Origin of the sequence: Nocardia lasii, assembly GCF_042658545.1 — a bacterium.
Taxonomy (GTDB): domain Bacteria; phylum Actinomycetota; class Actinomycetes; order Mycobacteriales; family Mycobacteriaceae; genus Nocardia; species Nocardia lasii.
In genome coordinates, this window is record NZ_JBHSQN010000015.1 from 315,361 (window position 1) to 371,198 (window position 55,838).

Annotated in this window: 58 protein-coding genes and 2 tRNA genes; 36 read left to right on the forward strand and 24 right to left on the reverse strand. The window is 66.7% G+C overall.

Annotation, left to right across the window (positions count from 1 at the left end; genetic code table 11):
- Nucleotides 1-157 precede the first annotated feature (157 nt).
- Together trhA and ACFP3H_RS23570 are read left to right on the forward strand one after the other, a co-directional pair.
- Complete coding sequence (gene trhA / locus ACFP3H_RS23565; RefSeq protein ID WP_378609580.1) at nt 158-820, forward strand: PAQR family membrane homeostasis protein TrhA; 663 nt, start codon at nt 158-160, stop codon at nt 818-820.
- 110 nt (nt 821-930) lie between these two features.
- Nucleotides 931-2,412, forward strand: coding sequence for an adenylate/guanylate cyclase domain-containing protein (locus tag ACFP3H_RS23570; RefSeq protein WP_378609232.1), 1,482 nt, complete (start codon nt 931-933; stop codon nt 2,410-2,412).
- Between the two features lie 205 nt (nt 2,413-2,617).
- Here the strand turns inward: ACFP3H_RS23570 and ACFP3H_RS23575 are convergent, their stop codons facing one another.
- Complete coding sequence (locus ACFP3H_RS23575) at nt 2,618-4,669, reverse strand: thioredoxin domain-containing protein (protein ID WP_378609233.1); 2,052 nt, start codon at nt 4,667-4,669, stop codon at nt 2,618-2,620.
- 148 nt (nt 4,670-4,817) lie between these two features.
- On the opposite strand from ACFP3H_RS23575, the gene ACFP3H_RS23580 reads away from it, so the two are divergent.
- From ACFP3H_RS23580 to ACFP3H_RS23595, 4 genes are read left to right on the forward strand one after another with little or no spacing between them, the layout of a single operon-like run.
- Entirely contained in the window at nt 4,818-5,909 is a 1,092-nt protein-coding gene (locus ACFP3H_RS23580; protein ID WP_378609235.1) for a BMP family lipoprotein, read from the forward strand.
- Nucleotides 5,910-5,912: 3 nt separating this feature from the next.
- Nucleotides 5,913-7,421: an ABC transporter ATP-binding protein gene (locus ACFP3H_RS23585; RefSeq protein WP_378609236.1), complete on the forward strand. Its 1,509-nt coding sequence runs from the start codon at nt 5,913-5,915 to the stop codon at nt 7,419-7,421.
- Nucleotides 7,418-8,656 (forward strand): ABC transporter permease, encoded by a 1,239-nt coding sequence (locus ACFP3H_RS23590; protein ID WP_378609238.1) that lies wholly within the window; start codon nt 7,418-7,420, stop codon nt 8,654-8,656. Before ACFP3H_RS23585 ends, ACFP3H_RS23590 begins: the two co-directional genes overlap by 4 nt.
- Nucleotides 8,653-9,918, forward strand: a complete 1,266-nt coding sequence (locus ACFP3H_RS23595; protein ID WP_378609240.1) for an ABC transporter permease — start codon at nt 8,653-8,655, stop codon at nt 9,916-9,918. Before ACFP3H_RS23590 ends, ACFP3H_RS23595 begins: the two co-directional genes overlap by 4 nt.
- Nucleotides 9,919-9,935: 17 nt before the next feature.
- Here the strand turns inward: ACFP3H_RS23595 and ACFP3H_RS23600 are convergent, their stop codons facing one another.
- Complete coding sequence (locus ACFP3H_RS23600) at nt 9,936-10,358, reverse strand: hypothetical protein (RefSeq protein WP_378609241.1); 423 nt, start codon at nt 10,356-10,358, stop codon at nt 9,936-9,938.
- Between the two features lie 133 nt (nt 10,359-10,491).
- Between ACFP3H_RS23600 and adh the strand changes: the two genes are divergently transcribed.
- The 7 genes from adh (at nt 10,492) to ACFP3H_RS23635 (ending at nt 17,035) form a co-directional block, all read left to right on the forward strand.
- Entirely contained in the window at nt 10,492-12,009 is a 1,518-nt protein-coding gene (gene adh, locus ACFP3H_RS23605) for an aldehyde dehydrogenase (RefSeq protein WP_378609242.1), read from the forward strand.
- The gene (locus ACFP3H_RS23610; protein ID WP_378609244.1) at nt 12,009-12,380 is read left to right on the forward strand and encodes a DUF779 domain-containing protein; all 372 of its coding nucleotides are present in this window, start codon (nt 12,009-12,011) and stop codon (nt 12,378-12,380) included. The genes adh and ACFP3H_RS23610 overlap by 1 nt, the downstream gene beginning before the upstream one ends.
- A 161-nt stretch (nt 12,381-12,541) precedes the next feature.
- Nucleotides 12,542-13,969, forward strand: coding sequence for an ethanolamine permease (gene eat, locus ACFP3H_RS23615; RefSeq protein ID WP_378609245.1), 1,428 nt, complete (start codon nt 12,542-12,544; stop codon nt 13,967-13,969).
- Nucleotides 13,970-14,025: 56 nt separating this feature from the next.
- Nucleotides 14,026-15,438 carry an ethanolamine ammonia-lyase subunit EutB gene (locus tag ACFP3H_RS23620; RefSeq protein WP_378609247.1) on the forward strand — a complete coding sequence of 471 codons (1,413 nt, stop codon included), beginning with the start codon at nt 14,026-14,028 and terminating at the stop codon, nt 15,436-15,438.
- A 56-nt stretch (nt 15,439-15,494) separates the two neighbouring features.
- Entirely contained in the window at nt 15,495-16,307 is an 813-nt protein-coding gene (eutC, locus tag ACFP3H_RS23625; protein WP_378609248.1) for an ethanolamine ammonia-lyase subunit EutC, read from the forward strand.
- 65 nt (nt 16,308-16,372) lie between these two features.
- On the forward strand, nt 16,373-16,771 hold the full coding sequence (locus ACFP3H_RS23630) for an NUDIX hydrolase (protein ID WP_378609250.1): 399 nt from the start codon (nt 16,373-16,375) through the stop codon (nt 16,769-16,771).
- Nucleotides 16,772-16,861: 90 nt separating this feature from the next.
- Complete coding sequence (locus ACFP3H_RS23635; protein WP_378609251.1) at nt 16,862-17,035, forward strand: hypothetical protein; 174 nt, start codon at nt 16,862-16,864, stop codon at nt 17,033-17,035.
- Here the strand turns inward: ACFP3H_RS23635 and ACFP3H_RS23640 are convergent.
- Nucleotides 17,032-17,283 (reverse strand): hypothetical protein, encoded by a 252-nt coding sequence (locus ACFP3H_RS23640; RefSeq protein ID WP_378609253.1) that lies wholly within the window; start codon nt 17,281-17,283, stop codon nt 17,032-17,034. The genes ACFP3H_RS23635 and ACFP3H_RS23640 overlap by 4 nt on opposite strands.
- Nucleotides 17,283-18,149 carry a mycothiol conjugate amidase Mca gene (gene mca / locus ACFP3H_RS23645; RefSeq protein ID WP_378609254.1) on the reverse strand — a complete coding sequence of 289 codons (867 nt, stop codon included), beginning with the start codon at nt 18,147-18,149 and terminating at the stop codon, nt 17,283-17,285. The genes ACFP3H_RS23640 and mca overlap by 1 nt, the downstream gene beginning before the upstream one ends.
- A 120-nt stretch (nt 18,150-18,269) precedes the next feature.
- Here mca and ACFP3H_RS23650 point away from each other — a divergent pair, with 120 nt between their 5' ends.
- A complete protein-coding gene (locus ACFP3H_RS23650) occupies nt 18,270-18,719 on the forward strand; it encodes a DUF4307 domain-containing protein (protein WP_378609256.1) in 450 nt (149 codons plus the stop codon).
- A 222-nt stretch (nt 18,720-18,941) separates the two neighbouring features.
- Entirely contained in the window at nt 18,942-19,433 is a 492-nt protein-coding gene (gene greA, locus ACFP3H_RS23655) for a transcription elongation factor GreA (RefSeq protein WP_378609257.1), read from the forward strand.
- Between the two features lie 82 nt (nt 19,434-19,515).
- On the opposite strand, the gene ACFP3H_RS23660 is transcribed toward greA, so the two are convergent.
- Nucleotides 19,516-20,658, reverse strand: coding sequence for a cystathionine gamma-synthase (locus tag ACFP3H_RS23660; protein WP_378609258.1), 1,143 nt, complete (start codon nt 20,656-20,658; stop codon nt 19,516-19,518).
- Between the two features lie 99 nt (nt 20,659-20,757).
- Between ACFP3H_RS23660 and ACFP3H_RS23665 the strand changes: the two genes are divergently transcribed.
- The gene (locus tag ACFP3H_RS23665; RefSeq protein ID WP_378609260.1) at nt 20,758-21,939 is read left to right on the forward strand and encodes an acyl-CoA dehydrogenase family protein; all 1,182 of its coding nucleotides are present in this window, start codon (nt 20,758-20,760) and stop codon (nt 21,937-21,939) included.
- Nucleotide 21,940: 1 nt separating this feature from the next.
- Here the strand turns inward: ACFP3H_RS23665 and ACFP3H_RS23670 are convergent, their stop codons facing one another.
- Nucleotides 21,941-22,246, reverse strand: a complete 306-nt coding sequence (locus ACFP3H_RS23670) for a hypothetical protein (protein ID WP_378609261.1) — start codon at nt 22,244-22,246, stop codon at nt 21,941-21,943.
- Between the two features lie 107 nt (nt 22,247-22,353).
- The gene (locus ACFP3H_RS23675) at nt 22,354-23,658 is read right to left on the reverse strand and encodes an NtaA/DmoA family FMN-dependent monooxygenase (RefSeq protein WP_378609263.1); all 1,305 of its coding nucleotides are present in this window, start codon (nt 23,656-23,658) and stop codon (nt 22,354-22,356) included.
- A gap of 112 nt (nt 23,659-23,770) precedes the next feature.
- On the opposite strand from ACFP3H_RS23675, the gene ACFP3H_RS23680 reads away from it, so the two are divergent.
- Entirely contained in the window at nt 23,771-24,127 is a 357-nt protein-coding gene (locus tag ACFP3H_RS23680) for a DUF6401 family natural product biosynthesis protein (protein ID WP_378609264.1), read from the forward strand.
- A gap of 28 nt (nt 24,128-24,155) precedes the next feature.
- On the opposite strand, the gene ACFP3H_RS23685 is transcribed toward ACFP3H_RS23680, so the two are convergent.
- Nucleotides 24,156-24,983: a mechanosensitive ion channel family protein gene (locus tag ACFP3H_RS23685; RefSeq protein ID WP_378609265.1), complete on the reverse strand. Its 828-nt coding sequence runs from the start codon at nt 24,981-24,983 to the stop codon at nt 24,156-24,158.
- 115 nt (nt 24,984-25,098) lie between these two features.
- Nucleotides 25,099-26,475 (reverse strand): cystathionine beta-synthase, encoded by a 1,377-nt coding sequence (locus ACFP3H_RS23690; protein ID WP_378609266.1) that lies wholly within the window; start codon nt 26,473-26,475, stop codon nt 25,099-25,101.
- A gap of 182 nt (nt 26,476-26,657) precedes the next feature.
- On the opposite strand from ACFP3H_RS23690, the gene ACFP3H_RS23695 reads away from it, so the two are divergent.
- The 3 genes from ACFP3H_RS23695 (at nt 26,658) to ACFP3H_RS23705 (ending at nt 29,495) form a co-directional block, all read left to right on the forward strand.
- On the forward strand, nt 26,658-27,542 hold the full coding sequence (locus ACFP3H_RS23695) for an SGNH/GDSL hydrolase family protein (RefSeq protein ID WP_378609267.1): 885 nt from the start codon (nt 26,658-26,660) through the stop codon (nt 27,540-27,542).
- 60 nt (nt 27,543-27,602) lie between these two features.
- Nucleotides 27,603-28,823: an acetyl-CoA C-acetyltransferase gene (locus tag ACFP3H_RS23700; protein ID WP_378609268.1), complete on the forward strand. Its 1,221-nt coding sequence runs from the start codon at nt 27,603-27,605 to the stop codon at nt 28,821-28,823.
- Nucleotides 28,824-29,012: 189 nt separating this feature from the next.
- Nucleotides 29,013-29,495, forward strand: a complete 483-nt coding sequence (locus tag ACFP3H_RS23705; RefSeq protein WP_378609269.1) for a DUF4126 domain-containing protein — start codon at nt 29,013-29,015, stop codon at nt 29,493-29,495.
- Between the two features lie 247 nt (nt 29,496-29,742).
- Here the strand turns inward: ACFP3H_RS23705 and ACFP3H_RS23710 are convergent, their stop codons facing one another.
- Both ACFP3H_RS23710 and ACFP3H_RS23715 read right to left on the reverse strand, forming a co-directional pair.
- Nucleotides 29,743-30,609: a Bax inhibitor-1/YccA family protein gene (locus tag ACFP3H_RS23710; protein ID WP_378609270.1), complete on the reverse strand. Its 867-nt coding sequence runs from the start codon at nt 30,607-30,609 to the stop codon at nt 29,743-29,745.
- 151 nt (nt 30,610-30,760) lie between these two features.
- The gene (locus tag ACFP3H_RS23715) at nt 30,761-31,909 is read right to left on the reverse strand and encodes a class I SAM-dependent methyltransferase (protein ID WP_378609271.1); all 1,149 of its coding nucleotides are present in this window, start codon (nt 31,907-31,909) and stop codon (nt 30,761-30,763) included.
- A 357-nt stretch (nt 31,910-32,266) separates the two neighbouring features.
- On the opposite strand from ACFP3H_RS23715, the gene ACFP3H_RS23720 reads away from it, so the two are divergent.
- From ACFP3H_RS23720 to ACFP3H_RS23755, 8 genes are all read left to right on the forward strand, one after another.
- Entirely contained in the window at nt 32,267-32,845 is a 579-nt protein-coding gene (locus ACFP3H_RS23720) for an AMIN-like domain-containing (lipo)protein (protein ID WP_378609272.1), read from the forward strand.
- A 51-nt stretch (nt 32,846-32,896) separates the two neighbouring features.
- Complete coding sequence (locus ACFP3H_RS23725; RefSeq protein ID WP_378609273.1) at nt 32,897-33,268, forward strand: DUF6153 family protein; 372 nt, start codon at nt 32,897-32,899, stop codon at nt 33,266-33,268.
- Nucleotides 33,269-33,319: 51 nt separating this feature from the next.
- Nucleotides 33,320-33,916, forward strand: a complete 597-nt coding sequence (locus ACFP3H_RS23730; protein ID WP_378609274.1) for a DUF305 domain-containing protein — start codon at nt 33,320-33,322, stop codon at nt 33,914-33,916.
- A 153-nt stretch (nt 33,917-34,069) separates the two neighbouring features.
- A complete protein-coding gene (locus ACFP3H_RS23735; protein ID WP_378609275.1) occupies nt 34,070-34,609 on the forward strand; it encodes a hypothetical protein in 540 nt (179 codons plus the stop codon).
- Nucleotides 34,610-34,697: 88 nt separating this feature from the next.
- Complete coding sequence (locus ACFP3H_RS23740; RefSeq protein WP_378609276.1) at nt 34,698-35,429, forward strand: GntR family transcriptional regulator; 732 nt, start codon at nt 34,698-34,700, stop codon at nt 35,427-35,429.
- Between the two features lie 81 nt (nt 35,430-35,510).
- Nucleotides 35,511-35,798 (forward strand): hypothetical protein, encoded by a 288-nt coding sequence (locus tag ACFP3H_RS23745; protein ID WP_378609277.1) that lies wholly within the window; start codon nt 35,511-35,513, stop codon nt 35,796-35,798.
- Between the two features lie 115 nt (nt 35,799-35,913).
- Nucleotides 35,914-36,069, forward strand: a complete 156-nt coding sequence (locus ACFP3H_RS23750; protein ID WP_378609278.1) for a DUF6131 family protein — start codon at nt 35,914-35,916, stop codon at nt 36,067-36,069.
- Between the two features lie 30 nt (nt 36,070-36,099).
- Entirely contained in the window at nt 36,100-36,312 is a 213-nt protein-coding gene (locus ACFP3H_RS23755; protein WP_378609279.1) for a hypothetical protein, read from the forward strand.
- Nucleotides 36,313-36,358: 46 nt separating this feature from the next.
- On the opposite strand, the gene ACFP3H_RS23760 is transcribed toward ACFP3H_RS23755, so the two are convergent.
- Together ACFP3H_RS23760 and ACFP3H_RS23765 are read right to left on the reverse strand one after the other, a co-directional pair.
- Entirely contained in the window at nt 36,359-37,192 is an 834-nt protein-coding gene (locus ACFP3H_RS23760) for an MHYT domain-containing protein (protein WP_378609280.1), read from the reverse strand.
- Between the two features lie 113 nt (nt 37,193-37,305).
- The gene (locus ACFP3H_RS23765; protein WP_378609281.1) at nt 37,306-37,752 is read right to left on the reverse strand and encodes an SRPBCC family protein; all 447 of its coding nucleotides are present in this window, start codon (nt 37,750-37,752) and stop codon (nt 37,306-37,308) included.
- A gap of 163 nt (nt 37,753-37,915) precedes the next feature.
- Here ACFP3H_RS23765 and ACFP3H_RS23770 point away from each other — a divergent pair, with 163 nt between their 5' ends.
- The 4 genes from ACFP3H_RS23770 (at nt 37,916) to ACFP3H_RS23785 (ending at nt 42,462) form a co-directional block, all read left to right on the forward strand.
- Entirely contained in the window at nt 37,916-39,391 is a 1,476-nt protein-coding gene (locus ACFP3H_RS23770) for a peptide MFS transporter (RefSeq protein ID WP_378609282.1), read from the forward strand.
- A 104-nt stretch (nt 39,392-39,495) separates the two neighbouring features.
- Complete coding sequence (locus ACFP3H_RS23775; protein ID WP_378609283.1) at nt 39,496-40,938, forward strand: amino acid permease; 1,443 nt, start codon at nt 39,496-39,498, stop codon at nt 40,936-40,938.
- Nucleotides 40,939-41,053: 115 nt separating this feature from the next.
- Nucleotides 41,054-41,127 (forward strand) — tRNA-Leu (locus ACFP3H_RS23780).
- A 195-nt stretch (nt 41,128-41,322) separates the two neighbouring features.
- The gene (locus tag ACFP3H_RS23785) at nt 41,323-42,462 is read left to right on the forward strand and encodes a DUF4062 domain-containing protein (RefSeq protein ID WP_378609284.1); all 1,140 of its coding nucleotides are present in this window, start codon (nt 41,323-41,325) and stop codon (nt 42,460-42,462) included.
- Here ACFP3H_RS23785 and ACFP3H_RS23790 read toward each other — a convergent pair.
- The 7 genes from ACFP3H_RS23790 to ACFP3H_RS23820 all read right to left on the reverse strand — a co-directional run bounded on the left by ACFP3H_RS23790 (nt 42,395) and on the right by ACFP3H_RS23820 (nt 49,395).
- Nucleotides 42,395-43,855: a tyrosine-type recombinase/integrase gene (locus tag ACFP3H_RS23790; protein WP_378609285.1), complete on the reverse strand. Its 1,461-nt coding sequence runs from the start codon at nt 43,853-43,855 to the stop codon at nt 42,395-42,397. The two genes, ACFP3H_RS23785 and ACFP3H_RS23790, sit on opposite strands and share 68 nt — an antisense overlap.
- 1 nt (nt 43,856) lies before the next feature.
- The gene (locus ACFP3H_RS23795; protein WP_378609286.1) at nt 43,857-44,567 is read right to left on the reverse strand and encodes a recombinase family protein; all 711 of its coding nucleotides are present in this window, start codon (nt 44,565-44,567) and stop codon (nt 43,857-43,859) included.
- Nucleotides 44,564-44,725, reverse strand: coding sequence for a hypothetical protein (locus tag ACFP3H_RS23800; RefSeq protein ID WP_378609287.1), 162 nt, complete (start codon nt 44,723-44,725; stop codon nt 44,564-44,566). Before ACFP3H_RS23800 ends, ACFP3H_RS23795 begins: the two co-directional genes overlap by 4 nt.
- A gap of 234 nt (nt 44,726-44,959) precedes the next feature.
- Nucleotides 44,960-45,727: a hypothetical protein gene (locus tag ACFP3H_RS23805; protein WP_378609288.1), complete on the reverse strand. Its 768-nt coding sequence runs from the start codon at nt 45,725-45,727 to the stop codon at nt 44,960-44,962.
- A gap of 249 nt (nt 45,728-45,976) precedes the next feature.
- Nucleotides 45,977-48,223 carry a bifunctional DNA primase/polymerase gene (locus tag ACFP3H_RS23810; RefSeq protein WP_378609289.1) on the reverse strand — a complete coding sequence of 749 codons (2,247 nt, stop codon included), beginning with the start codon at nt 48,221-48,223 and terminating at the stop codon, nt 45,977-45,979.
- Between the two features lie 231 nt (nt 48,224-48,454).
- Nucleotides 48,455-49,276 (reverse strand): hypothetical protein, encoded by an 822-nt coding sequence (locus tag ACFP3H_RS23815; protein WP_378609290.1) that lies wholly within the window; start codon nt 49,274-49,276, stop codon nt 48,455-48,457.
- Nucleotides 49,273-49,395, reverse strand: a complete 123-nt coding sequence (locus ACFP3H_RS23820; RefSeq protein ID WP_378609291.1) for a hypothetical protein — start codon at nt 49,393-49,395, stop codon at nt 49,273-49,275. Before ACFP3H_RS23820 ends, ACFP3H_RS23815 begins: the two co-directional genes overlap by 4 nt.
- A gap of 574 nt (nt 49,396-49,969) precedes the next feature.
- Here ACFP3H_RS23820 and ACFP3H_RS23825 point away from each other — a divergent pair.
- The gene (locus ACFP3H_RS23825; RefSeq protein ID WP_378609293.1) at nt 49,970-51,214 is read left to right on the forward strand and encodes a hypothetical protein; all 1,245 of its coding nucleotides are present in this window, start codon (nt 49,970-49,972) and stop codon (nt 51,212-51,214) included.
- Nucleotides 51,215-51,489: 275 nt separating this feature from the next.
- Complete coding sequence (locus ACFP3H_RS23830) at nt 51,490-51,924, forward strand: hypothetical protein (protein WP_378609294.1); 435 nt, start codon at nt 51,490-51,492, stop codon at nt 51,922-51,924.
- A gap of 283 nt (nt 51,925-52,207) precedes the next feature.
- Here the strand turns inward: ACFP3H_RS23830 and ACFP3H_RS23835 are convergent, their stop codons facing one another.
- A complete protein-coding gene (locus ACFP3H_RS23835; RefSeq protein WP_378609296.1) occupies nt 52,208-52,696 on the reverse strand; it encodes a hypothetical protein in 489 nt (162 codons plus the stop codon).
- A 111-nt stretch (nt 52,697-52,807) separates the two neighbouring features.
- Here ACFP3H_RS23835 and ACFP3H_RS23840 point away from each other — a divergent pair, with 111 nt between their 5' ends.
- Entirely contained in the window at nt 52,808-53,059 is a 252-nt protein-coding gene (locus ACFP3H_RS23840; RefSeq protein ID WP_378609297.1) for a helix-turn-helix domain-containing protein, read from the forward strand.
- A 359-nt stretch (nt 53,060-53,418) separates the two neighbouring features.
- Here ACFP3H_RS23840 and ACFP3H_RS23845 read toward each other — a convergent pair whose 3' ends face one another.
- From ACFP3H_RS23845 to ACFP3H_RS23855, 3 genes are all read right to left on the reverse strand, one after another.
- A complete protein-coding gene (locus ACFP3H_RS23845; RefSeq protein WP_378609299.1) occupies nt 53,419-53,721 on the reverse strand; it encodes a hypothetical protein in 303 nt (100 codons plus the stop codon).
- 384 nt (nt 53,722-54,105) lie between these two features.
- Nucleotides 54,106-54,489 (reverse strand): hypothetical protein, encoded by a 384-nt coding sequence (locus tag ACFP3H_RS23850; protein ID WP_378609300.1) that lies wholly within the window; start codon nt 54,487-54,489, stop codon nt 54,106-54,108.
- The gene (locus ACFP3H_RS23855; RefSeq protein WP_378609302.1) at nt 54,489-54,863 is read right to left on the reverse strand and encodes a hypothetical protein; all 375 of its coding nucleotides are present in this window, start codon (nt 54,861-54,863) and stop codon (nt 54,489-54,491) included. The genes ACFP3H_RS23850 and ACFP3H_RS23855 overlap by 1 nt, the downstream gene beginning before the upstream one ends.
- Nucleotides 54,864-54,886: 23 nt before the next feature.
- Between ACFP3H_RS23855 and ACFP3H_RS23860 the strand changes: the two genes are divergently transcribed.
- Nucleotides 54,887-54,960, forward strand: a tRNA-Leu gene (locus ACFP3H_RS23860).
- Nucleotides 54,961-55,838: the final 878 nt, after the last annotated feature.

A 55,838-nucleotide genomic window follows, 5' to 3' on the forward strand; every position in this document is an offset into this window, starting at 1 on the left:
CATGTTCTCGGGGACTGCTCCGCGACTTTTGCCGGGCGTGGGGTGGGGTGTGGTTGGGGGCACTTTTGTGGTGTTGGGGTGGGGGTTTGTCGTAGGGTTGGGGGTGTAACTTACGGTACCGTAGGTTTTTACTTCGGGAGGTTTCGTGGAGGCGGTTCTGACTGAGGTCGGTGGGGTGGGGGTGGTGGTGAAGCCGCGGTTTCGGGGGTGGATTCATACGTGGGCGGTGGGGGTGGCGGCTGTTGCGGTGACGGTGTTGGTGGTGTTCGGGTTTCTCACGTCGAAGACGGCGGGGTGGTCGACGCTGCTGTATGGGGTGTCGGTGTGTGCGTTGTTCGGGGTGAGTGCGGTGTATCACCGGGTGACCTGGGGCAGTGTGCGGACTCGGGTGCGGATGAAGCGGGCCGATCATTCGATGATCTTTCTGTTCATCGCGGGGAGTTACACGCCGTTCGCGCTGCTCGGGTTGCCGGGGAAGACGGGGCAGATCCTGCTGATGGTGGTGTGGGCGGGAGCCATTGCGGGAGTGGGGTTGAAGGTGTTGTGGCCCACCGCGCCCGCGTGGGTGGGGGTGCCGCTGTATCTGCTGCTGGGGTGGGCGATCGTGCCGGTGGTGCCGGAACTGCTGCACAACGTCGGGGTGGCGCCGCTGGTGTTGCTCGCGGTGGGCGGGGTGATCTACAGCGTCGGCGCGGTGCTGTACGCGACCAAATGGCCCAATCCGTGGCCCGACTTCGGTCATCACGAGTTCTTCCACGCGGCCACGGTGGTCGCGGCACTGTGCCACTACATCGCGATCTGGCTGGTGGTCCTGGGCTGACCGGCGCGTGCGTGCGGTGTGGCGGCACGCGCCTTCTATGCTCAGTGGTTGTGTCACCCGTCAGCGCAGTCCGTGACTCGGCGTCCGCGGGCGCCTCGATCGGACGTGTGGTGAATCGGTTGGTCCGGTGGGCGCTGCGGTCCTACTGGGGGCTGGCGCTGGTGGTGATCACCGCCAACATGGTCGGCGTCGGCGCCCTGTTCCTGGTCTGCTGGGCCGGCGGGGTGTTCAGCCGGATCGGCAGCGACTGGCGCGACGCGGCCCTGCTGATCATGATCTACCCGACCCTGGCCTTCCTGTTCGGCATCGGCCTGGCGATCTACGACCGGCGCCGCTACCTGCGCTGGCTCGACGACAACCGAAAACCCACGCCGGAGGAAGCGCGCGTGCTGATCCGGCTGCCCGCCGCGATCACCCTGCGCGTCCTCGCGCTGTGGATGCCCGGCCTCATCCTGACCGTCTGGTTGGTCGACCGATTCACCGAGTACCACAACGTCACCGTGCTGATGTCCGGCTTCGCCCTCGGCGCGCTGGAAGCCGCGGGCGCGACCTACCTGATCCTGGACCGCCTGATCCGCCCCACGGTCCCCATCGTCGCCGCGGTCCTCGGACCCACCGTGCATCCGACCTCGACCGTGCTGGTGCGCGTGCTGGTCACCTGGGCGGTCTCCGGAGCGCTGCCGGGACTGATCATCATCGTCGTGCTCAGCGACCGCACCTCCCCCGCCAGCGACCGGGTGCGCGCCGCCTGGATCTTCTCCCTCGTGGCGCTCGCCGTCGGCGCCCTGGCCACCGCGCTGCTGGCCCGCTCGGTCGCCACCCCGATGCGCGCGATGTACCGGGCACTGGACCGGATCACCCGCGGCGAACTCGACGTGCGGGTGCCGGTGGGCAGCGCGAGCGAGATCGGCCGCCTCGAACACTCGGTCAACGAACTCGCCGCCACCCTGCGCGACCAACTGCACACCGAGGACGTCTTCGGTCGACACGTCGGCTCCACGGTGGCCGAACGCGCCCTGTCGGGCACCACCGACCTGACCGGTGACGTGCGGATCGTCTCGGCACTGTTCGTCGATGTCACCGGCTCGGTGCAGCTCTCGGCCGAGATGGCGCCCGAGGAGTTCGTGCACAAGCTCAACCGCCTGCTCGCCACCGTCGTCGCGGCCACCGAGGACAACGGCGGCCTGGTGAACAAGTTCGCCGGCGACGCCGCCCTGTGCATCTTCGGCGCGCCCTCGGCCCTGAAGGACAACGCCACCCCCGCCCTGCGCGCGGCCCGCCGCATCCGCGACGAGGTCGTCGCCACCGGCGAACTCGACGTGGGCATCGGCGTGGCCCGCGGCCAGGTCTTCGCCGGCGACGTCGGCGCCGACACCCGCCTCGAGTTCACCGTCATCGGCGACGCCGTCAACGAGGCCGCCCGCCTCACCGCCGTCGCCAAGGAAGCACCACGACGAGTCCTGGTCAGCGATTCGGTCTGGCAGGCCGCCACCCCCGTGGAACGCTCGAAGTGGAAGCGCTACAAGGACTTACGCCTGCGCGGAATCCCCGGCCGCACCCGCACCTGGACGGACATCGCCCCACGGAAGTAAGCCCCGGAGGGCTGCCACAGCGGCCGAACACGAGGTCGGTACGTGGTCCACCGAATCACCGCCCCGCGACGAACACAGCAGATCCTGAGCTCGCCGGACCCCGCCTCGTGACGAACACAGCAGGTCCTGAGCTCGCCGGACCCCGCCTCGCGACGGAGGCAGCAGGCCCTGAGCTCGCCGAGCCCCGCGCCGGAGACAGCAGGTCCTAGGTTCGTAGGGCTGCGGTGAGGGCGGTGGGGTCGGTGACCGGGAGGTCGCAGACGGCGCCTCGGCAGAGGTAGGCGGCGGGGGCGCCGTCGACGAGGGGGCGGTCGGTGAGCAGGGGTGCGGAGTTGGGCGGGGCGGCGAGGATGATCGCGCCGCCGGGGGCCCAGGTTCGGGCGGCGGCGAGGAGTTCGGTGGCGGCGGCGGACTTCTCGGTGGCGGCGATGGCGACCTGGTAGGGGCCGCGCACCGACGCTTCGGCGACCGAGAGCCAGTTGCCCGCCGTGCGTGGGGCGCGGGCGAGCAGGATGGCGCCGAGGGACAGGGTGCGGTCGGCGAGTTCGCGGTAGCGCACGGCGCGCGCGGGATCGGCGACCGCCGAGGCGGTGAGCAGAGCCTCGGCCAGCACCGACGCACCGGCGGGGGTGGCGCCGTCGACCGGATCGCGCGGGCGCGCGACCAGGGTTTCGGCATCGTCGGCGGTGTCGAACCAGCTGCCGGGACGGTCCGGGTCGGCGAAATGCTCGATCGTGGCGTCGAGCACCAGTTGCGCGGCCGCGAGCCAGTCGGGTTCGCCGGTGGCCTGGTAGAGGGCGAGCAGGCCGGTGGTGAACCAGGCGTAGTCCTCGAGCACCCCGGGCGGGGCGCCGACGACGCCGTCGAGGGAGGCGCGGCGCAGTCGACCGTCGACGAGATGGACGTCGAGCAGATAGCGCGCGCACCGCACGGCGGCGGCGACCCAGGACGGTTCCTCCAGTGCCGCACCGGCTTCCGCGAGCGCGGTGATCACCATGCCGTTCCAAGCGGTGACGACCTTGTCGTCGCGGGCGGGCTGGGGACGCAGCGTGCGCGCCTCGAACAACCGCGCCCGCAACCGATCGAACCGCGCCGCCTGCTCGACATCGACCGGATCACTGCGCCGGGTGAGCACCGAGGTCCCCTGCTCGAAGTTCCCGGCCGTGGTGACACCGAAAGCGTCTGCGGCCCACATCCCTTCGAGCGGACCGAGCTCCCCGATCATCTCGGCGGGCGTCCACACATAGGTGGCACCCTCGACCCCGGGACCATCGGGTTCGAGGTGGGTGTCGGCATCGAGCGCCGAGGCGAAAGCACCCTGGGCGGTACCCAGATCGCCGAGCAGGAATTCGACGGTCTCGCGAGTCACCCTGTGCGGCAACGACTCCAGCGGCGTCGGCGCCGCGCGACGCGCGAGATGGGCGTAGGCGCGCAACAGCAGCGCGTTGTCGTACAGCATCTTCTCGAAGTGCGGCACGAGCCAGCCCGCGTCGACCGAGTACCGCGCGAACCCACCGCGCAGCTGGTCGTAGATCCCCCCGCGCGCCATCGCCTCGGCGGTGCGCTCGACGAGATCGAACACGGCCTGATCACCGGTCCGCTCCCCATGCCGCAGCAGCCCTTCCAACATGGCCGACGGCGGAAACTTCGGCGCCCCACCGAAACCCCCGTGCACAGGATCCTCGTCCCGTGCGATCCCGAGCACCGCGTTGTCGAGAAGCTCAGGGCCCACGGCGAATTCGGCATCGGGCAGCCCCGCCGCCTGCGCCTGCAACGCCTCGGTCACCTGCCCGGCCGCCTTGTCCACGTCTTCGCGCCGATTGCGCCAGGTGTCGGTGACCGCGGTGAGCAACTGCGTGAACGAGGGCATCCCGCCACGCGGCTGCTTGGGGTAGTAGGTGCCGCAGTAGAAGGGCGCACCGTCGGCGGTGAGGAAGCTGGTCATCGGCCAGCCGCCCTGCCCGGTCATGGCCACGGTCGCGTTCATATACACCGCGTCCAGGTCGGGCCGTTCCTCCCGGTCGACCTTCACGCACACGAAGTCGGAGTTCATCTGCTCGGCCGTGGCCGGGTCCTCGAACGACTCGTGCGCCATCACATGACACCAGTGGCAGCTCGCGTAACCGATCGACAGCAGGATCGGCACATCGCGACGCGCGGCCTCGGCCAGCGCGTCGGCGTCCCACTCCCGCCAGTGCACGGGGTTGTCGGCGTGTTGACGCAGATAGGGCGAGGTAGCACCGGCCAATCGGTTCACACTCCCACCCTGCCACAGACCGCCGACGAGTCCGCGTCAGCCCTGATCGCCTTATTGTTCATATTGACCAGTTATCGACACGCGCCAATCAGGTAAACCAATGTTTCATTTTCGATCACGGCGGCGAAAAATCGGGTAAACGTGACGAATGAGATCTGCCACCGTCGTTCGTACCGGCCTCGCCGCCGGTGTCGCGCTCGCCCTGTTGACCGCCTGTGGATCCCCGCCCGAGGGCAAGGATTCCGCCTCCTCCGGTAATACCTACGGTTCCGCGGACGCGAAATTCCGTGCCTGCATGGTGACCGACGCGGGCGGCGTGGACGACAAGTCGTTCAACGAATCGGGCTGGGCCGGCGTGAAGGCCGCGGTCGACGCCAATGCCGCGATCTCGGGCAGCTACCGCCAGTCCAACAGCAGCGCCGACTACGAGCCCAACCTGCGCGCCTCGGCCGACGACGAGAAATGCGGTCTGGTGATCGGCGTCGGTGGTCTGATGGCCGACGCGGTCACCGCCGTGGCGCAGGAGAATCCCGACAAGCGATTCGCCATCGTCGATTCCCATGTCGACCTGCCGAATGTGTACTCGATGGAATTCAACGCGGCCCAATCCTCTTATCTGGCAGGCTATCTCGCCGCCGGTACGACCAAGACCGGCAAGGTCGCCACCTGGGGCGGCATGCAGATTCCGGCCGTCACCATTTTCATGGACGGATTCGCCGCCGGCGTCGCCGAATACAACCGCGTACACAACACCACCACCGCGGTGCTCGGCTGGGACACCCAGGCCCAAAAGGGTTCGTTCACCGGCAATTTCGACGACACCAGCGCGGGCCGCTCGCTGACCGAGAACTTCCTCGCCCAGGGCGCCGACGTGGTGCACCCGGTCGCGGGCCCGGTCGGTCTCGGTGGCGCCTCGGCCATCAAGGACAAGGGCAACGCCACCATGATCTGGGTGGATTCCGATGGCTACGAAGCGGTTTCGGAGTACAAGCAGATCATGCTGTCCTCGTCGATGAAGGACATCTCCTCGGCGATCCGCGCGGCGATCGACAACGCCTTCGCCGAGGGCGCCAAGGACGGCCGCTATGTGGGCACGCTGGCCAACAGCGGCGTCGCGCTCGCCCCGTTCCACGATTTCGACGCCACCATTCCCGAGGCGTTGAAGCAGGAACTGAAGAAGTTGCAGGCCGATATCGTCGCGGGCACCGTGGTGGTCTCCTCCCCCGCCGCCCCGAAATAACGTATGCGGCTCGAATTACGTGGCCTGACCAAGAAGTTCGGTGATTTCGTCGCCGACGACGCCATCGACCTGGTGGTGGAGCCGGGCCGGATCCACGCTGTGCTCGGCGAGAACGGCGCGGGCAAATCCACGCTGATGAACATGCTGTACGGGATCCTGGAACCCACCGAGGGCCAGATCCTGATCGATGGCGCGCCGGTGCGATTCCGATCGCCCGGCGACGCCATCGCGGCCGGAATCGGCATGGTGCACCAGCATTTCAAGCTGGTGGGCCCGTTCAGCGTCGCCGACAATGTGCAGTTGGGGCGCGAGCACGCCAAGGCCGGGATCATCGACCGTGGCGCGGCCCGGCGGGCGGTGCGCGAGGTCTCGCAACGGTTCGGGCTCGCGCTCGACCCGGACGCGCTGTGCGAGAACCTGCCGGTCGGGGTGCAGCAGCGGGTGGAGATCGTCAAGGCGCTCTCGGGTCCCACCGAGTTGCTGATCCTCGACGAACCCACCGCGGTGCTCACCCCGCCCGAGGTTGCCGAATTGTTGGCGATCATGCGCAAACTCGCGGATTCGGGGATGTCGATCATCTTCATCAGCCACAAGCTGAAGGAGGTGAAGGCGGTCGCCGACACCATCACCGTCATCCGGCGCGGCAAGGTGGTCGCCGAGGCGTCGCCGACCGACAGCGAGGCCGAGTTGGCCGCGGCCATGGTGGGGCGCGAGGTGACGCTCACCGTCGACAAGACGCCCGCCGAACCGGGCGCGACGGCACTGGCGATCACCGACCTCACGGTGCTCGACGAGCGCGGGCTGCCGGTGCTCAACGGGCTGAACCTGACGGTGCGGGCCGGTGAGATCGTGGGTCTGGCCGGGGTGGAGGGGAACGGCCAGACCGAACTGGCCCGCGCCGTGCTCGGCACGCTCACCGCGGCCGGTGGGTCGATCGAGCTGCTGGGTACCGAGGTCACCCGCTGGCAGCCCGCGCGGCGCATCGCGGCCGGGCTCGGGTACATCCCGGAGGATCGCGGACGCGACGGGGTGGTCGGTGACTTCACCGTCGCCGAGAACATCGTGCTCAACCAGTACCGCGACGCCCCGCTGTCGCGACGCGGCGTGGTCGACGAGACCGCGGTGCGCGACATCGCGGTGAAAGCCATCGCGGAGTTCGACATTCGCACCCAGGGTCCGGGCGAGCACGTCTCGGCGCTCTCGGGCGGCAACCAGCAGAAGGTGGTCATCGCACGCGAGTTCTCGCGCCCGCGCAAGGTCATCGTGGCCGCCCAACCCACCCGCGGCGTCGACATCGGCGCCATCGAATTCATCCATGCCCGACTGGTGGCCGAACGCGACGCGGGCACGGCCGTGCTGCTCATCTCCGCCGAGCTCGACGAGATCCTGGCCCTGTCCGATCGTGTGGCGGTCATCTTCGACGGCCGGATCGTAGGTGAGGTCTCGCCCGATCGGCCCCGATCCGAGGTGGGCCAACTCATGATCGGCCATACCCCCGCGGAGAACGAGTGAATACCAAGTCAACGCGAAAACGATTCGGCCCCACCTTTGTTCGGTACCTGACCGAAGCCAACAGCGTGATGGTGACGGTCTACTCACTGCTGCTCGCCTTCGCCATCGGCGCGGTGCTCATCGTGGTGTCCGATCCCGGGGTGCGCGGCACGTGGAACTACCTGTTCGCCCGACCCGGCGACGCGCTCAGTGCGTCCTGGTACGCGGTGTCCACGGCCTACCTGGACCTGTTCGAGGGCTCGATCCTCGATGTCGGTCGGCTGCAACAGTTCTTCGCCGGTGACGCGACGCTCGCGCAGGTCCTGCGACCGATCTCGGAAACACTGACCTACGCGACGCCGCTGATCTTCACCGGGCTGGCCGTCGGTCTCGCGTTCCGGGCGGGCCTGTTCAACATCGGTGCGCAGGGCCAGTTCGTGTTCGGCATGCTCGGCGCGGTGATCGTGGGCTTCGCGGTGGACCTGCCGTTCGTGCTGCACCTGCCGTTGGCATTGCTCGCGGGCGCGGTGGCGGGCGGGTTGTTCGGCGCGATCCCCGGGTATCTCAAGGCGAGAACCGGTGCGCACGAGGTCATCTCGTCGATCATGTTGAACAACATCGCCGCCTACTTCCTGATGTGGGCGCTGGGCACCACGTTCATCCACTCGGTCACCTCGATGGAGCTGGTGTCCAAGCCGGTCGACGAGTCGGCGCGGTTGCCGCAGCTGCTCGGGTGGGCCGGGTCGGGACTGCGGGTGAGCGTGGGGCTGCTGATCGGACTGGTGCTGGCGGCGGCGACCTGGTGGTTGTTGAGCAAGTCCACCTTCGGTTTTCGCATACGCGCGGTCGGGGCCAACGATCAGGCCGCGCAGACCGCGGGCATGAACATCGGGCGCACCTTCACCACCACCATGGGGGTGGCCGGGGCGTTCGCCGGCCTCGGTGGCGCGGTGTTGGCGTTGGGCTTGAGTCCCTACACGCTGAATCCGGGCACGGCGGTCGAGTACGGGTTCGACGGGATCACCGTGGCCCTGCTCGGGCGCGCGCACCCCGGCGGAATCGTCGCCGCCGCACTGCTTTTCGGTGCGATGAAGTCGGGAACGCTGCACATGCAGCCCGCCATTCCGGTGGAGATGTCGACGCTGTTGCAGGCGGTCATCGTGCTGTTCGTCGCGGCACCGGCACTGGTCAAGACCCTGTTGCACCTGCGGACACCGCGCGGTGGACTCAATACTCTGGAAGCGAGGGGCTGGTGAGCACACCGACCATCGCGGTGCTCGACGCCGCCGAAAAGCGCTACACCACCGCCGGTTACGGGTTGATCGGTACGGCCGTCGCCCTCGGCGGACTCGGCCTGGCACTGATGGATTCCGGGCGGACGATCACCTATCGGCTCGACCAGACGCTCGACGCGAGTTGGACGGTCGCGACGCTGCCGGTCGTGCTGACGCTGTCCGCGCTCGCCGCGCTGGCCGGGATCTGGCTGCTGGTCCGCCCGCCCGTGCGATTCGCCGGGGCGGTGATCGGGGCCGGGGTCGCCGCGCTGGTGATCGCCGCGCTGTCGTGGACCGTCACCCCCGGCGTCGGGTTCCCGATCGAATTCGTCCTGGCGACAACGCTTTTCCTGTCGCTACCGTTCATCTTCGGCGCGCTGTCCGGTGTCGTCGCGGAACGGTCCGGGGTGATCAACCTCGGGATCGAGGGGCAGTTCCTGGCCGGGGCGTTCACCGCGGCGCTGATGGCCTCGATCAGCGGCAGCGCCTACGTCGGGATGGCGGCCGCGATGGTGAGCGGGGTGTGCTCGACGCTGCTGCTGGCCTGGTTGGCGACCCGCTTCCAGGTGAATCAGGTCGTCACCGGCATCATCCTCAACCTGCTCGCGCTCGGCCTGACCGGCTTCCTCTACGAGCGACTCATGCGCGCCGACGGCTCGCTCAACCAGCCCGCCACCGTGCGCAAAGTCGGTGACTCGCTGGGCTTCCTGGCCGACATCCCGATCCTCGGCCCGGTCCTGTTCGACCAGAACATCTTCGTCTACGTGGCGCTGACCTGCGTGTTCGCGGTCTCGTTCCTGCTGTTCCGCACCCGATGGGGCCTGCGCACCCGCGCGGTCGGCGAACACCCCGCCGCCGCCGACGCCGCGGGCATCGACGTCAACCGCCTGCGCTTCTGGAACGTCACCGCCGCGGGCGCCCTGTCCGGCTTCGGCGGCGCCTTCTTCACCATCGCCAACAACGTGTCCTTCAGCAAGAACATGACCGCCGGCCTCGGCTTCGTCGCCCTGGCCGTCATGATCGTCGGCCGCTGGCACCCCTTCGGCGTCCTCACCGCCGCCCTGCTCTTCGGCTTCGCCAGCGCCCTGCAACGCTTCCTCAACACCATGCCCGGCAACCCCATCCCCACCGAATTCCTCGGCATGCTCCCCTACATCGTCACCCTCGTCGTCGTAGCAGGCTTCATCGGCAAAGCCACCGCCCCCGCCGCCGACGGCATCCCCTACACCCCCGGAGACAAGTAACCGGGAAGGCCGGATTCCTACCGGGTCACCAGCGCCGCCAGCGCGATCAGCAGCGGTACGGCGAAGGCCACGGCGAAGATCCCCATCTTGACGACGAGGCCGGGACGTTCCAGTGGCGTGAAGCCAGCGCTGCCCGCGCTGTAGAGCGTGTAGGGCGCGGCGTAGTGGAAATGCACCGGACCCCGGGTGGCATCGATATCGAGGGTGGCCTTGCCGGCTTTCCAGACGTACTGCGACCACAGCTGCACGCGGTAATACCCTGGCGGGAGCTGGAATTCGTTGAACCCGGGTCGGAGCTCGACAACCAGCTCCGGGGTGAACTGGGCGATCATCCGCGCCCGCCGCGCCTTCACCTTGATCCCGTCCGATGCCGTCACCCCGACGGGCACCAACGGCGGCCGGTAGGACTGATGCGGCTGATACGGCTGGTGTGGATGCACGCTCGCACCCTATCGAGCCGCGCGTGTGGCGGGTAGGACGCGTCTGATCAGTCTGGCTTCACCGTTTATCGGGCGGTAGGGCGGATAGTGATGGGTATCACTTTTCACCGGAATCAGCGAGGAGCCACCACCCATGATCTACGCCAAGCCGGGCACCGAGGGCAGCATCGTCAGTTACGCGCCGCGCTACGACAACTTCATCGACGGCAAGTGGGTTCCGCCGGTGGAGGGTCGGTATTTCGAGAACACTTCGCCGGTGGACGGGCAGGTGTTCTGCGAGATCGCGCGGTCCAGCGCCGCCGACGTGGAACTGGCGCTCGACGCCGCGCACCGGGCCGCGCCGTCGTGGGGTGAGACCTCCCCCGCCGAACGCGCCAACATCCTGAACAAGATCGCCGACCGGATCGAAGCCAATCTCGAGGGGCTGGCCGTCGCCGAGACCTGGGACAACGGCAAGCCCGTGCGCGAAACCCTCGCCGCCGACCTACCGTTGGCCGTCGACCACTTCCGCTACTTTGCCGGGGTGCTGCGCGCGCAGGAAGGTGGCATCAGCGAGGTCGACAAGGACACCATCGCCTACCACTTCCACGAGCCGCTCGGCGTTGTCGCCCAGATCATTCCGTGGAACTTCCCCATCCTGATGGCCACCTGGAAACTCGCCCCGGCCCTGGCCGCGGGCAACGCGGTGGTGCTCAAGCCCGCCGAGCAGACCCCGGCCTCGATCATGAAGGTGATCGAACTCGTCGCGGACCTGCTGCCGCCGGGAGTTCTCAACGTGGTCAACGGTTTCGGCGTCGAAGCGGGCAAGCCGCTGGCGTCGAGTCCGCGCGTGGCCAAGGTCGCGTTCACCGGCGAGACCACCACCGGGCGCCTGATCATGCAGTACGCGAGCGAGAACATCATCCCGGTCACCCTGGAACTGGGTGGCAAGAGCCCCAACATCTTCCTGCCCGATGTGATGGCCGCCGACGACGACTACCTCGACAAGGCGATCGAGGGGTTCGTCATGTTCGCGCTCAATCAGGGCGAGGTGTGTACGTGTCCGTCGCGCGCGCTGATCGCCTCGTCGATCTACGACGAGTTCATGGCCCGCTGCATCGAGCGCACCGAGGCCATCATCAGCGGCAACCCGCTCGACGAGGCGACCATGATCGGCGCCCAGGCCAGCAACGACCAGTTCGAGAAGATCCTGTCCTACATCGACATCGGCAAGAAGGAAGGCGCCGAAGTGCTCACCGGCGGCGCGGTCCGCAGCGTCGACGGGCTGGGCGACGGCTTCTACATCGAGCCCACGATCTTCAAGGGCACCAACGACATGCGCGTGTTCCAGGAGGAGATCTTCGGCCCGGTGCTGGCCGTGACCACCTTCGACACCACCGAGGAAGCACTCGAACTGGCCAACGACACCCTCTACGGCCTCGGCGCCGGGGTGTGGACGCGCGATATGAACACCGCCTACCGCCTCGGTCGCGGCATCAAGGCCGGGCGCGTGTGGACCAACTGCTATCACGCCTACCCCGCGCACGCCGCGTTCGGCGGGTACAAGAAGTCCGGCATCGGTCGCGAGAACCACAAGATGATGCTCGACCACTACCAGCAGACCAAGAACCTGCTGGTCAGCTACTCACCGACCAAGCTCGGCTTCTTCTGATGATCCGCCGCGTCGACCTCACCGACCCGGCGGCGGCACTGCTGGCGGAGCTGACCGAACGGCACGGTCCGGTCATGTTCCACCAGTCCGGCGGGTGCTGCGACGGCAGCTCGCCGATGTGTTATCCGCGCGGGGAGTTCCGGGTGGGCGGGCAGGACGTGCTGCTGGGGTACCTGCCCGGCGAGACCCCGTTCTGGATGAGTGCCGACCAGTTCGAGTACTGGAAACACACCCACCTCACCGTCGACGTGGTGCCCGGCCGCGGCGGCGGGTTCTCCCTGGAGGCGCCCGAGGGCGTGCGGTTCCTGATCCGCTCGCGCCTGTTCACCGAGGCGGAGGCGGCCGCGCTCACCCCACCGCCGACCGGGTGATGTGAAACACGCGTGATCGGGTTGTTTCGGCAGGTCAGCGGTGTCGGATACGCACCGCTGACCTCACCGATCCACGGCCGTAACAGTGAGCGAGCATTCTGCAACTTCGACGATCGCCATCGCTGCCGACCGCGCTGTGTTGTGTTGATGAGGAGCCGAAGTTGAGTACAGAAACCAGCCCCGCCGTCGGCGCGGGCGAACCAGTCGACGACTACCTGGCCAAACGCACGCTCCGCAAGGGCTCGGCGGGCTGGGTCCTGCTCGCCGGGCTCGGCGTGAGCTACGTGATCTCCGGTGACTACTCCGGCTGGAACTTCGGCCTCGCCGAAGGCGGTTTCGGCGGACTGCTGATCGCCACCGTCGTCATCGCGGCGATGTATCTGGCCATGGTGCTCGGCATGGCCGAGATGTCCTCGGCACTGCCCGCCGCGGGCGGCGGCTACACCTTCGCCCGTCGCGCGCTCGGCCCGTGGGGCGGATTCGCGACCGGCACAGCCATTCTCATCGAGTACGCGATCGCGCCCGCCGCCATCGCCACCTTCATCGGCGCCTACGTGGAATCGCTGAACCTGTTCGGGATCACCGACGGGTGGTGGGTGTACCTGGCGGTGTACGCGCTGTTCATCGGCATCCACCTCGCCGGCGCCGGTGAGGCGCTCAAGGCGATGTTCGTGATCACCGCGATCGCGCTCGTCGGCCTGGTGATCTTCGCCGTCGCCGCGATCGGCAAGTTCGATGTGGCCAACCTGACCAATATCGCCGCCGACCCGACCGCCACCGGCTCGTCGTCGTTCCTGCCGTACGGCTACCTCGGCATCTGGGCCGCGATTCCGTTCGCGATCTGGTTCTTCCTCGCCGTGGAAGGCGTGCCGCTGGCCGCCGAGGAGGCCAGCGAGCCGGAGAAGAACGTGCCGAAGGGCATCATCGTGGCGATGCTGCTGCTGGTGGTCACCGGCGCGACCGTGCTGTTCCTGGTCACCGGCGCACTCGGTGCCGAGAGCGCGTCCGCCTCGGGCAACCCGCTGGTCGAGGCGCTGGGCGACAGCTCGGCGGCCAAGGTGGTCAACTACATCGGCCTGGCCGGTCTGGTGGCCAGCTTCTTCTCCATCGTCTACGCCTACTCGCGTCAGACCTTCGCCCTCTCGCGCGCCGGCTACCTGCCGACGAGCCTGTCGGTCACCAACTCCCGCAAGGCGCCGGTGCTGGCGCTGATCGTGCCCGGCGTCATCGGCTTCGCCCTCTCGCTCACCGGCGAGGGCGCCATGCTGCTGAACATGGCGGTGCTCGGCGCGGCCCTGAGCTACGTGCTGATGATGGTCAGCCACATCGTGCTGCGCGTGCGCGAGCCCGAGATGGCGCGCCCGTACCGCACCCCCGGCGGCATCGTCACCACCGGCTTCGCGCTGGTCATCGCGGCCATTGCGGTGGTGGCGACCTTCCTGGTCGACTTCGAGGCGGTGCTGTGGACCCTCGGTGTGTTCGTCGCCTTCATGGCCTACTTCGGTCTCTACAGTCGCAAGCACCTGGTCGCCAAGTCGCCCGATGAGGAGTTCGCGGCCATCGCGAAGGCGGAATCCGAACTCGAGTAACCCCGTCGAACCCGGCGGCGCCCCCGCCGCCGGGTCCGGCCTTCGGAAAGGGACCGATGACCTTGTACCGCAGCACGATCGGCGTCACGACCTACACCTTCGACGGGTTGATCGACCTGTTGGCGAAGGCCACTCCCCTGCGCAGCGGCGACGAACTCGCCGGGTGCGCGGCGGCCACCGACGCCGAACGTGCCGCGGCGCAATGGGCCCTGGCGGAGGTGCCGCTGACCACGTTCCTCAGTGACGTGGTGGTGCCCTACGAGACCGACGAGGTCACCCGGCTGATCATCGACAGCCACGACCGCGTCGCCTTCGCGCCGATCTCGCACCTCACGGTCGGCGGCCTGCGCGACTGGCTGCTGGCCGTGGCCGCCACCGAGGATTCGGCGCGCACCCTGGCCGCGGTCTCCCCCGGTCTGACGCCGGAAATGGTCGCCGCGGTCAGCAAGATCATGCGCAACCAGGACCTCATCGCCGTGGCCAAGGCGACCGAGGTGACGGCGGGTTTCCGCACCACCATCGGCCTGCCGGGCCGCCTGAGCACCCGCCTGCAACCCAACCACCCCACCGACGACCCGCGCGGGATCGCCGCCGCCACCCTCGACGGCCTGCTGCTCGGCTGCGGTGACGCGGTGATCGGCATCAACCCGGCCACCGACTCCCCCCAGGCCACCGCCGACCTGCTGCACCTGCTCGACGACGTGCGCCTGCGCTTCGACATCCCCACCCAGTCCTGCGTGCTCTCCCACGTCACCACCACCATCGGCCTGATCGAGGCGGGCGCCCCGGTGGACCTGGTGTTCCAGTCCGTGGCGGGCACCGAGGGCGCCAATTCCGGCTTCGGCGTGAACATTTCGCTGCTGCGCGAAGGCAACGAGGCCGGGCGGTCGCTGGGGCGCGGCACCGTGGGCGACAACGTGATGTACCTCGAGACCGGGCAGGGTTCGGCGCTGAGCGCGAATGCCCATCTGGGCGTGGGTGATCGGCCCGTCGACCAGCAAACCCTCGAGGCCCGCGCCTACGCCGTGGCGCGGGATCTGCAACCGCTGCTGGTGAATACGGTCGTCGGCTTCATCGGGCCCGAGTACCTCTACGACGGCAAGCAGATCATCCGCGCCGGACTCGAGGACCACTTCTGCGGCAAACTGCTCGGCCTGCCGATGGGCGTGGACGTCTGCTACACCAATCACGCCGAGGCCGACCAAGACGACATGGACACCCTGCTCACCCTGCTCGGCGCGGCGGGCTGCGCGTTCGTCATCGCGGTGCCCGGTGCCGACGACGTGATGCTGGGCTACCAGAGCCTGAGTTTCCACGACGCCCTCTACGCCCGCCGCGTCCTGAACCTGCGCCCCGCACCGGAATTCGAGGCGTGGCTGTCGGGATTGGGCATGCTGGACGCGAACGGCCGTGTGCGACAGGTGGAACCACTGTCCTCACCCCTGCGCGCGCTGACGACCTCGCGATGAGCACGACCCCCGCCGCCCCGAAACAACCTGTGCCGAAACAATTCCCAGGGAGCGCGATGCCCGACGACGAAGCCCCCGCCACCGACAGCCGCACCACGGATCCCGCACCACCCCAGGACTTCTGGCGCGACCTGCGCGGCACCACCCAATCGCGCATCGGCCTCGGCCGCACCGGCGACGCCCTGCCCACCACCGACGTCCTCGCCCTGCGCGCCGCCCACGCCGCCGCCCGCGACGCCGTCCACCTGCCCCTCGACACCGCGACCTTGACCGAGCAGATCACCGAGGTCGGCCTCGGCACCCCCGTCACCGTCGCCTCCAGGGCCACCACCCGCGCCGAATACCTGCGCCGCCCCGACCTCGGCCGACTCCCCGACGACCTCACCGCCGTCCCCGACACCGGCGCCGACATCGGCTTCGTCCTCGCCGACGGCCTGTCCCCGCTGGCCCTGTCCGAACACGCCCCCGGCCTGCTCACCGCCCTGGCCGACGAACTCGGCGACCGCTACACCCTGGCCCCGCCGGTGATCGCCACCCAGGCCAGGGTGGCACTGGGCGACCACATCGCCGAGGCCATGGGCGTGCGCACCGTGCTGGTCCTGATCGGTGAACGCCCCGGCCTGTCGGTGGCCGACAGCCTCGGCATCTACCTCACCCACCTGCCCCGCCCCGGCCGCGCCGACGCCGAACGCAACTGCATCTCCAATATCCACCCGCCCGACGGCCTCACCTACCGCGACGCCGCCCGCGTGGTGGCCGGATTGGTCGCCGGCGCCCGCGCACTGGGCCGCTCGGGTGTCGACCTCAAGGACACCTCGCGCACCGACGCCCTCGCCGCCGCCGAAACCCTGACCATCGAACCCGGCTGAGACGCGCACCGCGGCGAGACCCGTTCAGGGTGAACCACAGCGGTTCGCTCCCTAGAGTGATTCCCATGATCCGCACCGCCGCCCTCGCCCATGTCCGCGACCGCAGGCTGATCCAGACGCGCCCGGAGGGCAAGGACGTCTTCTACATGGCGGGCGGCAAGATCGACCCCGGCGAGACCCCTTTACAAGCCTTACATCGCGAGATCGAGGAAGAACTGGGCGTCGGCCTGGCCGGGGTCGCCGAGTTCGGCGTGTTCGAGGCCGAGGCCTTCGGACACGGCCGCAACACCGGCCTGCACATGACCTGTTTCCGCGCCGAACTCACCGGCGAACCCAAGGCAACCGGCGAGATCGCCGAATTCCGCTACTTCACCGGCGGCGAATACGAGGCCATGGAACACGTCGCCCCCGGCTCGCTGATGGTCTTCCGACGCCTGCACGAACTCGACCTGATCGACTGGTAGTTGCCACGGCAACGATCTGATATCGACCGAAACAAACCCGAGACCAGCGACGATTCCCCCACTGTGAACCTGCCGATAACCTCCGCGCCCATGACCGCGTCCGAACGCCGCGCGGCCTTACGCCGTCTCGTCGCCCTGTTCGGGATCATGAACACGATGATCGAACTGTCCGCGCACGGGGCGCCGCGCTCGATGGCCGAACACGCCACCGCCGCACGCGATCTCGTCGGCGAACTCGTAGCAGACCTCGCCGCGGCGCGCTAGGAACCCGACTTCGGCGGGTGGTCGGCCGATTCCTCGGTGATCACACCGGGTTCGGTGCCCTCGTCGGCCTTCTGATCGGGTTCGGGATGTTCGGGCTCGAAGGTTTCGGGCAGACCCTTGAGGTGCTTGTTCATCGAGCGGACCAGCAGCACCGTGCCGACCAGCAGGACCAGCACGACCAGCAGACCGAGCGGGGAGGCCTTGCCGAATTCGGGGCCGGTGGGTTGCTGCGCGAGGTAGACCAACATCACCGGTCAGTGTCCTCGATGCCGGCGAACAGGTCGGTCTCCGGGATAGCGGTGGACACTCTCGTCTTGGCCAATTCGAACTCCTCGGTCGGCCACAGCCGCTGTTGCATCTCCAACGGGATCGCGAAGAACGCGCCGTTGGGATCGATCTGGGTCGCGTGCGCGCGCAGGGCGTCGTCACGCTGGGGGAAGTATTTCGAGCACTCGATCTGGGTGGTGACCCGCGACATGATGTCGCCGCGCGCCCGCGAGTACTGCCGCATCCGATCCAGCCAGTCCTGCAGCGGGAACGGCTCGCCGCGACTCTCGTACTCCGCGGCGAAGACCTCGAGGCGCTTCATGCTGAAACCGTGGTCGTAGTAGAGCTTGAGCGGCTCCCACGGCGCACCCGCCTCGGGGAACTTCGTCGGATCGCCCGCAGCCTCGAACGCGGCCATCGTGACCTCGTGGCAGCGGATGTGATCGGGGTGCGGGTAGCCACCGTTCTCGTCGTAGGTGGTGATCACCTGCGGCTTGAACTCGCGGATCACCCGCACCAGCGCCTCGGTGGACTCCTCGAGCGGCACCAGCGCGAAGCAGCCCTCGGGCAGCGGCGGCAGCGGGTCGCCCTCGGGCAGACCCGAGTCGACGAAGCCCAGCCAGTGCTGGCGCACGCCGAGGGCGTGGGCCGCGGCGGCCATCTCCTCGCGCCGGACCTCGTTGATCCGGTCCAGCACGCCGGGGGTGTCCATGGCCGGGTTCAGAATGCTGCCGCGCTCACCGCCGGTCAACGTCACGACGAGCACCTCGACGCCCTCGGCGGCGTACCGTGCGGTCGTCGCGGCGCCCTTGCTCGACTCGTCGTCGGGGTGGGCGTGCACTGCCATGAGGCGAAGGCCACTCACTTCTCGTTCACCGTCGCTCTCGCTCGCGGGTGTCAGATGTCGTTCCCTATAGTTCCATCCGACCCCCCGTTTGTTCCGACCACCCCCGGGAGCGCGAAACCGATGACCGAGCCCGCCCCCGACGCCACCACCGCAGCAGCGCGACACGCCGACCGGTACGGGACGAAACCTCCGGTGCGTCGCGTGTGGGTGCTGGTCGCGCTCGCCGTCGGCGTGGTGGTGGCCGGATTCACGGTCGCCTACCTCGGCTACCAGAAGTACGGGCCCAAATCGATCGAAACCGAACAGCTCGGCTACGTGGTCGTCGACGACGCCACCCTCGACGTGCGGATCAAGGTCACCCGCGACGACCCACAGCGGGCCGTGGTCTGCTTCGTGCGGGCCATGGACCGCGACGCCGCCGAGGTCGGCCGCCGCGAAGTACTGGTGCCGGGATCGGATTCGACCAGCGTCGTGGTGAACACTACGGTCAAAACCTCCGCGCGCGCCTCGGCGGGCGATATCTATGGCTGCGGCGACCAGGTTCCGGGCTACCTACGCCTGCCCGGCTAGCCTGACCTGCATATTTTCCAGACATGCTAAAATAGGCGGATACACGGTTCCGGGGTTCGGAGCCGTGTTTGCTGCATTGGCGGCCAGCGGTGCTGTTTGCGGGTATCGGGTTCACCCCCAGGATCGCTCCAGCCGTCGGGCTGGTGCATGCCCTTCTTCGGGTATCGCACCGGTATCAGGGAATCCCGGTGCGCCGGGAACAACTACTAGGGAGTGATCGAGATGACCGAGAATGTGACCTGGCTTACCCAGGAATCGCACGACAGGCTCAAGGGTGAGTTGGATGCGCTCATTGCCAATCGTCCGGTCATTGCCGCCGAGATCAACGAGCGCCGCGAAGAGGGCGACCTCAAGGAGAACGGTGGCTACCACGCCGCGCGTGAGGAGCAGGGTCAGCAGGAGGCGCGCATCCGCCAGCTGCAGGAACTGCTGAACAACGCCAAGGTCGGCGTCGCCCCCACCAAATCCGGTGTGGCCCTGCCGGGCTCGGTCGTCACGGTCTACTACGACGGCGACGAGAACGACACCGAGACCTTCCTCATCGCCACCCGCGAAGAGGGCCTCGGCGCCACCGGCCTCGAGGCCTACTCGCCGAACTCCCCGCTCGGCGGCGCGCTGATCGACGCCAAGGTGGGCGAGACCTGCGAGTACACGCTCCCCAACGGCAACACCATGAAGGTCACGCTGGTCAGCGCGGAGCCGTACCACGGCTGAGCGCGCACTTCCAGAACCCGAACGCAAGCGGCCGCATCCGATACTCGGATGCGGCCGCTTCGTCATGTGCTGGGGTCCCCGCTCAGCTCAGGGCCTGCTCGACATCGGCGAGCAGGTCGCTGATGTCCTCGATCCCGACCGACAGACGCACCAGGTCGGCGGGCACTTCCAGCGCCGAACCCTCGGTGCTGGCGTGGGTCATCGCGCCGGGGTGCTCGATCAGCGACTCGATGCCGCCCAGCGACTCGGCCAGGGTGAAGATCTCGGTCCGCGAGCAGAACTTCAGCGCCGCCTCGCGACCACCGGCCAGGCGCACCGAGATCATGCCGCCGCTGCGCCGCATCTGCTTCTGCGCGATCTCGTAGCCGGGGTGCGTGGGCAGGCCGGGGTAGATGACCTGCGAGATGGCCGGGTGATTCTCGAGGAAACCGGCGATCACCTCGGCGTTGTCGCAGTGCCGTTCCATGCGCACGGCCAGGGTCTTGATGCCGCGCAGCACGAGGTAGGAGTCGAACGGGCCGGGAACCGCGCCCGCGCCGTTCTGCAGGAACGCGAAGTCCTTGTCCAGGTCGGCGCTGTCGGTGATCAGCGCGCCGCCGACCACATCGGAGTGCCCACCGAGGTACTTGGTGGTGGAGTGCAGCACCACATCGGCGCCCAGCAGCAGCGGCTGCTGCAGGTACGGGGTGGCGAAGGTGTTGTCGACGACCAGCTTGGCGCCTGCCGCGTGCGCGATCTCGGCGAGCGCGGGGATGTCACCGATGCTCAGCAGCGGGTTGGTGGGGGTTTCGACCCAGACCAGCTTGGTGTTGGGGCGGATGGCCGCGCGCACCGCGTCCAGATCGGCGATGTGGGCGGGCGAGTGCTCGATGCCCCACTGGCTGAACACCTTGTCGATGAGCCGGAAGGTGCCGCCGTAGGCGTCGTCGGGGATGACGATGTGGTCGCCGGGGCGCAGCATCGCGCGCAGCGCACAGTCGGTGGCCGCCATGCCCGAGGCGAACGCGCGCCCGTAGCTGCCCGATTCCAGGGCCGCGAGGTTGGCTTCCAGTGCCGTGCGGGTGGGGTTGCCGGTGCGGGCGTATTCGTAGCCGCCACGCATGCCGCCGACGCCGTCCTGGGCGAAGGTCGAGCTCGCGTAGATGGGCACGTTGACCGCACCGGTCTGAGGATCGGGTTCGTATCCGGCGTGCACGGCCCTGGTGGAGAATCCCAGCTCACTCATGGCCCCAGACTAGTTGGCCGGTTTCGGACCGCCGCGAAGGGGTTCGCGACATGGTCGAAGTGTCGGATTCGAGGGTGGGCCTGCGGTTAAGCTCGGGCCATGGTCACCGTCGAAGAGTTGTTCGCCATCGATCCGTTGCTGTCGCAGGAGGAGCGCGAAATCCGCGACACGGTGGCGCGATTCGGCGAGCGCAGGCTGCGACCGCACCTGGCCGAATGGTTCGAGCAGGGCACCTTCCCGGCCCGCGAGATCGCCCCGGAACTGGGCAAGCTCGGGCTGCTCGGCATGCACCTGGACGGCTACGGCTGCGCGGGCGCCTCGGCCACCGCCTACGGGCTGGCCTGCCAGGAACTCGAGGCCGTCGACTCCGGGGTGCGCAGCATGGTCTCGGTGCAGGGCTCGCTGGCCATGACCGCCATCCACTTCTTCGGTTCCGAGGACCACAAGCAGCAGTATCTGCCCGCGATGGCGGCCGGTGAGCTGATCGGGTGCTTCGGCCTCACCGAACCCGACTTCGGGTCCAACCCCGGCGGGATGCGCACGCGGGCGCGGCGCGACGGTGACGACTGGGTGCTCAACGGGTCCAAGATGTGGATCACCAACGGGTCGGTGGCCGATATCGCGGTCGTCTGGGCCTACGCGGACGAACCCGGCCAGGACAAGCCTCGGGTGCGCGGCTTCCTGGTCCCCGCGGGCACACCGGGTTTCACCACCCGCGAGATCCACCGCAAACTCTCGCTGCGCGCGTCCATCACCGCCGCACTGGATTTCGACGATGTGCGCCTGCCCGCCGACGCCGTGCTGCCCGAATCCCATGGGCTCAGTTCGCCGCTGGCCTGTTTGAGCGAGGCGCGCTTCGGCATCGTCTTCGGTGCGCTCGGCGCCGCCCGCGACTGCCTGAGCTCGGCGATCGACTACGCCCGCACCCGCGAGGTCTTCGACAAGCCCCTGGCCGGCTACCAGCTCACCCAGGCGAAACTGGCCGACATGGCCCTCGAACTCGGCAAGGGCCAGTTGCTGGCGCTGCATCTGGGGCGGTTGAAGGATCGGCACGAGATCACCGGCGAGCAGATCAGCGCGGGCAAGCTCAACAGCACCCGCGAGGCGATCAAGATCGCGCGGGAATGTCGAACCATCCTCGGCGCCAACGGAATCACCCTCGACTACCCCGTGCTGCGCCACGCCAACAATCTGGAATCGGTGCTGACTTACGAGGGCACGGCCGAGGTGCACCAACTGGTGCTGGGCAAGGCGCTCACCGACGCCAACGCGTTCCGGTAGGTCAGGGGTTCACGGCGGTCTCGCGCGGCCGGAACATGCCACCGGCGAAGGCCAGTGCCAGCGCGAGCATCACCACGGCGAACACGGTCAGCGCCAGCGGCACGGTGACGGACGCGGATACCCCGATCGCGGTCAACGTAGCCACACCACCGCAACCCCAGAGCAAGGCCGCGGCGAAGCGAGCGAGCACCGCGGCATACGGCTTGTGACGTATCCCAGCGATCCTGGTCTGCGCCGAGTACCCCGCACCGGCTGCGATGATCGGGGATATGCCGAGCAGCTGAACGGCCGAGTCGGTGGCGTGCACTGCGGGTCCTTTCGCTCGCCGAGCTGTTTGCCGCAAGTTATCTCAGAACGGTTATACCCGCTCCGAACCGCCGCAGCGCCCGGTTCACGCAACTCCAACAGGATCGTTCACCCGTCGTAATGCACCGGCGTCAACGCGGGCAGTTCGAGGTTGGCGCGGTAGGTTCCGCCCAGGTAGTCCGAGTCGATCAGCTTGCGGCGACGCAACTCCGGGAGCAGGCCGTTGACCACGAAGTCGCGATTGCGCTCGTCGGCCAGCCCGCCCAGGGTGATCACGTCGAGCACCTCGGCCCGGTAGCGTTCCTCGATCGCGTCGGCCAGCTGTTCCGGGGTGCCCGCGGCGGCCCAGTGGCCGGTGTCCTTGGCGGCGATGACGAGTTCGCGCAGGGTGGCCCCCGACGCGGCGAGTTTGCCGAAGATCTCCACCCGGCCGCGCCTGCGGTGCACCGAATCGATAGCGGGCAGCAGGGATTCGGGCAGGGGCTTGTCCAGGGGCAGGTCGGTGAGATCGATACCGCCGCCGAGCATGTCGGCCAGTTGGCGACGCCCCGCGTCGAAGTCGGTCGACTCGGCGGCCTCGCGCACCAGTCGCCGGGCCTCTTCCTCGGTCGCGCCGTAGGTGGCGTGGAAGGAGCTGAAGATGAGCGGCAGACCCTCGGGCCTGCCCAATTCCGTTGCGCGGGTGCGGATCTTCTTCGTGTAGGTGATCGCGTCCGCGAGCGTCGGCAGTGAGGTGAACACCACCTCAGCGAAGCGCGCGCCGAGTTCGATCCCGCCCGCGGACTGGCCGGCCTGGAACTGCACCGGCCTGCCCTGTGGCAGCGTGGGGATGTTCAGCGGCCCACGCACCGAGAAGTGCTGTCCCGCATAGTCGATCGGCCGCACGAGCGACTCGTCGAGGATCGCCCCGCCCGCACCGTCGGGTCGCAGCGCGCCCGGCCGCCAGCTGTCGAACAGCGCGTTGACCACCTCGAGCGATTCGGCGGCGCGGGCGTAGCGCTGCTCCGGGCTCGGCAGATCCTGATCGCTGTAGTTCTCCTCCCCCAGCGAGGAGGTGACCGCGTTCCAGGCCGCGCGACCGTTGCTGAGGTGGTCGAGCGTGCCGAACAGCCGGGCCAGGTTGTAGGGGTGATGGAAGGTGGTGGTGACCGTCGCGATCAGGCCGACGTCGCTGGTCACCGCGCTCAGGGCGGCGAGCTGCATGAGCGGTTCCTGCGCGCCGATCGCGCCCTGGGCGCCGAAGCTGAGCAGGTCGGCGGCGAACAGGGCGCCGATCTTGTTCTCCTGCGCGATCCGCGCGATGCGCAGGGCTTCGTCGAGGGTGGAGCGGGTCGGGTCGACGGCCGCGGCGTACACCTCACGCGATCCGCTGACGCCGGTGACGGTCTTCAATTTCCGACGTTCGGTGCCCATGATCACCAGTCCAACAGCGCCACGGCGACCCGGCTACGGTTGCGCTCAACGCAATTCGATTCACACTCCGGCCAGTTATGCGCATTCGCTACCAGATTGCTATCATATTGTGATGTTTGCGCCCGGTCACGCACTGCTCGAACTCTCCGCATTGCGACAATTGCGACAGTTGAATATCGACTACGGCCTGCCCGCGGCCACCGCGGCGGCCGAGAATCCGGCGCTGCTGGCCGAGCTGGATCAGCACGCCGCCGCCGTGCGCGACATCATCGAATACGGCGTCGAGGATTCGGACCGCATTCCGCGCTCGATTCTGCTCGCCGGATATCTCGGCGGATTACGCGACGGCGCCGGCACGGAATTCGCGGACGCGCCGCACTGCTGGCGGGAACCCGATTGGCTGTCGCTGCGACTCGCGGCCATCTGCCGAAACGCGGCCCTGACAGACGAGCGGCGCCCCACCGCCTGATCGCGGTAGGACGCCGACGCCGACGAAACTAGCGGGCGGTTTCCCCGCCCAGCCCGGTCTCGTGGGTGCCACCGGCCGAACCCGCACCGGGGGTGGCCCACTCGCGGGTCTTCTCCTGCGTGCCCTGCCGGGCGATGTCCTCACGCCCGCGCTGGTAGGCCTGCGCCTGCCCCTTCATCGCGGGCATCTCCGATTCCAGATTGCCCAGCCAGCTGTTCCAGCGCTGCTCCATCGGACGCACCAGACCACCGCCGACGCCGATCACCAGGATGCCGCCGAGGGTGGCGAGCACGGTGATCAGGATCGGCGTGGTCACCGAGGTCGCGACACCGATCTGGTTCAGCGCGGCGATGATGCCGATGCCCCAGATGAACACCGACGCGATCCGGCCCAGGATGGTGCCGTAGGACAGCCCGCCGAGCACATTGGTGATCAGCTCGCTCACCGCGTGCGCGATGGCCGCCGCGATCACCACGATCACGATCGCCACCGCGGCCTTGGGCAGCCAGGCCACGATGCTGGTGAGCAGCGCGCTGACCGGATTGGGCCCGAACACCGCGAAGGCGACCTGCAGCGCGATCAACAGAATCGCGTAATACGCGATCTTGGCGATAATGTCGGACGCGTCATATTTGCTGTGCGACAGCATTTTCCGCACTTCGCCGCGTTCGACCAATTTATCGAACCCGACCCGCTCCAAGACCGCGTTGACGACCTTGGCGACCACTTTCGCGATAATCCAGCCGACAATCAGGATGGCGACGAAAGCCACCGCCTTGGGGACGAACTGCGCCACCGAACTCCACGCATCGGTCAAGCCCTGCTGGAAATCTATCGCAACGACGGAGGTATCCACAGCACTTCCTTTCGCTCGTCCCCACCCTTTGCCGAGGTTGTGTACCTCGGGCGGGTACCCGCGAAATTCTGGGTGAACCAGCCGATAGCGAGAAAGTTGCGAAAGGGCCGCTCACTCAGTCGGTGCTGAGGAATCCGAGCAGATCGTGGCGGGTGATCACGCCGACGGGCTTGCCGTCCTCGACCACCATCAGGGCGTCGGTATCGGAGAACGCCTTGGTCGCGGTGGAGATCGGTTCGCCGGAGCCGATCAGCGGGAACGACGGGCTCATGTGCTGCGCGACGGAGTCGGTGAGGTTGGCCCGGCCCTCGAAGACCGCCGAGAGCAGGTCGCGCTCGGTGACGCTGCCCGCCACCTCACCGGCCATGACCGGCGGCTCGGCGCCGACCACGGGCATCTGGGAGACGCCGTACTCGCGCAGGATCTCGATCGCGTCGCGCAGGGTTTCCGACGGGTGGGTGTGCACCAGGTCGGGCAGTTCGCCGGACTTGCCGCGCAGCACGTCACCGACGAGCGGTTCCGGGCCCGCCTCGAGGGGGGTGCGCAGGAAGCCGTAGGAGCTCATCCACTTGTCGTTGAAGATCTTCGACAGGTAGCCGCGGCCACCGTCTGGCAGCAGCACGACCACCACGGCGTCGGGATCGCGCCGGGCCACCTCGATCGCGGCCACCACGGCCATGCCGCACGAGCCACCGACCAGCAGGCCCTCCTCGCGGGCCAGGCGCCGGGTCATCTCGAAGGAGTCGGCGTCGGAGACCGCGATGATCTCGTCGGGGACCGACGCGTCGTAGGCCGAGGGCCAGAAGTCCTCGCCGACACCCTCGACCAGGTACGGGCGACCGGTGCCGCCGGAGTACACCGAGCCCTCCGGATCGGCGCCGATGATCTTGACCTTGCCGCCGGAGACCTCCTTGAGGTAGCGGCCGGTGCCCGAGATCGTGCCGCCGGTGCCCACACCCGCGACGAAGTGGGTGACCTTGCCCTCGGTGTCGGCCCAGATCTCCGGACCGGTGGTCTCGTAGTGGCTCTCGGGGCCGCCGGGGTTGGAGTACTGGTTCGGCTTCCAAGCGCCCTCGATCTCGCGGACCAGGCGATCGGAGACGTTGTAGTAGCTGTCGGGGTGCTCCGGCGGCACGGCGGTCGGGCAGACCACGACCTCGGCGCCGTAGGCACGCAGCACGTTGCGCTTGTCCTCGCTGACCTTGTCCGGGCACACGAACACGCACTTGTACCCGCGCTGCTGGGCGACCAGCGCCAGGCCCACACCGGTGTTGCCGGAGGTCGGCTCGACGATCGTGCCGCCCGGCTTCAGCAGGCCGTCCTGCTCGGCGGCGTCGATCATCTTGACCGCGATCCGGTCCTTGGAACTACCGCCCGGGTTCAGGTATTCGACCTTCGCGGCCACCAGGCCCGCGTCGGGGCCGACCACCGAGTTCAGTCGAACCAGGGGGGTGTTACCGATGAGGTCAACCACGTGTTCCGCGATACGCATACCCCCATCGTTGCAGAGGCGTAGCTCGACGGCTCGTCCTGGTCTGCTCGTGTGAGGCGAGCCACCACCGCGATCGACTCGGCGCGCCGGGCCCGCGGGCTTGTCGCGACGGGCAACACCTGATTTCGTTAGGACATGGGTAACTCCGCGGGGGCGCGACCCGCGCCCGACACCGCACTCCGATGACCGCCTCCGGCGGGCAGAAATCCCGGCGCGGGCTGCGGACCGTGGTCGTGACCGGCGCCACGACGGTCCTGGCCGGTTCGGGCGCGGGCACGGTCTCCTGGGCCACCTACCGACTGCTGATGACACAGGCGGGCGCGGCCCGCGCGGTGATCGGCCGCGACACCTCCAAACCACCCGAGGCCGACGGCGTCTACGCGCCCGGCGCCGCCCTGCCCGAACCGTGGCGCAAGACCACTCCCGTCGACCTGCACCTGATGGTCTTCGGCGATTCCACCGCGGCCGGGCTCGGCTGTCTCGGCGCCGCGGACGTGCCCGGTGTGCGGTTGGCGCGCGGGCTCGCCGATGCCACCGGTCTGCGAATCCGGTTGAGCACCAAGGCGATATCGGGCGCCACCTCGAAGGGGCTGGCCGGACAGGTCGACGCGATGTTCGTCGCGGGGCCGCCGCCGGACGCCGCGGTGATCCTGGTCGGGGCCAACGACATCACCAAGAAGCACTCCATCCGTGCCTCGGCCCGCCGGTTGGCCTCGGCGGTGGCGCGACTGCGCGAAGCCGACGCGCTGGTGGTGGTCGGCACCTGCCCGAACCTGGGCACCGTCGTCGCGATCCCGCAGCCGCTGCGCACGATCGTGGCGAATTGGAGTGTGCGACTGGCCAAAGCGCAGACCGTGGCCACGACCGTCGCCGGTGGGGTGGCGGTGCCGATGGGTTCACCGCTGGTCGCCTCCGAATTCCGCGCGGCGCCCGAAATCCTGTTCGCCACAGACGGATTCCACCCCTCCGCGGCCGGGTACGAACTGGCCGCCGCGCAGCTGCTTCCGGTGCTGATCGAGCAGGTGCGCGGTCGACCTGGTCTTCCCGTCGCGCATCGCGGGACGTAGATTCGAATCAGACCGGCAAGTAAACAGCCGTTCACGCCATACACGCGAAAAGGAGTCCTCATGCCCGAGGCCGTCATCGTCTCCACCGCCCGTTCCCCCATCGGCCGTGCCGTCAAGGGGTCCCTGGCTGGTATGCGTCCGGACGACCTGACCGCGCAGATGGTGCGTGCCGCGCTGGCCAAGGTGCCCGCCCTGGACGCGAGCACCATCGACGACATCATCCTGGGCACCGGCTCCCCCGCGGGCGAGGGCGGCTTCAACATCGGCCGCATCATCGCCGTGCAGCTGGGCCTGGACACCGTGCCCGGCACCACCGTGCACCGCTACTGCGCGTCCTCGCTGCAGACCACCCGGATGGCCTTCCACGCGATCAAGGCCGGCGAGGGCGATGTGTTCATATCCGCCGGTGTGGAGACCGTCTCCCGGTACGCCAAGGGTTCGGCCGACAGCTGGCCCGACACCAAGAACCCCGAGTTCGCCAAGGCCGAGGCCCGCACCGCCGAGACCGCCAAGGGCGGCAAGGGTGCCTGGCACGACCCGCGCGAAGACGGCCTGATCCCCGACGCCTACATCGCGATGGGCCAGACCGCCGAGAACGTCGCGTCGCTGACCGGCATCTCGCGCGAGGACCAGGACCGCTGGGGCGTGCGTTCGCAGAACCGTGCCGAGGAGGCCATCAAGGCCGGCTTCTTCGAGCGGGAGATCACCCCGGTGACCCTGCCCGACGGCACGATCGTGAGCAAGGACGACGGCCCGCGCGCCGGCGTCACCTACGAGGCGGTCTCCCAGCTCAAGCCGGTGTTCCGTCCCGACGGCACGGTCACCGCCGGTAACTGCTGCGCGCTCAACGACGGCGCCGCCGCGCTGGTCATCATGAGCGACACCAAGGCCAAGGAGCTGGGCCTGACCCCGCTGGCCCGCATCGTCTCCACCGGCGTGTCCGGCCTGTCGCCCGAGATCATGGGCCTCGGCCCGGTCGAGGCCGTCAAGCGCGCGCTGGCGCTGGCGGGCAAGTCGGTCTCCGACATCGACCTGTTCGAGATCAACGAGGCCTTCGCCGTCCAGGTGATCGGCTCGGCCCGTGAGCTCGAGATCGACGAGGACAAGCTCAATGTCTCCGGCGGCGCGATCGCGCTGGGCCACCCCTTCGGCATGACCGGTGCCCGCATCACCACCACCCTGCTGAACAACCTGCAGACCTACGACAAGCAGTTCGGCGTGGAAACCATGTGCGTCGGCGGCGGCCAGGGCATGGCGCTGGTGATCGAACGCCTCAGCTGAGTTCCCTGAAATCTGATCGAGCGGCTCCCCGACCGGGGGGCCGCTCGACTGGTCTCGGCTGGGGTAGCGAGGGGGTCACGACCTTCTCACGGAGCCGTTCCGAGCCTTTTACCAGCGTATTGTCCAGTGAAACCTTTGTCGTTCGTTCGACCCCGCCTCGGCGGCGTGAGAAACAGATGGAGGCTCCACATGACACACACAATGGTTCTGCTGTTCGCTCTCCTGATCGGAGTGGTCGCGGGTCTTCGGTCGATGACCGCGCCCGCGGTGGTGGCATGGGGGGCCTGGCTCGGCTGGCTGCCGGTGGCCGGGACCTGGGCGAGCTTCATGGGGCACTGGGTCACGGTGCTGATCCTGACGGTGTTCCTGGTGGGTGAGTTGATCACCGACCAGCTGCCCTCGACCCCGGCCCGCATCGTCCCGCCCCAGTTCGGCGCCCGCATCCTGACCGGCGGCTTCGCCGGCGCGGTGATCGGCGCGGGTTGGGAACACACCCCGACCGCCCTGATCGCCGGTGTGCTCGGCGCCGTAGCGGGCACCCTCGGCGGCTACCACCTGCGCAAGCTGCTCGTGGAGAAGAACGGCGGCCGCGACCTCCCGGTGGCACTGGCCGAGGACGTCCTCGCCGTCGGCGGCGGCTTCCTCATCGTCGCCCTGGCCATGAATCTGTAGAACTGCCCCCGGAGACCGCGCAGGTCCAGCTTCGACTCGGTGAGCGCGGAATCGTCCGGCAGGAACTCGGCTCGCTCGTGTTCCCGGAGTGACCGCAGCGCGACGAGCACAGCGTTCGTATCGACGAGCCCACCGGTAACGGCTGGGTTGAGCGCCATGCGAACGAAGAGCACTCAGCCCCGGATAGAGACAGCGAAGCGGCCCCCCACCAGTGAGGGGCCGCTTCTACCAGTTGGTTCGATCGAGCTCAGTCGCGCTGGAAGTAGCTCAGCAGGCGCAGGATTTCGACGTAGAGCCAGACCAGGGTGATGGTGAGGCCCAGTGCCACGCCCCATGCGGCCTTTTCGGGGGCCTGGGCGCGGATCAGCTGGTCGGCGGAATCGAAGTCGAGCAGGAAGCTGAACGCGGCGATGGCGATGCAGACCAGGCTGAAGACGATGGCCAGGGGGCCGCCGTCGCGCAGGCCGAAGCCGCCGTCGGTGAAGAAGCCGGCGATCAGGTTGCCGACCATCAGCACGAGCACACCGACCATCGCGCCGATCAGCATGCGGGTGAAGCGCGGGGTCACGCGGATGGCGCCGGTCTTGTAGACGACCAGCATGCCGAAGAACACGCCGAAGGTGCCCAGCACCGCCTGGCCGATCAGGGCGCTACCGCCAACGCCGCCGAACTCGGTGCCGGTGAACATCAGCGACAGCGCGCCGAGGAACAGGCCCTCGAAGGCCGCGTAGGACAGCACGATGGCGGGATTGTCCATCTTGTTGCCGAAGGTCGCGACCAGCACCAGCACGAGGCCGATGATGCCGCCGCCGATGACGAACAGCGGGGCCAGCGACGGGTTCGCCGTGGACAGCGCGAACGAGACGATCGCCGAGACGGTGAGCACCGCGAGGGTGATGCCGGTCTTGGTGACGACGTCGTCGATGGTCATCGCGCGGGTGGCGGGGGCCTGCTGGAAGTTCTGGCCGTACTGCTGGCCGTATTCGCCGTACTGCTGGTTACCGAAGTGGCCCGCCTGGCCCGCGCCGGCCACGCCCGAACCGAAGTTCGCGTAACCGCCGACACCCTCCTGGCGGGGAAGGTTCTTGAACACCGGATTGGATGAGGTACGCACCGTGCGCCTTTCTTGGAGTTACGAGTCGCTGCAGAAGCTCCAACTGACCTGTTCAACGCGCCGCGATCGGACAAAGTTCCCGGCGATCCGGTCGCTGGACCGCATCGCCCGCGCGTTCGGACAAATCGGACTCTACCGCGTTCGGGCCGCGCTATCGCTGTACGTCGCGCAGTCCGCGCACCGATCGGGTGACCGTGAACTTCTGATTCCGGGCGATCACATCGGTGCGCCCGACCATGCGCTCCATCACACCCCGGTAGTTCAGGTGCGAGTTGTACACCGTCCACAACTCGCCGCCGGGCCGCAGCACCCGCCCGGTCTCGACGAACATCTTGATCGCCGACCCGGTGTGCACGGCCGCCCCGACATGGAACGGCGGATTGCACAGCACCAGATCGGCACTGTTGTCGGCGGCCGAGGACATGGCGTCGTCGCGCACCACCGTCACCCGGTCGGCGACGCCGTTGACCTCGGCGGTGGCCCTGGCCGAGGCGACCGCGGCGGCGGACTGGTCGGTGCCGACCACCCGGATGTGCGGGCGCGACTTGGCCAGTGCCACCGCGAGAATGCCGGTCCCGCAACCGAGGTCGACCGCGTCGCGCGCGTCGGGCTTCATCCGGTCGAGGTGTTCGAGCAGGAACCGGGTGCCGATGTCGAGGCGCGGCCCGGAGAACGCCGAGCCGTAGGCGAGGACATCGCCGTCGATCTCGATGATGTTCTCGCGCACCGGGAATCGCGGCTCACCCACCGGCAGTGGCTCGCTCACCATCAGCACCCGCGACTTCTGCCGCCCCCTACCCGCCCGCACCCGCGCGAAGGATTCGGCGAGGATCTCGTTCATGGCCGGGGTCAGGTACTTGTCGCGACCGCCGGCGAAAACGACCACGTCGGCGGCGGCGTAGCGGGCGATGTTCTCGGCGATCTCGGCCACCCCCGCCAGCATCCGCGGCAACCGCATCAGCACCACGCGCGCGCCGCCGAGCAGCTCGGCGTCGAGGCCGTGGGCGGTGTAGCGGTCGGTGAGTCCGAGGTTCTTGGCATTGGCGGCCAGCGCCGATTCGCCGGTGATCAGGTCCTGGTGGACGCGAAGGCCGGTGAGGTCGTGCGCGGCCGCGCTACCGAGGGTGAGCGCGCCGTACCCGTCACCGATCACCGCAACCTCGCCGCTACCCGCACCGGCCAGGGCCTCGGCGGCGGTGTCGAGAAGGAGTCGGTCGGCGGCGTCGACGGCATACAGATTCGGCGCCTCCACATCCGGATACCGGCGTAGTCGGTCGAATACGTCCTCAACACTGTCCACTCGACAAGTGTGCTAGATCGTTGCCCCAGCGTCACATCCGGGCCCGGTATCGGTCGGCGGGGATGAGCAGGAACGACTTCCGTCGATTTGCGACACCCTTGCAGATCCGTCCGCGCCATCGGCATCGCGAATTGCGTTGTTCCTCAATACTTCGGCCGCAACGGCCTGCGCGGCGCCACCCGACACCGCAGGCGCTAACCGCCGAATTGGTACGCGTTCACCGAGAATCCCGCCGACGACCTGCGCGCATCACACCCAACGATGATCAACTCCGTACCCGCAGCAAACTTTCCGTTGTCGGACACACCCCGCGAACATGCGCCCCCGACCCGCGCCGCCCTGCGTACGATCGGCCCCATGCGCACCGCCCTCGTGTTCGCCTCGATCGCCGCGGCCGCCGTTTCGCTGTCCTCGTGCGGCGCCGACGACGCGCCCACCGCGGCGCCGACCACGACGAGCACCGTCAGCACCTTCGCCGACACCGGCGGCCAGGTGCCCACCGACGCCGGCCCGAAGTCCGCCGCCGCCTCCGCGGACGCCGCGCTCACCGTCAGCGATATCCGCCTCGGCAGCCACCCCGGCTTCGACCGGGTGGTCTTCGTCCTCGGCGGCGCCGGAACGCCCGGCTGGCAGGTGGCCTATACCGACAGCGCGACCCAGGACGGCAGCGGCCGGGCGGTGGACGTGGCGGGGAGCTCGATTCTCGAGGTGCGCGTGCTCGGCTCGACCTACCCGTTCGACTCCACCGTCCCACCCTTCGCAGGCCCCGACCCGGTCACCGACCCCGGCACGCCGATGATCACCGGGGTCTACCAGCGCCTGGTCTACGAGGGCGTGACCCAGTCCTTCGTCGGCATCGACGCCGCTCAGCGCCCGTTCGCGGTGAGCACCCTGACCGATCCGCCGCGCCTGGTCGTCGACATCGCCACCCCGTGACCCCTACCCCGCACGGGTATCAGCAAGGAACTCGCTAGACTGGCCGCCGTGATGGACCGGCATCCTTCCCGCTCAGCGAGGGCCCTCGCGGTCTTCGCGCTGCTGGTCGGGATCGTCGCCATGCACTCCGCGGTCTTCGGCACCGCCCACGCGACCGACACCCACACCGCCGTCGTCGAGCCCGCCGCGCCGGCAGACCACACCGACTGCGGCGACTCGGGCTGCGGCGATCACGCCGCCGTCCACCCCTGCGTTTTCGTGCTGGTGGCCCTCGCCATCGCCGGCACACTGGTCCTGCTCTACCGCCTCGCCGACACCGCCGCCGCGGCCCGACGCGGCCGTCGCATCTGGCGCGGCCGACGCGAACGCCCACCGCCCTGGACCGTCCTCACCCTGTCTCAGCTGGCGATTCTGCGGATCTGATGGGCGCCCACCGCCCCCTTTCCGACACCATGAATCCCCGGAGGATCACCCATGTCCCTCAGCCGTACCCACATCCTGATCGCCGCCGTCGCCACCGTCGTGGTGGCGGCGGGCTGTAGCGACGACAGCACCGCCACCCACACCGCCGAGCACTCCCCCACGACCACCACCAGCGCGGTCGCCGGTCCCGAGTTCAACGACGCCGACGTGACGTTCTTGCAGATGATGTACCCGCATCACGCCCAGGCCGTCGAGATGGCGAAGATGGTGCCCTCGCACACCCAGAATCAGCAGCTCATCGACCTGGCCGCGCAGATCGAACAGGCGCAGGCGCCGGAGATGCGCGAGATCACCGATCTGCTCACGAGTTTCGGCAAGCCCGCGCCCAGCGCCGCCGATCACGACGGCCACGAGATGCCGGGCATGATGACCACCCAGCAGATGACCGACTTGGACGCCGCCCAGGGCGACGACTTCGACCGGCAGTGGTTGCAGATGATGATCGACCATCACCAGGGCGCCGTCGCGATGGCCCAGACCGAGTTGGCCAACGGCGTGAATCCGGCCTCGCGACAGCTCGCGTCGACGATCGTGGCCGATCAGGAAGCCGAGATCGCCACCATGCGCGGCATACTCGACCAGAATTGATCGTGCGCGGCGCCGGGTCAGCACCCGGCGCCGCGTCTCGGCGCACATCGAAATCGCCGCCGTGACCTGACGGCACCGGTGGCGAGCCAGTACGGTCGATATGTTCGGCTCCGGCCCGACCCGGTGCCTGCGACCTCGAGGGAGGACAGGGAAATGCGAGTACTGGAACGCCTCGGACTCGGCACCGCGATGGCGGCCACCGCGACGGGACTGATTCTCATCGGCGCCTGTTCCAACCAGGTCTCGGGCACCGCCGAGGTCAACCAGACCGAGCTCGCGTCCTATACCTCCGAGGTGGCGGCATCCTCGGCGGCCGCGTCGTCGTCGAAGGCGGCCAAGATCGAGGCGGCCAACGACGGGGCGTGCGACGGATTGCGCCTGGCCAACAAGACTTCGGTCACCTCGTTCAACGCCTACATCTCCGCGTCCAACGATCAGGCCCCCGACGCCGACACCAAGGCGAGCGAGGCGGTGGTGACCCTGCGCAACAGCGCCAAGGATCTGGACCGCAAACTCACCGGCGATGTGATCCCCGCGCTCGCGGATCCGTTGCGCGACTACGTGACCAAGACCAACACCCTGGCCGACACCCTCGAACGGCGCGCGGCCACCGACGAACTCAACGGCGTGATCGACACGTTCAACGCGTCCAAGGATGTCGCGATCGAGGCGTGCGGCCCCTACGGCAGCTGATCGGGGCGCACCCTTCGCGTATTGTCGAACCAGCCGGATAGGACCAGTAGGGACCTCTCGGCCGACCAGCGAGAAGGAGCCACCGGCGATGCCCGCACCGCTGCGAGACAGCGCAGTGCCCAAACATGAACAGCTGCGCGCGATTCTGCTGCAGAAGTGCACGCGCGAACTACATCCGGGCGACCTGCTGACCAGTGAGCGCAATCTGATGCAGGACTACGGCGTCAGCCGGATCACGGTGCGCGAGGCGGTCGGTCAGCTCGTCAATGAGGGTTACCTGGTTCGGGTTCGTGGCAAGGGGACTTTCGTCGCGCATCGGCCGGTGCAGTCGCGGCTGCATCTAGCCTCGTTCACCGAGGAGATGCGCGCGCTCGGCCACCATCCGACGACGCTGGTTTTCGTGGCCGAGGAGGCGGTGGCGCCCGAGGCGACGGCGCGGGCGCTGCGGCTGCCCCAGGGCGTGTCGGCCTATCACGTGCGGCGGTTGCGACTGGCCGACGAGGACCCGATCAGCGTCGACGACGCCTGGTTCAATCCCGAGCTGCTACCCGGTCTGATCTCGCACGATCTCACCGGTTCGATCTATCGGACGACCGCCGAGCGCTACGGCCGACCCATCGAGCGGGCGGTGCAGACGGTCGACGCCCAGGCCGCCGACGCCGGTGTCGCGGCGCTGCTCGGGATCAGGAAGGGCGCTCCCGTCCTGCATTTCGACCGGGTGTCGTTCAGCGCGGAGGTGCCGATCGAGCACACCCACAGCTGGTATCGGGCCGATCGGTATCGCGTGCAGATGGAAGTCGGTCAGCGCGCACCGTCCTGACCGCACCGTTTCAGTGTGAAATCACAGTATTTCAGTTACTGTCCGGGAGCTATCACAGCGAAGCCCCCGGAGGTATCACCCATGTCCGTCCCGACATCCACCGCCACCCGCGCCGCCCTGCTCGCCGCACTCGCCGCCGCCGCCCTGCTCGCGAGCGCGGGCACCGCCGCCGCCGCACCCGTCGGCAGCGCCGACTGGGACATCCTGCCCTCGGGTTCGGTCCAACTCGGCCCGCCCACCGGAAGCTCCACCGGCTCCTTCGACGCCGACCTGGGCAGCTCCACCGGTTCGTTCGACGCCGACCTCGGCTCGGGCGCCGGGCGCGGACCCATCACCGGTTCGGCGGCACTGCCGATTCACGCTCGCTGAGAATTGTTCGAGGCTTCTGTGCCGCAACCTGTTTCGGTTCCGGAATCCCGGGCATTCGGCCACTGTGGATGCCTCCCGGTTTCCACGGTCCCGACACCGAACAAGGTGAGCTCTGATGATTCTTCTCGGCGCAGTACTCCTCATTGCCGGACTCGTTTTCGGCATTCCGCTTCTCAATACAGTGGGAATCATCCTGCTGGTGGTCGGTCTCGCGCTGGCGTTGATCGGCGCGGTCGGACGCCCCGTCGGCGGCCGTCGACACTATTACTGACCCCGCACCGACACGGGAAAGGGAAAAACCATGAGGGGCAATACACCTCGCATAATTTCGCTCGTCGTGCTGGTGTGGTTGCTGATCGGTATCCTGGCCGCGGGCCAACGCGGTTACTACACCGAACGCGACCAGAATTGCGCGACGCTCGGCACCATAGCGGTGACGATCATCGCGGGCCCACTCAACTATCTGGGCGCAAATCCGAAGGTCGATAATTGCGACCTTCCGCAGCCCAGCTGAGCCCAGCCGCCGTGGCCGAGAAATCGGTCCACGGCGGCTGATCGCGTTATTCCGACCGCCGCGGCCAGTGTTTTCCACTGTCGGACAGCGTGGCCGGATCCGTGCTGTGCATCAGACTGTCCTCGCGCGTGCGCAACGACCCCGCATCGAGGTGGTCCTCGGCACCGTCCAATTCCGCGAGTCCGACCACGATCACCAATCCGGTGACCACCAGCGACACCGTCGCGATCAACGGCAGCAACAACTGCACCGGCGCCACCCCGTCGACCACCTCGGTACCCACACCGTGGTGCGCGCGCATGGCCGCCATGCCCGTGTAGTGCATGCCGCACACCGCGATTCCCATGATCAATGCGGCGCCGGTGGTGATGAACAACCCGCGCACGTGCAGCATGAACCACAGCGCCACGGTCGAGGCGACCACCGCGATCACGATCGAGGTCGCCACCAGCGTCGGCTCGTAGTAGACGGGCACCGGCGTGTGCATGGCGCGCATGCCCAGGTAGTGCATGGCCGCGACGCCGAGTCCGGTGATCGCCCCGCCCAGCGGCAGACTCACCCACTCGGTGCGCCCCCGGATGACGATGGTCAGCCCCACCAGTACCACCGCGATCGCGATCACCGCGCTGATCAGCGTCAACGTCACGTCGTAGCGCACCGGCGCGCCCCCGATGCTGAACCCGAGCATGGCGGTGAAGTGCATGACCCAGATCGCGGCGCCGCCCAGCGCGACCGCGGCGGCGAGCAGCCAGCCGAGCGGCGCGGTAGAGGATTTGGCGTGCACCGCGCAGCGCAACCCCAAGACCGACCCGATAAACGACAGCGCGAATGCCAGGACCGGATTCATCCAGCCATTGTTGAAGTGCTCGATATGCGTCACGTCGACCCCCTGACCAACATTTCTCTCGGCCAGAGACTAACCCCGCCAGGCGGATCGGGCACAGTTACACGGAATTCGTTTCACCTGGTCACATGGCGAAAGTTCACCGCGAATCATCCATTTTGTGAGCGAGCACGAATCAAATCGGCGAGCCGTTCCAAGGATTCCTGATTACGGGCGGCGAAGAGTAGATCCTGGGCGGGCCCCGGGATCAGTTGGGCGGGGCCGCGCGCGGCTCGTTCGACCATCCTGATCGTGGTGTGTCCGGGCTGTTCCTCGATGAGGGTGAGCACGATCCAGGCCGAGCCGACCGACCACAATCGGGCCTCCAGCTCGATCCGGTGCGGCGGGTCGATGGCGCGCACCACCGTCGTGTCGCTGATCAGCACCGGCCACAGCCCGAACCGGTAGTGGATGCGGCTGCCGACCGCGGGCCAGTCGGGGTCGACCTTGCCGATGTGCGAGGCGCCGACCACCCAGCTGGCGTAGAGCCAGCCGTCGGACAGGCTGGCGAACGCCCGTTCGGCCCGCACGGGCACGGTCACCTGGGCTGTGAGCACGTCTGATTTCCTCGTCCGTCGCGGGAGTTCGCCCCACCCAGCGTAATTCGTGTTCGCCGCCCCCGCCGACCGTGTTCACGGCGGACACACCGGCGCGGCACGCCGAACGCGGTTGATGCGGGAAAATTGCTGTCGGCCGTTTCGACGTGGGATCGTTTCCCCCATGTCCACCGACGATACGCGGCTCGGCGACCCGCCCGACCCCGCCGAACGCACCCTGTTCGGACACCCGATCGGATTGACGAACCTGTTCGGTGTCGAGCTGTGGGAGCGTTTCTCCTTCTACGGCATGCTCACGATCCTCGGTTACTACCTCTACTACTCCACCGCCGACGGCGGACTCGGCATCGCGCAGAGCACCGCGCTGGGCATCGTCGGCGCCTACGGCGGCCTGGTCTACCTCTCGACAGTGCTCGGCGGTTGGATTGCCGACCGGGTGCTGGGCATGGAAAAGACCGTCTTCTACGGCGGTGTCGTGGTCATGGCCGGGCATATCGCGCTGGCCGTGCTGCCCGGATTGGCCGGGGTGGGCGTCGGTCTGGTGCTCGTGGCGTTGGGCAGCGGCGCGCTGAAGGCGAACGCCTCCTCACTGCTCGGCACGCTGTACTCGCCCACGGACGCGCGCGTCGACGGTGGTTTCACGCTGTTCTATCTCGGCATCAACATCGGCGCGTTCAGCGGTCCGCTGCTGACGGGCCTGTTGCAGCGCGAGTGGGGTTTCCACGTCGGCTTCGGCGCGGCGGCGGTCGGCATGGCGCTGGGCCTGACCCAGTACGTCGTGTTCCGCCGCAATCTGGGCACGCACGGGCGCGAGGTGGCCAACCCGATCACCCGCCGCGAACTCACGCCCGTGCTGATCGGAGTCGCCGTGCTCGCGGTCGTCGCCGCGGTCGCCATCGCGACGAAGCTGGTCACCCTCGAGAACCTCTCCGACGTGACCACCGGCGTCATCGTGGTCGCCTCGATCGTCTATTTCGCGGTGATGCTGCGCAGTCCGAAGGTGACCGGCGTCGAACGCACCAGGGTGATCGCGTTCATTCCGCTGTTCCTCGCCAACGCGGTGTTCTGGTCGCTGTTCCAGCAGATGTTCACCATGCTGGCGGTGTATTCCGACGAGCGCGTCGACTGGCACATCTTCGGCTGGGAGGCGCCGGCGAGCTGGATCGGCTCGGTCGAACCGGTGTGGATCATCGTGCTCTCGCCGCTGTTCGCGCTGATGTGGACCAAGCTGGGCAATCGGGCCCCGAGCACCCCGATCAAGTTCGCTCTCGGCGTGATCGGCATGGGTATCGCGTTCTGGTTGTTCGTGCTGCTGAGCGGGTTCGAGGGCAAGACCGTTCCGGTGCTGGCGGTGTTCGCCATTCTGGGCGGCTTCGCGGTCTCGGAACTGTTGCTCTCGCCGATCGGTCTCGCGGTCACCACCCATCTCGCGCCCGCCGCGTTCCGCTCGCAGATGATGGCGCTGTATTTCTTCTCGGTCGGTATCGGCACCTCGATGGCGGGCACGCTGGCGCGCTACTACAGCCCCGAGAACGAGGCGGCATATTTCGGTTTCAGTGGCGGCGCCGCGATCGTGGCGGGCCTGATCGTCATGGCGTGCGCGCCGTGGATCACACGTCGCATGCAGGGCGTGCACTGAGCCGTTTTTCGGGTAATCCCCAGTTCTACGTTCGCAGCAGAAGGAGAAAAACCGTGCCGACACCGCACGACGGGACCGGGTCACCACCTGCCCGATGGGGTGGAATGTTTCGCACCAAATCGGTGGAGCAGTCGATTCGCGATACCGACGAACCCGATTCCAAACTCCGCAAGGACCTGACCGCCTGGGACCTCACGATCTTCGGCGTCGCCGTGGTCGTCGGCGCGGGCATCTTCACCCTCACCGCGCGCACCGCCGGAAATGTGGCCGGACCCTCGGTGTCGCTGGCTTTCGTTTTCGCCGCGATCGCGTGTGGGCTCACCGCGGTCTGTTATGCCGAATTCGCCTCGACCGTTCCGGTGGCCGGTAGCGCCTACACCTATTCCTATGCCACCTTCGGCGAATTGGTGGCGTGGATCATCGGCTGGGATCTGATCCTGGAATTCACCCTGGCCGCCTCGGTGGTCGCCAAGGGCTGGTCGCAGTATCTTGGCACGGTCTTCGGATTCGATTCGGCCACGGTGCAATTGGGCTCGGTCACCTTCGACTGGGGCGCGGTGTCGTTGCTCGCGGTGCTCACCGTGCTGCTCGCGCTGGGGACCAAGATGTCCTCGCGGGTCTCGGCGATCGCGGTCGCGATCAAACTGGCCGTCATCGCGCTGGTGCTCGTGCTCGGCATCACCTACTTCAAGGCCTCGAACCTGAGCCCCTACATCCCGCCGTCGGAGCCCAGCGACAGCGGTGACAGCGGCCTGCACCAGTCGCTGTTCTCCTTCATCACCGGCGCGGGCGACAGCAACTTCGGCTGGTACGGCCTGCTCGCCGCGGCCAGCCTGGTGTTCTTCGCGTTCATCGGTTTCGACGTCGTCGCCACCGCCGCCGAGGAGACCAAGAACCCGCAGAAGGCCGTCCCGCGCGGCATCCTCGGTTCGCTGCTGATCGTCACCGTGCTCTACGTGGCCGTGACGCTGGTGCTCACCGGCATGGTCCCCTACACCGAACTGGCGGGCGAGAACGCCACGCTGGCAACGGCATTCCAGATCCACGGCGTGGACTGGGCCAAGAACGTCATCTCCATCGGCGCATTGGCCGGTCTGACCACGGTGGTGATGGTGCTGTTCCTCGGCCAGACCCGGGTGGGGTTCGCGATGGCGCGCGACGGCTTGCTGCCGCGCTGGCTGTCCCACACCGGTAAGCGCGGCACCCCGGTGCGGCTGACCGTCATCGTCGGCGTGGTCTGCATGGTGCTGGCCGGTTTCGTCGACTTCGGCACGCTCGAAGAGATGGTGAACATCGGCACCCTGTTCGCCTTCGTGCTGGTCTCCATCGGCGTCGTCATCCTGCGCCGCACCCGCCCCGACCTCCCCCGCGGCTTCCGCGTCCCCCTGGTCCCCCTCATCCCCATCCTGGCCGTCGCGGCCTGCCTGTGGCTGATGGTGAACCTCTCGGTGGAAACCTGGCTGCGCTTCCTGATCTGGATGGCCCTCGGCTTCGTCGTCTACTTCGTCTACGGCCGCCGCCACTCCGTCCTCCGCAAAACCGACTGACCAGCCCATTCGATGACATGATCGGTCCGGCGCGCTCCCACCCGACACGCCGGACCGACCATCTCTCCCCACACGATTCCGGTACACCCGTACGATTCGCTACGCTGTCCGGGACGCCCCTATAGCCCAATTGGCAGAGGCAGCGGACTTAAAATCCGCACAGTCAGGGTTCGAGTCCCTGTGGGGGCACTCATTCGTCGCAGGTAGATGGGTTGCGGTGCAGGTCACCGGCCAAATCAAGCGTCACCACCCCGGCACCACCCCGGCGCGCAGGCGTGGCAACTTCTCAAGAGCCGACGCCGGGTGCGTGTCAACACAGGAGACCTTCCCGGCCGTTGGGTACAGACGCATGACCGCCACCCTTCAACCGATACACTCGCGGCCGTGGAGAAGCGATACCAGGTTTTCGTAAGCTCGACGTACAGGGACCTCGCCGACGAGCGCGCCCAAGTCATTCAGGCGATCCTAAAGATGGATCACCTACCCGCTGGCATGGAAATGTTTCCATCTGCCGACGAAAGCCAGTGGGAGCTAATCGAGCAAGTGATTGATCAGAGTGACTATTACATCGTTGTCGTCGCTGGGAGATATGGCAGCATCATTGACGCCGACGGAATCAGTTATACCGAAAAAGAATACGACTATGCCGTCCAGGCTGGCATACCAGTTCTCGGATTCGTACATAAAGATCCCGGAAGCATTCCCGCACGGGATACCGACACCGATGCAACGGCACAAGCGCTCCTGAATAAGTTTCGCGAAAAGGTTCAATCGCGGCCAGTGAACTTCTTCAATTCCCCCGCAGAGCTTGGCGGCATGGTCGTCACCAGCCTTATTCAGGCGATAAAGAGGAAGCCTGGAGTCGGCTGGGTGAGAGGCAATCTCGCTATGACTCTTGAACAAGAGCGCGAGATGATATCGCTGCGCGAACAAATCGCGGCACTTAAGGAAGCCGAATCAAAAGCAAAGAACGCCCTGGTCGAGGATACATCCAAACTCGCAGGTGGCGACGAAGAGGTCACACTATGGCTCGGCGTACGGGATGCACGGATCAACAAGGAAGCATCTACGCGCGTACGAACGACATGGGATGCAATCTATAGGGATATTTCTCCTGCAATGGCCGATGAGGAGACCGAGGGAAAGGTACGTACACGAGTTGCAAGTCACTTAGTCAGCACTGCCACAGAAGACGATATCGAGAAATTGAAATCCGCCAAGAATGGCCAACCATTCATGTACACCGACGACTGGGAGCTCGTAAAGACCCAGTTCAGGGCGCTCGGCTTGATTGACAACGGCATTAAGAAACGCCCGGTGAACGACACCAACAAATACCTTCGCCTAACGCCGCAAGGGGACAGGCACATGACGACCCTAATTGCCGTCCCCAAGGGCGAAGATCCGAATGCTGACGTGGGCGACGACGATGATGCCGAGATGCCGTCCCATGCGACTAGCCCGACCGACGACCAAACAGCTGAACCACATTCGACGGAACCTCAACAGCCGGAGCAGCAGTAACCGCCGGGGCAGGTGGTTCGGGCAGCAGGTTGGCCGCGCCGCCGTCCTCCTCGGGGATCCAGTCGCCGTAGGTGTTCAGGGTGAGGGTGAACGTACTGTGCCCCAACCACTTGGACACCTGCATGAAGTGTGTCCCAGCCATCAACTGCATGACCGCGAAGGTGTGCCGTAGGTCGTGCAGGCGCACGCCGCGCGTAGGCGGACTGGTCTCGGTGGCGGGTGCACTCGCAGGCAGCCCTACCGCCAGCAGCGCGGGCTTGAAGATCGTGTCGTAGAAGGTGCCCATAGCCATCGGCTGCGACCAGTCAAACGGCACCGCGTACCGCTGACCCGCTAGGCGCAACCCTCCGCAGTTCTGGCGGCTGGGCCACAGTGGCGCGGTGGGCTCCGCGGAGCGCGGGTGCACGACATCGTCGCCGAACAGGTAGGCGTGCATCCGTGCAGCCAGCCAGAGAGGGAGCGCCACGGGGCGCTTGCTGCGCTTGGACTTGGGCGTGCTCGTAACCCATTGCCGACCTTGGGGTGTCTGCTTGCGGTCCTTGGTGCGGCGGACGTGCACCACGCACCGGATGGGCGCACCTGGAGCCGTACGGAATTCCAGGTCTTGCACCTCCAGCCCGGTGTTCTCGCTGGCGCGCAGCCCGGTGTACGCCAGGAAATCGACCATCAGCGCGTAGACCGGGTACGCGGGAAGCTGACCCGTCCCCGCGATGGCCGTGCTGACCTGCGCCACCTGTTCGGCAGTAAGCGGGTTCGGCTCGAAGTCGTCGTGGTCGCCGGTTGCGCGGTTGGTTTCAAAGTCCACGCGGTCGGCCGGGTTAGAAGGGATGGCGTCGTGCCGCACGGCGTACTTGAGCACCCGGCCGAACACACCCCAGGCGTGCTTCACCGTTGCAGGTGCGAGCGTCTCGCCCTGCCGGGACTCCTGCCGTACCAATACAGCCAAGAACTCTTCACAGTGCCGAGGCTTGATGGACGCAATCCCCTTGCCGCTGAACGTTTTCAGCGCGTAGCGCTGGAGGTACTTCTCGTAGTCGTCCAAGGTGCGTTGCTTCAACCGCCCCTGGCTCACCTTCACTTGCAGGCTGTCGAGCCAGGCCCGTGCGTAGTAGCCGAACGGCAGGTCACCCGCCTTGCGCGCATCCGCCAGGGCAGTTGTGCCGCTGGTGTGCCGTGCTGCGTTCAGCTCGTCTCGGCGTGCTTCGGCTTCGTCGCGGGTGGCGTACGACTCCTGGCTGGCACGGGTCTTCTTCTTGCCCTCCGGCCGTGCAGGGTCCACCGGGATCGGCAACCCGAACTCGTCGCGCACCGGCTCACGCCAGACCACCTCGTATCGCTTCACAGGCTTGCCGTTGCGGCGGGTGGTGGTGTCGTAGCTGCGGATATATGCCATGTCAGGCGGCCTTTCGGATGGAATCGGTTGTGCGGCTGAGGATTCGGGACACAGTTGCGCTGGACCATCGCCCACCGCGCTTAGTTGGATGCCCGTCTGCGGTAAGGACTTTGGCGATCTCACGGGTACTGATGCCCTGTTCAGCCAGGGCTTGCATTGTTCGCAACGCGGCTTGCTCGGCAGGGAGTGCCACCAGCACGCCGCCCCTGGAGGCCCACCCGTACGGCAGCCCGCCGTGGGCGTATCCCCCGCGTGCAGCCTTGGCCTTGCGAGCAGCCTCCAGGCGTTCGACCGTCATCTCGCGGTCGTATTCAGACACCGCGCCGAGGATCGTGCGGATCAGCTTTCGGCTGGGATCGCGGGCTTCGCCGGTGAGCAGCTCGTTCTCGCTGTCACGCGCGGAACACAGCACCCCGCCAAGGCGGGACGTGTTGCGCAACAACAACTCCTGGATGAGTACGTCGCGGGCAAGCCGATCCAGCCGACCCACGACGATCCCGTGCGCCTTGCCCAGTTTCACCAAGTCCTCAGCACCCACCCAACCGGCGCGGTCCTTGAGTTCACTGGTGCCGGAAATGGCGTCCTCGCGCCAGGCGACGATGCGATGCCCATTTGCCTTGGCCCACTTACGAATGTCGGCCCGCTGCACGGGAGGCCCGTAGGCCTCCCGTTGGCGTGCAGTGCTTACGCGGATGTAGCCGACGAGGTTCACGCGGGAGCGATCTCCCCGTGCGCAACGTCCAGGAGTTCGCCGTTGGCAAGTTCCAGCAGGTAGTCCAGCGGTGTGGCGCTCCCGCCATCCACCACCGTGCCGAGCTGTCCCGTAGCCACTACCCGCACCCGTGCCCCGATGTTGAAAACCTCAGCCATTGCCGTGCCCCTTTCTCGGGCGGCCCGCCTACCTGCGGTGCCGCTTGGTTCGTGAATGAAGCGGCACCATACCTCGAACGTATGTTCGATCACAAAGGAAACGGCTGATCAACGGCTGTTTTCGGATGTGCGGTTGAGCTGGCGCGTACTGGCCCAACTACCCCAGCCGCCCGCAATAGCCCGCCCAGCCGATAGCTAGCGGTACGGGACAGGCATTGCAGGCAGCCAGGGCGGCTACATGCCCCGATGGATGCGCGCTCCGCCGTCACCCGCGCGGCGGCCGTCATCACCCAGGATCGCCAGGGCGTCCTCAAGCGGCATCAGGCCACTCGTCGGCGCGGGAGGCTGCGCATACGAGGCGGGTTCAGATCGCTGGACCGGTTCGTCGTCAGCCACCACTTCGGCGTCTACGACCTGCGCTTCCTCCAGCAGTTCGCGCCAGAGCTGCGACGCAGGCCCTTCGTCCGGAACTCCGCGCCGCGCACGGCTTTCCGCGCGGGAGCCACCCTCGAACACTCCGGTCAGCACCTCCTCGTAGGGCTTGGCCGTGACCTCCAACTCGACCGACGTCTTCCCGCTGACGCCTGCGCGGTCCAACGCATCGCGGATGGCTGCCAACTTCACGGCGGCGGGGGTGGATGTGTCGGTAGCAATGCCCAACAACTCCTTGGCCATTCGGTCCGCAGCCATCTCCAGGCGACGACGTGCCGCGCGCTTCACCTGCGGAGCCTTACCGCCGTGCGTCCCGCACACATTCATCCCGGCATACGCCGCCTTACGACAAGGCTGCCCATTCGTCCGCCGTGCGGTGCACTGCCTAGCCGGGATGCGGCCGTCGTCCCAGGGGATCCTCTTAGGTGCAGTCTCTATAGGTTGCGCCGTCGAATCTTCACCGCTCGAACCGATTCCATCCACATCTATCCCCAGCTCTTCCACCTCCGACTCAGCCGGGGCAGCAGCTACAGCTTCGGCCATTTCCGGATCCTGCATTTCCTCGTTCACTGACAATTCCTCTCACTCGTTGGCCCACGCCCGGCGGGGCTGTACAGGGGGTGTACGGGGTGTACGCGTACCCCCCCTCGTGCGGCGGTGTACCTAACGCCCCTTACCCGCGATTCAAACTTTCTGCTTCTACCTGGTCTTTTACGGCGGCTCCTTTCGACTTTTCATCGGTTTTCGCCCAATTGCGTTGGGGTGGGGGGGGTACGCGTACACCCCTGTACCCCCCCCAGCCGCATATGCGCATCGGCATCAATCCCCGCTCCAGACCAGCGTGTAACTGCCCTGGTGGCCCTCTTCCTTTTCGGCCAAACCTGCGGCGATCAATCGGTCTGCCGCTTCGTCGATCAGGTCGCGCAGGTCTGCACGGAGTGCGCCTCTCGCGTCTTTGCGGGGCAGGCGCTTCTTCTTGACGAGGTGTCGCCGCAGGTTCGTCACGGCGCGGTCCAACTTGTCTTCCTCAACAACAACCGCCCTGGCTATTTCCCGCTCGCCTTCGGCCCGGCCTTTACTGCGGTTTGCCTGTTCGGCCCTGGCTCCCAGCGCTTGCTGAACCTGCGCACGCGTCCGATTACTCACCGCCATAACGATTTCGGACAGTTCCCAGTCCTCGTCGGTGACTTTGTCGGTACGACCGGCCAGGACCATCAGCGCAGCGGCGACCTTGAGCCGAGCGAGCTGCGCATGGCCGTCCAACTCGTGCGCCGCCGTGCCGCGTAGTCGCGCAAGGCGCGCACGGTCAATCTGCTCGGCAGCTTCGGGCGGCAGCTTCAGTTTGACCAACCTGCGCGGTTCCATCGGCAGCTCAAGGAGCAGTTCCCCACCGCCGAATTTGACGCGCGACCCGTTACCGGGGGTCTCTGCCGGCGTCGACCCTGCACGGGCGTCGACCGCCGAACGTTCTTCGCCGAACGACCACGCAGGCACTGACCACGGCTGTGGTTCCTCCGGCGGGCGGTCGGGTGCGTCTGCGTCGGTCGTTGGGAACCACAAAAACCGTTGGGGCGTACCGCCATCCGCATCGTCCAACAGGAACCGCGCACGCTCGGGCTGCACACCCGCCACCAAGCACATGCGGTAGCGATGCCCCATAATCGGCACGGCCTTATCGACCGTCGCGTAGCCAAAGCCCAGCCGCTCACCCATCCAGGCTTTGCGCAGCTCCGGCATCAGGGTGGAACTGCTGCGCTCAGCCAGCGCGGCAAGCGTGTCAATCTCGGAGACTGAGAACAACACGGCATCTCGGATATTGATCTGCTCACCCTTGGACTTGTAGGCGTATTGCTTGGGAATTCCCTCACCGCTCCCGGGCGTCGCTTCGTAAACTCCCGCGCCGAGAATGACTGCGTCGGCCGCTGCACGCTCCGCCGCACCCTTGCCGTTCCCCGACGGACCCACCAGCGCCACAAAGAGATTCAGACTCGCTGAACCGCCAACGAGCGGGGGCAATACGACGCGCGGAGGAACAGTCACGACGACCCGCGCCAATACCGCCCCGACCATTGCCCACGGCGCAACTCGCCGGGCTCGCGCAAACTCACGCAGACGGTCCAGTTCAGGGCGAGCCGCCCAAAATGAATCCTCGTCGATCGTGCGCAGCAACGGGTCGTCGCGGTCCAGCCGGGCCAGAATCTCGGCAGGGTCAACGAGACCCGCCTGCGCCGCAGCCCAACGCGCGGTCCGGGCAAATTCGCCACACTCTGGGCGTGTACGTCCGGGCTTGCCAGCCTCGAAAGCGGCAATGAAAACGGCCTCGATCCGCTCAGCTGCGTCACGAGCGCAATAGCATCCGGCAGCCGCTTCCCGAAAGGCCATTGCCAGGGCGTTACGGGCTGCATCGTGCCGGGCTGCACCACCCGCAAGGGCGGTTTCGAGGACCTTGACGACGCCATCTAGGGCCTGCGGGCGGCCATAGGCAGTGTGTGCCGCGTAAAACTGCTCAAGCTCGGCAAACGACATCGAAGGCGCTTCTTCACCGGCTGCCCGCAGGCATGTGCGCAGTGCTTCGGGCAGTGCAGGCAGGTCCCCCGGTGTAGGCCAGTGATATCGGCCATCCTTCGACGCCGCGTCGGGGTGCACGGACGGCTCGGCCAGGACGACGCCGTTCTTGCCGCGCACTTCGCCGAAGCTGGCGAACGCCCCGGCTGAGTTTCCGAAGTTGTCGCCCGCTTCGACTGCGAACAGGTAATGCCCACGGTCGCCGCTCATACGCGTCGACTGGAACACGCCTTGCCGCAGAGCGTCCCGGTACTGGGCGGGAATGTCGTCTACGTCGCCCACGTCCAGATCAAAGACGAGCGCGCCGGATCGCCCTACGTGCAATGCGATTCCAGCGGCGGGCCACTTCGCCCACCATCCGCGAATCGTCTCGTCGTGCCGTGTCGATTGTTTATGCCAACCGTCGCCGACCAACGACCCCGGATTCTTGGTTCCGGGCTTTACCGGCACCACGAACCACCCAGCCCCGGCATAAGCCAGGGCAGCGTCCACGGGCGACATTTCCGCGAGTCCAGCAGGAATTCGTAGCCGTCGATCTGACAAGGAATTCGTCCGCATGTTCGTCCTAATATGTTGAAGGGCAATGGATTACGCGGACCGGTAAGCTTGTGGCTGTTCACCGAGTTGCGCTGCTCCACAGTCAATGAAATGAACAGTCCTCGGGTATCGAGGTGAGCTCCGGTCTCCACGTCAACTAGCGCCGTCCCGGTTGTGCCGGGACGGCGTTGGCGTTCAGCGGTACTTGTCAGCCGGGTAATTGGTGCGGCGATCCCAGTCGTCGTACAGGTGCATCCAGTCCAATAGCGGCCTGTACTCGCCGTCGAGGTCCATCTGGCAGTGCGTGCACGTAGGGAACACCCGCAGTTGCGCGCCACACGTCACCATCAAGGCGAACGCCCCGGCTTCTTGCTTCTCGCACCAGTGGCAGGTGTGCACGCTACGAGCCACGAAGCGCGCTACGCGCTCGCAGGTCCAGCCGTCCGGAACAGGCCACGCCGATAGCGCCGGAGCGCTGTATGTTCCGGCATCATTATCCGAGATTCTGAAATGCTGGAAAGCCAGTGGGAACGAGTAGAAGAACGCATCCGCGCCGTACACGACAACGGTGCGCAAACCCACCGGGCCAGTTGTCGCGGCTTCGAGCGCAGCCGCGTAGCTGCTCAACTCGTCATGGACGGCAATTCCACGGTCCAGCGCTTCGGCGCGCAATGCGGGGATCAGCTCGTTCACGTAGTTTCCGGGCAACGGCTTGTCCATCGGCCGCCGATTGGGCAGGTTGCTCAGCTCCCAGACAAGGCCAAAGTTCGTCAGCGCCTTCAGATCTGGAATCGTCGTCGGAACCAAACGGGCCGCCATTACTGCGACCTCGACGCGCGGGCAGTACGCCCACCACAACGACCGCCAGATATGGTCGCCGTTGTTGAGGAACTGATCCGGCTGCATCGCAGCGTCTATCTGGTCACCAATCGGCGAGGGCTTGCGCCACGAATTGTCTGGATCGCCAAGCGCCCCAGCATATTTGGCGATCAGCTCGTGATCCATTGCCGCGCTCACGCGTCACCACCGCGCGCCAGCGACATAACCCAGTCGTACAGGTCGCGCTCGCTGTACCAGTTGCTCGCGCTGATCTTGAACACCCGCAACTGTCGGCGCTCGGTTGCGCTGCGCACCATTGTTTGTGACACCTGAACGCCAAGATTCTGAGTAACGAATGCGAGCGCTCCAGCTCGGCCCTTGATCGTCGGGAGCTCGGAATAGTCGTCGGCGGTCCGCCGCGCGAGGGTAGTAGTCCTGCCCATGTGGCTGCCTCTCGTGGTGAGAGGTTCCCAGAATGCAAAATCCCAGGAACCCCACTGTTGATGAGTGGAGACCTGGGAGCTACTGGTTAGTCCCGGCTGGCGTGCCCACCTAGCGCCGGTACACGACCCGCGTCTAGCTGTTCGGCAGTCCCACAGTCTCACGCCATGCGCGAGGGACACGCTTTGCCTGCACCCGGTGCGCCAAGTGGCCGCTATGGTGCTGCGGCAAATGTACCGCAACCCACCCCAGCCCCGCAATAGGCGGCGCTTAGCCCGCCACAAGTAGGCAATTAACTTGCGCCCCAACCATTTACAATGGGTTGACCCCCGGTATGCCGAGCAGCGCTCGCCCCAGCTACCGGAACCCGTTCGGCTCGAGGCCATCCTCGCAACGCTGTCGCAGCGCGAGTTCAAGAATCCTTCTCCTCGATCCGAATCGGAGTATCCCATGACTACCTCTCGACCCGAATTCTCGCGTCCCGAGTTCAGCCGCCCGTTCACCGCGCGGCCACCCCAGCCAGGCTGGGCCTACCGCAGTGACCCGTACCTGCTGCCGATCTCGGGTGGCGAATTCGGCGGCTACGCCAGCGAAGGTGACGTGCTGGTCAACCAGACCGCCGACGGCGTCAACCTGAACGTCATCTGGGACGAACTGGCCGAGGTGCTGGCGCTCCAGAACACGGACCGCTCCAGCCTGGCCCGGTTGGTGTCATTCCCGACCATTGCGAACGCAGACCCGATCCCCCAGGTGCCCGACTCGGACCACTTCGAGGAAGCTTCCGAGTACGGCGAGCCAACCGGCCTGCGTGCCGCTCCCGATGCGCTGATCATGGGTTACGACTTCAAGGACTACGACGCAGCGACGCGTTTCACCTGGAAGTTTCTACGCAACGCCAGCGCCGAGCAGGTGCGCAGCAGCATCGACCGGATGCTGAACGCCGACAACCGGCTCGTCAACGGCACGGTGCTACGCCGCCTGTTCGATAACACTCAGGGCGCGAACGAGTTCCAGCACAACGTGTACCCGCTCTGGAACGGCGACGCCATGATTCCGCCGCCGTACGCGGGCCAGGAATTCGGCGTTTCCAACCATATGCTTGCCAGCGGCGCGAGCGTGATCGACAGCGACGATCTGGAGTTGCTGATCAGCCAGGTTCGCTCTAAAGGTTATGGGCTCCAGCCGAATACGCGTCTGTTGCTACTGTGCAACCCAGCGCAGGGCGAGGCCATCGCGGGCTTCAAGCGCGGGGTGCCTAGCCGCCCCCGCGAAGGGTCCGAGACCGGCGACGTGCTGCCCCGCTTCGACTTCATCCCTAGCGACTCCGCCCCGGCTTACCTGACCGAGGAGAACGTCGTCGGCAAGGTCGCACCGGGAGAGTTCGGCGGGCTGCCGGTGGCGGGCTCGTACGGCCCAGCGTGGGTGATTGAGTCGCATTACATCCCAGCCGGATACGTGGCCTGCGTGGCGACCGGTGGCCCGAACAGCGACCTGAACCCGGTTGCCTTGCGGCAGCATACGAACCCCGCCTACCAGGGTCTGCGGGTGATTCCGGGTCGAGACCAGCGGTACCCGTTGCAGGACAGCTTCTTCGCGCGAGGGTTCGGTACGGGCATCCGGCATCGCGGCGCGGCTGCCGTTCTACAGGTCACCACCGATCTCACCTACGAGCCGCCCGCGTGGCACTGGCACTAATCCGCGGACGGGTCCGCTCACTTCCGGGCGGACCCGACTGGCCCGTAATCGCCTCAGCGCGAAGGAAATTCGAACATGACGTACTCAGGAAAGTTGCACGGTGACACGGCGGACGGTGGCGAGTTCTCTTGGGGCACAGGGCTGACCGCTCCCGGCGAGGACGGGCTGTACTGCGCACTCTCGCCCGCGATGAAACAACCCGCAGGTTTGGCCGCGCTCAGAGAAGAACTGGCCGAGCGCGCGACCTACCGGCCCCGGCGATCGGATGGTGAGTGATGGCCCGCCGCAACTACAAGCGAGACAAGCGCGGGCGGTTCTCCAGCGTCGCCGGAGCCAAGGTGGCGGGCACCGCCAAGGCAGCCAGAAAGGTGGCGCGCGGTGCAGCACAGACCGGGGCACGAAAGGTCAGCGCGGGCGCACGCGGTGCCTACGTCCAGGGCAGTTTCGAGAAGCACCTCGAAGTCGGCCAGGGCGGCGACTACAAGGGCGTAAAGGTCGGCGCAGAGTTCCGTACTCCCACCGGCCGGGGCGTAGTCGGCAAGGCCATCGTGGGATACCACGGGAAGCCCGACCGGAGGCTAGATGTCACGCCCAAGCTCGACAAGCCGACCAAGACGCTCACCGTCACCGTGAAGCCGAACGCCGGGGCAAAGGTGCGCGGTGCGTCAGGCGCATCTCCGCGGAAAGCTACCGGGCGTCGCGTGCGCTAGCCGTTGAGGTAGTCCGTGCGGCTGTTGGCCTGCTTGCACATTGCGCAACCCGCAGGCGCGCCAACAGCCAGCAGTGAATGCCCACCCAATACCCCCCGAGCGGTGCCCTGTTGGTCCGGGCCGCACCTTGGGGAGCAAGCCGATCGGTCCGCGAGCGTGCTCCGGCGGTCGGTAAGCCGTAACACCGTGAGCCCAGGAGTTGACGTGTCCTCCGCAAGCTCGGTGAGTACGGCACATCGCCCTCCCGCTGGGTTGCGAGCCACGGCGGGAGGGCGATGCCGCGCTACCGCCCTCGCTTGGCGTCCTCCGAAAACGCCGACATGATGCTGATTCCGACATCGTTGGTGGGCAGAAACGTGACGCAGGAAAGTCGTTGGGGTGTCTGTGCCTGCGACGGCACGCAGACGTCGCGCCAGTACTCCAAATCGATGATCTTGCCCTGTATTGCCTTGCGCGTGCTGGGCTCGCCGTTGTGAAGCCGCCCGAACCACTCGTTCAACGCGGAAATCGTGGACGTGATCGCTTGCGAGCACTGCGCCGACATCGCATTGACCGCGCTGACAGCGCCATTGTCGAAGCAGGGCGCGATCCGTTGGTCAACGGCCGTCACGTACGGCTGCGCTTCCTGCGCTAGCGAAATCGGTGGCATCTTCGTTGTGGTGGCAGAAGCCGGGGCGGTGGTGGTTCCCGCCGCCGAGCCTTCTCCATCGCCACTGCATCCGGCCAATGCCATTACGGCGACCGCCCCCACCGCGACTACGTACCTGTTCACGATTCCCTCGCTGTCTCATGTACCCGACCTGCGAGAAAACCTAGCATGACCTGCCAATAAGACGATTCCACTCTGGATCAATGCGCACTAGACATATGTGCTTGCTGTGCCATGTCCAAGTCGACCAAGCCGCCACTCAACCCGACGCTGAAGGCGTTCGGGGATCGGGTGCGTGCACGTCGCCTGGAATTGGGCTGGAGCCAGGAGACGGCCGCCGATGAAATCGGCGTGCACTGGACGCATCTCGGGCAGGTGGAACGCGGCCAGCGCAGCGCTCGGGTTGAGAACGTTCTGAAGTTCGCGGCGGGGCTCCAAACCACCCCCGGCGCATTGCTAGACGGGCTGCCCGCGCCGGTCGAGTAGCACCCCGGCCACCCCGGCACTACCCCGGCATCCGGCGGGTTCTCATCGGTGCGCAGCAGGTGGCCGGAGGTGAGCAAAAGGTGGCGAATTAGTGCCCTCTACCTGCGACGACTCCGAATCCACCGGGACATCGCCGCAGGTCACCGGGGTGCACCACAAGCAGGCCGGAGGTTCTTAAAATCCGCACAGTCAGGGTTCGAGTCCCTGTGGGGGCACTCAAATGCCAGGTCACGCCCGGTCGCTAGGCCTGAACTGTCGCAAACTGCGGGCTGGGACCAGAAATATGCCAAGAATTCCTTGCCAACTTGCTGTCGGCGGTCACGGATACCTTGCGTCGGTGGCCACGTGGGGACCAACCCCTAGGCCCTCGACGGTGACATGATGCCGAAGACTGTGGCGACGCACTGCCAGAACAATGGGACCGCCTCGTCGATCGAGCCAACGATCTGGCCGGGGTGGACATCCGAGAAGCGCTCGGCGACCACGGTGCCATCGTCCACCGGGACGAGCGATCCCGGGGCGCGGACGACGACCTCCTCGATCGACGCTTCGGACACCGGGCGAGTCGTGACAATAGGATCGTGCATCGACCTCGTCGCTGCCATGTCCTGATCACGGCCGGAGCGAACGACGCTCTCCACGATGTCGGTCAGGTGCTGCATATGGGGGCGATCGGACAACCCCCGCGTCAACGTGCGGCCGCCGCACGTTGACGCGGGGGTGGTGGCCGGGCTGTTCGGGCAGGTATGAACATCTCGCTCAGGCGCCGCGAGCAGAACCGCAATCAGTGGCGCTGCGACGGAAAGCCGAGCAGCACTTGGGCAACCGCGACGCAGATCAGGTCGGCGTCGGTCAACTAATTCGGGCGGCCACGGCGTTTCCGGGGGCCTCCGACCACGTGATCATCGACGAAAACGATGAGTGCGGTCAGGAGGGTATCGAAGTCCGTCTTCACAAACTGACACCGTTACCCTCCTTTGCGTCCTAATCTCGAGTCGAGGCCATTCTCGACTAGGAATCACTCGCCCAGATGACCCGGAGCAGCATCATGATGGATACTTTCTGAGGATAACCTCCATCGCATCAGCATTCGGGAGTGCAGTGGGCGCCTCTGCCCCGTACGTGGCGTATTCAATTCCCGCCAGCATGCCAGAGGTGATCCACAGCAGAATCAACCCGCAAAGTTCACCGTTCTCACCGTATACATTCGCCTCAACCGGGGCCGTACCCGATGCAATAGGCGCAGCCGGGACATCGCCCTCGATACGAAAATCGACAGTCGGAGAACCCTCGTGCAGTTGCCCGACAACTCTTACAAGGCCGACCTGCCGACGAAGTTCTCTAGCTCCCAAAAATTCTTCCTGCAGGAGCTTGTCGATAACCGAACGCTCTTCAAACGTAAGAGGGCGCGGATTTACGGAAATGGTCATCAATTTCCTCCAAGATACTTCGATGGAATAAATGCCGTACTAATCCTCGGAACGCCATCGATTACGGCGCCTCGAATAGTCACACTTTCTCCATTAATCACTCTGCCGACCTCATATTGTCCAGCATCTGGAAGATCATCTTTATCATCCAGGCTGTCTACGATACGCCGCATCGCGCCTTCTCGACTCCCTGACTCTTCGATCAGATCACCAAATCCGTGCTTTTCAGGATCAAGAACATGGTGCATAACCTTCTCGGTAAGCGCGGCATCATAGGCTGCAGCCGGCGTCGAACGTTCCCCCTTTTCCTCTGACGCCTCGGATGGCTCGGAATTGATCCGGGACGCGACCGTGCGACCGGCCGAGTCGTACACCGTTTCAGCACGCTGTCCGGGACGCCCCTATAGCCCAATTGGCAGAGGCAGCGGACTTAAAATCCGCACAGTCAGGGTTCGAGTCCCTGTGGGGGCACTGAAATGCCAGGTCAAGCCATGTCAACGGGCCTGGCCCGGTGCGAGATGCGGGCTATGACCAAAAAATGCCAAGAATTCCCGGCCAGCTTGCCGTCGTCATCAGTCACGGACATGTTGCGTCTGACACCACCCGGGCCCAAATTTCGTCCTTCGACAGCGGCATGGCGCCGAGAGCCGTGGCGCCGAGTTATCATCGCGCGCTTCTCCGATATCCACCCAGCCAGACTGTTGCCCCTGCGAGCGGGGAGTCCGATTCACTGGACGACCCCGACGTCGTCGGCAACCGGGACGAACAAACCGGGGTGCGCACGAGGAACTCCTCGATCGAACCTTCAGGCACCGGCCCTGTCGTAACAATCACATCATGCGACATGCGACACCCAGGCCCCGCAGACCCAGAGACACCCTCGGGGGGCTGAATGGACCCTCAGCAGCTTTCGATTGACGAAATGCCGTGACATGCCATCGCCAAACCCATCACTAACCCAAGGCTAGAAGCTGCCGCACAGGGCACGCAGGTGTGCGGCAGCTTCTAAACACCGAATCAGACCGAGCGATCACTCGGCGCCAATCTCTGGCCAGGACCTAGTATCCTATCAATTCCGCATTGACTGCCCGGAGGATATCCGCGAGCCATGTAAAACCGTAGGAAACAACTTGCTCATGCGAAATCATTGACTCGATATTATCCCATGTCTCAGAGATCTGCCCTATTGTCAAAACAGGGGAGCCCGATTCAATGTTACCCATGTCGTCAATTGGAACTGACCAGAAGCACCTATCCGGCAGGGAAACCGATTCACTCTTGGACATGCCTTGCGCATGATTAATTAATATGTTGAGAATTTCCGCCAACTGCGTGTAGGAAACCTTGAC

What these genes read in the sequence shown, in the direction of transcription:
- ACFP3H_RS23580 (WP_378609235.1), top strand. Translation starts at nt 4,818, where the DNA reads ATGAGATCTGCCACCGTCGTTCGTACCGGCCTCGCCGCCGGTGTCGCG.
- ACFP3H_RS23585 (WP_378609236.1), top strand. Translation starts at nt 5,913, where the DNA reads ATGCGGCTCGAATTACGTGGCCTGACCAAGAAGTTCGGTGATTTCGTC.
- adh (WP_378609242.1), top strand. Translation starts at nt 10,492, where the DNA reads ATGATCTACGCCAAGCCGGGCACCGAGGGCAGCATCGTCAGTTACGCG.
- ACFP3H_RS23610 (WP_378609244.1), top strand. Translation starts at nt 12,009, where the DNA reads ATGATCCGCCGCGTCGACCTCACCGACCCGGCGGCGGCACTGCTGGCG.
- ACFP3H_RS23620 (WP_378609247.1), top strand. Translation starts at nt 14,026, where the DNA reads ATGACCTTGTACCGCAGCACGATCGGCGTCACGACCTACACCTTCGAC.
- eutC (WP_378609248.1), top strand. Translation starts at nt 15,495, where the DNA reads ATGCCCGACGACGAAGCCCCCGCCACCGACAGCCGCACCACGGATCCC.
- ACFP3H_RS23630 (WP_378609250.1), top strand. Translation starts at nt 16,373, where the DNA reads ATGATCCGCACCGCCGCCCTCGCCCATGTCCGCGACCGCAGGCTGATC.
- ACFP3H_RS23635 (WP_378609251.1), top strand. Translation starts at nt 16,862, where the DNA reads ATGACCGCGTCCGAACGCCGCGCGGCCTTACGCCGTCTCGTCGCCCTG.
- ACFP3H_RS23640 (WP_378609253.1), bottom strand. Translation starts at nt 17,283, where the DNA reads ATGTTGGTCTACCTCGCGCAGCAACCCACCGGCCCCGAATTCGGCAAG.
- mca (WP_378609254.1), bottom strand. Translation starts at nt 18,149, where the DNA reads ATGGCAGTGCACGCCCACCCCGACGACGAGTCGAGCAAGGGCGCCGCG.
- ACFP3H_RS23650 (WP_378609256.1), top strand. Translation starts at nt 18,270, where the DNA reads ATGACCGAGCCCGCCCCCGACGCCACCACCGCAGCAGCGCGACACGCC.
- greA (WP_378609257.1), top strand. Translation starts at nt 18,942, where the DNA reads ATGACCGAGAATGTGACCTGGCTTACCCAGGAATCGCACGACAGGCTC.
- ACFP3H_RS23660 (WP_378609258.1), bottom strand. Translation starts at nt 20,658, where the DNA reads ATGAGTGAGCTGGGATTCTCCACCAGGGCCGTGCACGCCGGATACGAA.
- ACFP3H_RS23665 (WP_378609260.1), top strand. Translation starts at nt 20,758, where the DNA reads ATGGTCACCGTCGAAGAGTTGTTCGCCATCGATCCGTTGCTGTCGCAG.
- ACFP3H_RS23675 (WP_378609263.1), bottom strand. Translation starts at nt 23,658, where the DNA reads ATGGGCACCGAACGTCGGAAATTGAAGACCGTCACCGGCGTCAGCGGA.
- ACFP3H_RS23680 (WP_378609264.1), top strand. Translation starts at nt 23,771, where the DNA reads ATGTTTGCGCCCGGTCACGCACTGCTCGAACTCTCCGCATTGCGACAA.
- ACFP3H_RS23690 (WP_378609266.1), bottom strand. Translation starts at nt 26,475, where the DNA reads ATGCGTATCGCGGAACACGTGGTTGACCTCATCGGTAACACCCCCCTG.
- ACFP3H_RS23695 (WP_378609267.1), top strand. Translation starts at nt 26,658, where the DNA reads ATGACCGCCTCCGGCGGGCAGAAATCCCGGCGCGGGCTGCGGACCGTG.
- ACFP3H_RS23700 (WP_378609268.1), top strand. Translation starts at nt 27,603, where the DNA reads ATGCCCGAGGCCGTCATCGTCTCCACCGCCCGTTCCCCCATCGGCCGT.
- ACFP3H_RS23705 (WP_378609269.1), top strand. Translation starts at nt 29,013, where the DNA reads ATGACACACACAATGGTTCTGCTGTTCGCTCTCCTGATCGGAGTGGTC.
- ACFP3H_RS23720 (WP_378609272.1), top strand. Translation starts at nt 32,267, where the DNA reads ATGCGCACCGCCCTCGTGTTCGCCTCGATCGCCGCGGCCGCCGTTTCG.
- ACFP3H_RS23725 (WP_378609273.1), top strand. Translation starts at nt 32,897, where the DNA reads ATGGACCGGCATCCTTCCCGCTCAGCGAGGGCCCTCGCGGTCTTCGCG.
- ACFP3H_RS23730 (WP_378609274.1), top strand. Translation starts at nt 33,320, where the DNA reads ATGTCCCTCAGCCGTACCCACATCCTGATCGCCGCCGTCGCCACCGTC.
- ACFP3H_RS23735 (WP_378609275.1), top strand. Translation starts at nt 34,070, where the DNA reads ATGCGAGTACTGGAACGCCTCGGACTCGGCACCGCGATGGCGGCCACC.
- ACFP3H_RS23740 (WP_378609276.1), top strand. Translation starts at nt 34,698, where the DNA reads ATGCCCGCACCGCTGCGAGACAGCGCAGTGCCCAAACATGAACAGCTG.
- ACFP3H_RS23745 (WP_378609277.1), top strand. Translation starts at nt 35,511, where the DNA reads ATGTCCGTCCCGACATCCACCGCCACCCGCGCCGCCCTGCTCGCCGCA.
- ACFP3H_RS23750 (WP_378609278.1), top strand. Translation starts at nt 35,914, where the DNA reads ATGATTCTTCTCGGCGCAGTACTCCTCATTGCCGGACTCGTTTTCGGC.
- ACFP3H_RS23755 (WP_378609279.1), top strand. Translation starts at nt 36,100, where the DNA reads ATGAGGGGCAATACACCTCGCATAATTTCGCTCGTCGTGCTGGTGTGG.
- ACFP3H_RS23770 (WP_378609282.1), top strand. Translation starts at nt 37,916, where the DNA reads ATGTCCACCGACGATACGCGGCTCGGCGACCCGCCCGACCCCGCCGAA.
- ACFP3H_RS23775 (WP_378609283.1), top strand. Translation starts at nt 39,496, where the DNA reads ATGTTTCGCACCAAATCGGTGGAGCAGTCGATTCGCGATACCGACGAA.
- ACFP3H_RS23790 (WP_378609285.1), bottom strand. Translation starts at nt 43,855, where the DNA reads ATGGCATATATCCGCAGCTACGACACCACCACCCGCCGCAACGGCAAG.
- ACFP3H_RS23800 (WP_378609287.1), bottom strand. Translation starts at nt 44,725, where the DNA reads ATGGCTGAGGTTTTCAACATCGGGGCACGGGTGCGGGTAGTGGCTACG.
- ACFP3H_RS23810 (WP_378609289.1), bottom strand. Translation starts at nt 48,223, where the DNA reads ATGTCGCCCGTGGACGCTGCCCTGGCTTATGCCGGGGCTGGGTGGTTC.
- ACFP3H_RS23820 (WP_378609291.1), bottom strand. Translation starts at nt 49,395, where the DNA reads ATGGTGCGCAGCGCAACCGAGCGCCGACAGTTGCGGGTGTTCAAGATC.
- ACFP3H_RS23825 (WP_378609293.1), top strand. Translation starts at nt 49,970, where the DNA reads ATGACTACCTCTCGACCCGAATTCTCGCGTCCCGAGTTCAGCCGCCCG.
- ACFP3H_RS23830 (WP_378609294.1), top strand. Translation starts at nt 51,490, where the DNA reads ATGGCCCGCCGCAACTACAAGCGAGACAAGCGCGGGCGGTTCTCCAGC.
- ACFP3H_RS23840 (WP_378609297.1), top strand. Translation starts at nt 52,808, where the DNA reads ATGTCCAAGTCGACCAAGCCGCCACTCAACCCGACGCTGAAGGCGTTC.
- ACFP3H_RS23845 (WP_378609299.1), bottom strand. Translation starts at nt 53,721, where the DNA reads ATGCAGCACCTGACCGACATCGTGGAGAGCGTCGTTCGCTCCGGCCGT.
- ACFP3H_RS23850 (WP_378609300.1), bottom strand. Translation starts at nt 54,489, where the DNA reads ATGACCATTTCCGTAAATCCGCGCCCTCTTACGTTTGAAGAGCGTTCG.